A 57,671-nucleotide genomic window follows, 5' to 3' on the forward strand; every position below is an offset into this window, starting at 1 on the left:
ATGTTTTTTTGTTCATTATTAAACCCCTTTGATATTGTAAAGTCTATTTTTTACTTTTTCAGACGATTATACAATATTTTAAGGGTTAAAAAAACAACACAAAAATACTATTAAGCCCATTGCGAGGCGTAGCCGAAGCAATCTAACTTGTTAAGTATTATTTGGGCGGTACAGGATTTGAACCTGTGACCCCTTGCGTGTCGAGCAAGTACTCTAGCCAACTGAGCTAACCGCCCATAAAAATCAATTACAAATTAAGAATTAAGAATTCTACATTTACTCTAAATTCTCAATTCTTAACTTTAAATTCTTAATTGCTTTACAAAGGTGCGGGGCGGATTTGCCCGCCACTGAATCTATGGCGGGTTGCAGACTGCCCCTTTCCTTTTAGGTGCGGGGCGGATTTGAACCGCCGAATCGCAGTTTTGCAGACTGCTCCCTTAGCCACTTGGGTACCGCACCATCAACCTGATTTTTTCGTAATTAACCTATTAAGAAATTCTCTACCTTTTCCTGACTTAAAAAACCTTTCCCTACTCTGAGATACATTCTTATTTTCGTGTTTTTCAAAATGTACCAATTTAAATGGTCGTCTAAATTTTGTTGAATCTACTAATCCGCTATTATGCTGTTTAAATCTTAGCTCCAAATCAGAAGTATATCCTACATATAACTTATTATCTTTTTCACTACGCAAAACATAGACATAAAACTCATTTTCTTGCATTTATTTACTGTGGCGGATTTAATCTATGGCGGATTTGCCCGCCAACAAATCTGTGGCGGGTTGCAGACTGCTCCCTTAGCCACTTGGGTACCGCACCGTACTACAAAAGCGGGAGACGGGGCTCGAACCCGCGACATTCTCGTTGGCAACGAGACATTCTACCACTGAATTACTCCCGCATTCACTTATATTGAACTTATATTATTATATTCTTTTCTAACGAAATGTCAATATTGCACATCAAATCGGGGTGACTGGACTTGAACCAGCGGCCTCTTGCTCCCAAAGCAAGCGCTCTAGCCAACTGAGCTACACCCCGTAATTAAAATTATAAGAAAAAATCCTACTAATGTCAAATTTATCTCTATTTAACTAATTGTTTCAACAATATTTGTTTAGCTTTTTTAAATGCAATTGCTCTATGACTTATCTTGTTTTTTTCGGTAGTTATAATTTCAGCAAATGTTTTCTTAAGTTTTGGGGAATAAAACACAGGGTCATAACCGAAACCGTTTGTTCCTTTGGGTTTTTCGGTGATGTAACCCAAAACTGACCCCTCAGCTGTTTTTACTCTACCATCCGGAAACACAATAGCAACTACTGTTTTAAATTTTGCTTTTCTTTTTTTATATGGAACATCCTTAAGAAGTTTTAAAAGTTTTCTATTGTTATCTTCATAACTGCAATTTGAACCTGCAAATCTCGCTGAACGGACACCCGGTTTACCATTTAAAAAATCTACCTCTAACCCGCTATCGTCTGCAAGTGTTAATTCTTTGGTCAATTTATTTATTGTTTTTGCTTTTTTGATAGCATTTTCTTCCAAAGTTTTTCTGTCTTCAACTATTTCCGGAAATCGCTTTAAAGTTACTATTTTAAATCTACTTCCAAGAATTTCCTTTATTTCTCTAATTTTATCTTTATTTTGAGTGGCAAGTACAATTTTATTTTTTAATAACATTTTTTTGTATTTTTATAATTTCCAAAATACCTTTTTTAGCAACAAATAACATCCTTTCAAGATCTCTTTGTGAAAAAGTCGCTTCTTCTCCTGTTCCCTGAATTTCAACAAATCTTCCCGTATCCGTCATAACAACATTCATATCGACATCTGCGCCATTATCTTCTTTAGCACATAAATCCAAAAGAACTTTATCATCAGTAATTCCGACAGATACTGCAGCAATATAATTTTTTATGGGAATTCTTTCAATTAATCCTTCATTCCTCATTTTATTCAAGGCATCATACAGTGTAATAAATGCACCGTTGATTGCAGTAGTTCTGGTTCCACCATCTGCTTGTATAACATCACAATCAAGTAAAACAGATTGTTCTCCTAAAGATTGTAAATCTACAACCGCCCTTAGAGATCTTCCTATCAATCGTTGTATTTCTTGCGTTCTACCAGCCGAAATTGACCGCTGTCGCGAAGTTCTTGTGTTTCCTGCCCGCGGAAGAAGTGAATATTCAGCAGTAACCCAGCCGGTACCGGAATCTTTAAGATGCGGTGGAACTGACCGCTGTATTGTGGCTGCACATAAAACCCTGGTATTTCCGCATTGGATAAGACAAGATGCATCTGCGAATTTTTGAAAATTTCTTATTATTTTCATTTTCCGCAGTTCATCAAATTTTCTTCCGTCTAACCTCATTTTTTATCCTCCACAGATATTTTCTTAACTATTTTTTCTATTCCGGCATTTACGACATCCGAGAGTAATTCTATTGGATAAATCCAGTTGCTCTTTGTCGCCCGCAACTCAACTGATGATTTTATAACTCCGCTCTCAACTTCTACTACCTTTAACGTTACTTGTAATACTGCTCTCGGGTAAATTGTTCTCCCGTATTGTGTAATACTTCCAAAAATCATAGCATCAACATTTGCAAGTTTTCCAAGCTGAACAGCTGTTGCAACATCGGTTATCCCCGTTGCCTGAAATTTTTGCTCGGCAATTATCTTATCAATATTTTCCCGTTCAATGACCTGAAATTTACCGTCCCGCGATAATCCTGCTATTAATTTTTCCTGAATTATTTTTGACGGGTTCTGGTACTTTGCTTTTTCTTTCTCTATTCTTTCATCTTTGAACTCTAAAATAGCAATCTTTTTAATGTTTTGAGAAACCACAACCTTATCAGGTCTCAATACATAACTTGCACATCCAACCAACAAAACACCGGCAACCAGCCCTAACACAAAAACATTTTTACTCATTTCACACCTCCAATATCTCTTACTATTTCCTCGATTTTATTTTTTTTCTCTAATGTCTCCTGCATCTTCTGTTTCACCCTTTCAACTTCTTCAGGGTCTGCTTTTTTAATAAAATTATCATTCGATATTTTAGATTCATAAACTTTTAATTCCTGGTTGATTTTTTGCAGCTGCACCCCTAATCGCTTCTTTTCTACTTCAAAATCTATTTTACCTTCTAAAAGAACAAATATTTCCATATCACCGGTAATTGCCGAAGCGGACAACTCCGGCTTCCGGGTAGTATCTGTAATTTTTATCTCTTTTACTTTTGCCAAGGAAATTATGTGCTGCATATTTTCAGAAATAATATCTTTTGTTTCTCCGGAAGCTTTAATAACAATGTCTACAAAATCCGATAACTTTATATTCATAGCTGAACGAATATTTCTTATTGCAGTAATTATATCTATAACTTTTTGCATTTTTGCTTGGGCGGATAAATCGATGACTTTGTTTTCCGCTTGTGGATATTCCGAAATCATAACGCTTTTATCTTGTTTTTTTATACTTTGATAAATTTCTTCAGTTATAAAAGGCATTATTGGGTGAAGCAGTTTTAATGTTTTTTCTAGAATTTCTATTAAAATTTCCTGCACTATTAATTTCTTGGTTTCATTTTTACCATAAAGCCTGACCTTTGAAAATTCTAAATACCAGTCGCAATATTTTGACCAGATAAATTCATAAAGTAACCGGGATGCTTCTGCTGAATTATAATTTTCTATTGCTGTTGTAACACCTTTTATTGTTAGATTTAATTCTATCAGAATCCATTTGTCCGTCAATTCCAAATCTGCATAATCTGAATTCTTTAAATCGGTAATCTGCGTTTCCATATTCATCAGAATAAATCTTGAAGCATTCCATAACTTATTGGCAAAATTCCTTGCCATGAGAAAATTCTCATCTGATATTTGCATATCTCTTCCTGGAATTCCCTGGAAGGCAAGAGCAAACCGCAGAGCATCGGTTCCATATTTATCCATTATAGTTAAAGGGTCAATTACATTACCTAATGATTTTGACATCTTTTTGCCTTTGGAGTCACGAACTATACCGTGAATATAAACATCACTGTAAGGCACTTCATTTTTAAATTCCAAACCCATCATAATCATTCTTGCTACCCATAAATATAAAATTTCATGACCGGTTACGAGAACGTCAGTTGGATAGTAATATTGCAATTCTTTTGTTTCATCAGGCCAGCCAAAAACGGACATAGGCCAAAGTGCAGAAGAAAACCATGTGTCAAGAACATCCGGGTCCTGAACAAAATCTGATTTACCGCAAATCGAACATTTACCCGGTTGAGTTACCGACGCATAAACACCTTTTGTTTGTTTCGAAACATTAGCAACAAAATATTTATTTTTTTTAAGACCATTTTTAATATTTTCTATAGATTCCCCTTCATTCACTCTTATTTCTATACTAGGGTTAATTCCTTTTTTTTCAGGATTTATTTCAATTATATTACTGCCTGCACAATGTAAACAATACCACAATGGAATTCTATGTCCCCACCATATTTGACGGGAAATACACCAATCTCTTAAATTTTCGAGCCACAGGAGATATGGTTTTGACCATTTTTCCGGAAAGAATTTCGTTTCTTCTTTTCCTGAAGACTCAATTGCATGTCCAGCCATTTCAGACATTTTCATAAACCATTGTTCAGATGTGAACGATTCAACCATAGTATTGCAACGGTAACATCTTTTTTTTGGGCCCGTATAATTTTCTTCTTTTTCTAAAAATTGATTTTTGTTAAGTCGTTCTATTATAATTTTTCTTGCCTCATCCCTGTCTTTACCTACTAAATCGGCAACTTCATTGTTTTTTATTTCTTTTCTATTTAAATCAACTACTATATCGCTTGTAATTCTTGCCTTTTTATCAATGGCGTTAATGTAAATAAGATTATGTTTTTTTGCTATAGCATCATCATTTGAATCGTGCGCAGGTGTTATTTTTACTGCACCGGTACCAAACTTTGGGTCAACCATTTCATCCGCTATAATAGGTATAATACGATTTACCAAAGGAAGAATGGCACTTTTACCAATAAATTTCTTATATCTTTCATCATTTGGATTTATAGCTACAGCAGTGTCACCAAGCATAGTTTCCGGACGTGTCGTTGCTACAGTAATGTAATTGTCAGGTTCATTTTGTATCGGATATTTTATATACCAAAGTTTGCCTTTTTCATCTTCCTGCTCTACTTCACTTTCATTTAGAGCAGTTTCGCACCTCGGACACCAGTCGACAAATCTAGTATCTCGATAAATCAATCCTTTATTGTAAAGTTCTATAAAAGCATAGTTAACTGATTTTGAACGTTTTTCATCCATTGTAAATGAAGTTCTGTCCCAATCGCACGAACATCCCATTTTCTTTAACTGACTCAAAATTGTATTGCTCGTTTTTTGAGCCCAATCTACCATAATTTTAGTAAATTCTTCCCTGCTGAAATCATCCCGTTTTTTGCCGTCTTTTTTTAATTCTTTTTCAATAATATTTTGGGTGGCAATTCCACCGTGGTCAGTCCCCGGGACCCAGCAAGCGTTGAAACCATTCATTCTTTTAAATCGGATAAGTATATCCTGAAGAAGATTGTTCAGGGCATGCCCAATATGTAAAGAACCTGTCACATTAGGCGGAGGAATTACTATTGTAAATGGTTCTTTTTTATCGGGTTCTGAATTGAAAAGTCTTTCTTTCTCCCAATATTTAAGCCATTTTTCTTCAACTTCTTTTGGTTCGTAAATCTTTGAAATTTCCATAATTTCTTTAAACCCAACCGATTTTATGACTTTTTCAGTGGTCTCAATATATCAAATTTTATCCTAAAAATCAATAAAATTCTTGACAAAACAATGAAAATACTTTATACTTGCTTATAGATGATTTTTAGTCGGGTTTTTTTAGCTTTGGAGGATTTATGAAAAAATCAAAATACAAAATGCTAACAATAATGATTGTTCCACATTCAATGGCAAAAACAATCACAATGGACGTTTCTAAAGAGTTTATTGCATCATTGATTTTTATTTTGATAGGTATCGTTGGTTGGGCAGGGTTAATAATTAACAAACAAATTGACTACTGGGCAATGAAAACCGAGAATCAAACTCTTTCAAAAGAAACAGAATATTTTGCTAAAGAAATGCTTCAAGCAAGACAAATGGCTGATAATTTGAGGGAAATGGACAGGGAATTAAAAAAAATGCTTGGACTTAAAAACAAAAAGGCAATCATTTTATCTGGCGGACCTACAGTATCTGAACTTAAAAGAATAACAACATACCTTTCTGAAAAAAAACTAATCATCACCCCCCAGGAATTCAAGCAACACCTATCTGCACTTGAGAATGAGACACAAAGTCTCAATACTGATTTCAAAGAAACGACCAATTTTATAAAAACCGAAAAATCCAGATGGTCAGCAACACCATCATTAATGCCCTGTTATGGAAATATTACTTGTGGTTTTGGTCCAAGAATTCACCCGATAAAAAAGTATAAAGAAATTCATTTGGCAATTGATATCGCTGCCGATAGAGGAACTCCGATAAAATCTTCTGCTGACGGAGAAGTAATCCTTGCTGACTGGCAACCCGGTTATGGAAAATTAGTTGTTATTGAACATGGCTGGGGATATATGACAAGATACGGTCACTGCTCTAAAATTCTTGTCAAACGAGGACAGGAAGTAAAAAAAGGACAAACGATTGCTCTAATCGGCTCTACCGGTTCTGCAACAGCCCCGCATCTTCATTATGAAATCTGGAAAAATGGATTAGCGACAAATCCACAAAGATATTTAACAGAAGCAGCACTAAAATAATAAAGGCATTCATTTGTTCACTTGTTCACACATCAACATATCAACACATGAACACGTGAACGCAGTTTGGTGTTATTCGGGAGCAAAAAGCAATCTTAAAATAAAGACGTTCATCTAAAAAAAGACGTTCACATGTTCATTTGTTCACATTTCAACATGTCAACACATGAACATATGAACGCAATTTGTTGTTGTTCTGGGGGTAAAATGTTTGGGAAAAAGGAGCTTATTGGTAAAGTTGAAACTATTATATCTGAAGGCACGGAAATTAAAGGAGATGTTTCATCAGAAAAAAGTATGCGTATTGATGGACTTGTCGATGGGCATATATTAGAATCTAACGGTGTCATTATTGGTAAAACCGGAAAAATTACAGGAGATGTTAAAGCTGAATTTATTGTTATCGGAGGTGAAGTGTCAGGGAATGTTATAGCAACAGATAATTTAGAATTACTCCCAACTGCAAGGATTTATGGTGATATAAAAGCACAAACGCTTTCAGTACAGGAAGGTGCTATTTTTGAGGGAAAATGCACGATGAACGCAAAAAAAGAAGTTAATAAAGATGTTGATATTGAAAAGACCGAAAAACCAGAAAAGACTGAAAAGCATGTTAAGTAAACAAATAAAAACTCCGCACTCTTTTAGTAATCATACTGAGAGAATGCGGAGTTTTATTTATCTACTATCTACTAAATCATTTAACTACTGCTATCTTCTTACTTGAAGTAAAATCGCCTGCTTTTATCCTAACGATATATACTCCACTTGCTACAATGTCATTTTCGAAATTCCTGCCATCCCACATTGACTGATATTCGCCAACAGCCATATCTTCATCTATAAGCGTTTTCACAAATTCGCCCCTCGCATTATAGATTGTAACAGTAACATGGACCATTTCACCAGATTGATTTGTTTTCCCTCCAATACTGTAATTAACTTTCATTTTCTGCCCACCCATAGTCATGGGATTTATAACAGTATCTTTAGGTCCAATAACAGCTCTTATTCCACGACCTGCTGTAGATGTTGAAATATGCACTGCTGCGTTGTCAAATGTAACAGATATCTGATTAGTCGCTGTTTGACTACTCGTATTAACTGCAACTGCTTTTATTGTATGCGAACCATTGGAGTATGCCTTCGTATCTAATGACCATCCATATGGTACTGATGTATCTATTGATTTTAATACATTATCTACATAGAAACCGACTTGCGTTACAGCTATATCATCTGTCGCATTCGCTGTTACATTAACACTACCGGATACCTTTGCGCCATTAGCAGGACTTGTAATAGATACCGTTGGCGAATTGCCTACTACCGGCGCAACTACGGTTATAGATACAGTTGCTAGATTACTAAATAAATCACCATCCATTGCTTTGAAAGTGAAACTATCTGTCCCTGTATATCCACTCGCTGGTGTGTAGATTAGCTTTGGCGCATTACCTGTCAGTGTTCCATGAGCAGGTTGAGTTATAATGGCGTAGTATATTAACGAATCAGTCTCTGTATCAGTCGCAACCAAGGTTATTGTCTTAGCTGTGTCTTTAGGTGTACTAACACTTTGGTTATACGCCACAGGCGGGTTGTTCGGAGTATTTGACACATCTGGTGCATCTACTTGCCATGTTGCAGTTACTCCTGTTGCTATTGCGTTATTTATATCCTGCGCTTCAAATTTATAGGAGTAATCATTGCCTAATTCCGTTAGTTGTTTTGCATAACTATACACACGACCACTACTATATGCATTGGTGTCAACCGCTGTCATTACAAACGGACTGCCACTTATCTGTATTCCACCTTTCTCTATATGCACTCTTGGATACCCTGTTTTAGGTGCATCATTGTCCGCATCTGTATATTTTACTCTATACACAAATGTAGTAGTGCTTGTACCTGTCTCAGGATACAAACCACGAGCTCCTGGGTAATTAGGCTCACCTGTCCAACTTAATACGGGTGCTGTGTTAGGTGTAGGTGTAGAAATAACTACATTATTAACTGTAACAGATATCTGACTTGTCGCTGTTTGGCTACTTGTATCTACTGCTACTGCTTTTATTGTATGACTACCATTGGAATATGCTGTTGTATTTAATGACCATGCATATGGTGCTGATGTATCTATTGATTTTAACACACTATCTACATAGAAACCTACTTGCGTTACTGCTATATCATCTGTCGCATTAGCGGTCACACTAACACTACCGGATACCGTTGCACCATTTGCCGGATTTGTTATAGTTACTGTTGGTGGATTGTCCACTGGCGGAGGAGTCACTACATTATTAACCATAACGGATATCTGGGCAGTCGCTGTTTGACTGCTTGTATCAACCGCTACCGCTTTTATTGTATGACTGCCATTTGTATATGCTGTTGTATCTAATGACCATGCATATGGTGCTGATGTATCTATTGACTTTAATACATTGTCCACATAAAAATCAACTTGTGTTACTGCTTTATCATCTGTAGCATTAGCGGTTACATTAACGCTACCGGATATCGTTGCACCGTTAGCTGGACTTGTTATAGATACTGTTGGCGGATTGTCTACCGGTGGCGGAGTCACTACATTATTTATCGTAACAGATATCTGACTAGTCGCTGTTTGGCTGCTCGTATCAACTGCTACCGCTTTTATTGTATGACTGCCATTTGTATATGCTGTTGTATTTAATGAATATGCATATGGTGCTGAGGTGTCTATTGACTTTAATACATTATCTACATAGAAACCGACTTGCGTTACTGCTATATCATCTGTCGCATTAGCGGTCACACTAACACTACCGGATACCGTTGCACCGTTAGCTGGACTTGTAATAGATACTGTTGGTGGATTATCTACTGGCGATGATATAGTTGTAAAACTATAATCACCAGTCATTGTTGGATTACCTGCCATATCTACTGTTACTATCCTGTAATGATAAAGTGTCTTTTCAGTAAGACCACTTAGTGTAACACTATGTGAGTATATACCATTGACATCTGCCAGTGGCGTTGCCTTACCATAACTTGTCGTTAAACCATACTCTACCTTACTGTTGGCTAACTCATTTGTTGTCCATTTAATCAATGCTCCACTACTCGTTATATTTGTTGATGTTACTGCACTTACTAATGGTGGTGTGGTGTCTGCTGGTGTAGGTGTAGAAATTATCGGTGGAACCACTACATTATTTATCGTAATAGATATCTGACTAGTCGCTGTTTGGCTGCTCGTATCTACTGCAACTGCTTTTATCGTATGACTGCCATTTGTATATGCTGTCGTATTTAATGAATATGCATATGGTGCTGAGGTGTCTATTGATTTTAATACATTATCTACATAAAAACCCACTTGCGTTACTGCTACATCATCTGTCGCATTAGCAGCAACACTAACACTACCAGATACCGTTGCACCGTTAGCTGGACTTGTTATAGACACTGTTGGTGGATTGTCTGCTGCTGATAGAGTTCCAAATAAACAACTTAACTCTATCATTCCTACTACTAAAAACAACAAACTTCTTTTTGCCATAAAACCTCCGTTATTTAATATGTCCCTCAGTTATTTTATGACTGCTTATGTTAACATTATTCTACTTTTGCTTTTATCGACCGATTCTTAGATTTAATACCAATGATGCAAATTGCAATAATATTTTTACATCCTCCTAAGTCACTATACCTTTCTATTACGTTAGACGATTTATTAAAAAAAATGTTCCAGAGTTAAAATATTTTTCTGTTTTTATTTATGTCCAGTAGATATTATTTTTCGAAGATAATATTGGTTAGGAAAATTTAACAGCCTACAGAAGATGATTTATATCATAGAAATTTGAAAGATGAAGACAGAGCAAGCTCTGCCACTACAGTGTTGTTGTAGTTACCGACCTCGATCGGCATTAACTTATGTTGGTTAGTTATTTGCTGTTTTCGGAGAGGAACTTACAGGAGAATGTTATCTTACTTTATATAAAAATTCACTTATTTCGGGGTCTGATGGGTCTATTTTTTTTGCTTGTTTCCACATTTTTATTGCCATGTTTTTATTATTAAGAGCATAATAAGCAGAACCTGCACGTTTTAATGCAAGCACATTATCAGGTTCTAATTCTAAGACATCTTCACATTCCATAATTCCCCGTTCGTAATCATTATTATAGATACAATCAAGAGCTGTCTTGAGTTTTTGCTCAATAATTGTCTTTCCTTTAACTGTCGTTTCTCTTTTAGCTATACCTGGATATTCCTGTTCCATAAATTCTGACAGTTTACCGATAGTCTGGTTTTCAGGCTCTATCTGTTGTGCATATTTAATTGCAAACACAGCAATTCTTTCATTCCCTTCTATTCTTAAATACGAATTAATACTTTTTCTAATTAAATTATGGATTTTGCCTTTTTCCGCATCACGGAAAATAATTGCAATTATTTTTCTGAGTTGTACTTTCAATTTTTGAATGTTGTTATCTGTAGGTTCTGTTTTTAGTAAATCGTCAACATTTGACAGCGCTTCTAAATACATACCTTCTAAACACAGGGAATTAACTTCATCAGTTAAAAGTCTTTTTCTTTCTTTTTTGGAAATAGGTGGTTGATATACAACTTTGGGAGTTTCCTCAATTTCCTCACTGACTTTTTCTTTATCTACCTCTTTTACCTCTTCATCTTTGCTTCCAAATTGTATTAGACTAACTGAAAAAATATGAACGATTTCTAAATTTTTTCGTGACACCATACTATAATCAATTTTAATTTTAGACCACTCAAATCCTAAACCAAAACTATAGTTTTCCAGATCATACCCTATCTTGTATCCAGCTCTTAAAGCAAGCATATCTCCAATCCAACATTCTAAACCGACATTTTCTTTAATATCACTATCATTTGGCTTCACAATATCCATTTCAACTGTTAAATCAGTCTTCTGGGATAAGCTTAACTGATATCCAACTCCAACGCGAAAAGTGGTTGGCATAGGGTCTGATACTGCAATATATTTTATTGGTGTACCTATATTTTGCATAACCGTACCAACACTTAACCCTTCCACAGGAGTTATATATAACCCGCCAATATCCGCACCATATGCTGTAGCATTATATTTTTCTACTAAAGTAGAAGAAAATAATTTCGCATTAACCCCTACTGAAAAATTATATAGAATTTCCTTTGCATAACCAAGGGTATAAAGATAATCCCTCTGAACACTTAACTTGGATACATTACCGCTGTCATCTTCCCATTCAATTTTCCCGGCATCATATGTAAATACACTTCCAGCTAATACTCCCATTTTGCCAATATTTTGACCATATCCAACCAGGCCATAATTAAAACTTACTTCCGGCTCTTGAAAATACGTACATGTAAATTCTCGTTCCAAATTAGCCATTCCAGCAGGATTATAGTGAAGTCCATATAAATCATCGGATATTGCTACATACGCTTCGCCCATTGAAGAAGCACGACCGCCAACATATTGTTTAAGGAGAGTACCACCGCTAGTACTTGTACCAGAAGAATACAATATAGTACAGGATTGAAAAAAAAAGGTTACAACAATTAAGTCCCTCAGGAACATTAAGTTCTCCTATTGGAGTTTATTATAGGTTTTGTATTTTATAATAATATATTTTATTTTCATTATGAATTTTCTGTTTAAACTCACCCCGCACCTCTTTTATTTTGTGCCCTGAGGGACATTTTTATTAAGAAGTGCGAGGTGCTTTGTCCTTGATTATTTGATAACTACAATTTTTTTGCTTACGCTATCTTTTCCAGCTTTCATTCTGACAACATAAACCCCGCTTGCAACAATGTCTTCTTCAAAATTTCTCCCGTTCCACATAGATTGATAGGCACCGACAGCCATGTCTTCATCTATTAGGGTTTTTACCTTTTCTCCTCTTGCATTATATATTGCCACTGTTACATGTACAACCTCTCCAAATTGTGCTGTTTTACCTCCAACTGTAAAGTTGATTTTAGTAGATTGTCCGCTTACAGGGTTAATAACAGTATCTGTTGGTTTTATTTCAGCAGTAATTCCTATATTTGTTGGAGTTGAATTTACGATAGTATATACATTAGAAACTGTAACTGTAATTTCGGTATTAGTGGTTTGATTGGCTGTGTCAGTTGCTATTACTTTAATTATGTGAGAACCATTTGAATATCCGGTAGTATTCCATGACCAGGAATAAGGAGTAACACTATCAGTGCTTTTGAAAACATTGTCAATATAGAAACTGACCTGAGTTACACCGTTATCATCTGATGCACTTACAGTAACATTAACATTACCAGATACAGTTGCGCCACTAGCAGGACTGGTAATAGATACTGTTGGCAGATTGTCTGCTACCGGTGCAACTACAGTTATAGATACTGTTGCTATATTGCTGTCAACTTTACCATCATTCACCTTGAAAGTGAAACTATCTGTTCCTGTATATCCGCTAGCTGGTGTATAGGTGCATTTTGAATTTTCCTGTTCTGGTATAGTTATCATTTGTTCCAGTGTCCCATGAGCAGGTGAGGTAACAATACTGTATGACAACAAGTCACCATCTGCATCACTCGCAGTCAAGGTTATTGTCTTGGCTGTATCTTTGGTTGCACTAACACTTTGGTCACTTGCAACAGGCGGAGTGTTTACTGTGACAGTACTATTATTAACCGTAACACTGATTTGACTGCTGGTTGACTGGCTTATTGTATCATACGCCAGCACCTTAATTGTATGTGAGGCATTTGAATATACCGTTGTATCCCAACTCCATGTATATGGGGCACTTGTATCTGTTGATTTGCATACATTATCTATGTAAAACTCTACTCGGCTTACTCCATGGTCATCAGATGCTATTGCAGTTATATTAGCCAATCCTGCTACCGTATTGCCGTTTGTATACGTAGATATGCTTACAGTAGGCGGATTGTCCGCTACATTGTTATTAACCGTAACACTGATTTGACTGCTGGTTGACTGGCTTATTGTATCATACGCCAGCACCTTAATTGTATGCGAAACATTTGAATATACCGTTGTATCCCAACTCCATGTATATGGGGCACTTGTATCTGTTGATTTGCATACATTATCTATGTAAAACTCTACCCGGCTTACACCATGGTCATCAGATGCCACTCCGGTTATATTTACCAGTCCCGCTATTGTATTGCCGTTTGTATATGTAGATATGCTTACAGTAGGTGGATTATCTGATGGTGCCGTAGATGTTGTAAAACTGTAATCACCAGTCGTTGTTGGGTTAGTTGCCATATCCGCTGTCACTATTCGATAATGATATATTGTGTTCGCAGCAAGCCCATTTAGTGGAACATTATGGGTGAATACACCGCCGGTATCTGTCACTGACGTTTCACTGCCATAAATTGTCGTTAAGCCATATTCTACCTTACTGTTGGCTAACTCATTTGTTGTCCATGTTATTACTACTGAACTGCTGGTTACATTAATTGGTGTTACTCCACTTACTACTGGCGGTGTGATATCATTATTATTAACAGTAACACTGATTGTTGCAGTACTTGTGTTCGTAGCAGTATTTGTTGATGTTCCAAAAGTATCATAAGCTTTAACCGTAATTGTATGTGCGGCATTTGTATATAACGTAGTATCCCAAGTCCACATATACGGAGAACCCGTATCAGTTGACTTACATACACTATCTATATAAAACAATACTTTACTTATACCATCACCATCCGATGCATTAACATTTATATCTGTACTTCCTGATACATTTGCTCCATTAGTAGGTGTAGAAATAGATACTGTTGGTGGTGAAGAAAATAAATACCCTAACCCAACTGTACCTGTTATTAACAATATTAAGATTTTTTTTAACATAAGTCCTCCTTTCCCTAACTTATATTATTGAAAATGGGACTTTTATTTTTTTTTCTATTGAATCTTGTTTTATACTTGCATTTATTGACCAATTCCCAGGTTTAACTCCAATTACATAAATTGCTATTATATTTTCACCTTTATCCAAATCACCACACCATTCAATTTCTTCCTGTCCTGCATTTATCTGTCCATTCTTTACAAATCTGATTCCATTTGATAATTCTACTTTTACCGTAGCTTGGTTTACTTTTGTCAGACTATTTATACGAAGCTTAAATACACTGATTTGATTAAGGTTGAGTGTAGTTATAATACCGGGTTCAATTGTTTGTTTTTTGTTTTTGTATATTTTATATACAGGTATTAATAGAAAAAACAATAGACAGATAGCGGCATATTTTAATTGCGGATATAATATCCTTAATGTGAAATTTGAGGTAACTTTTTGCCGGGATTCGGTAGCAGCCTTTACGAGTTTATAGTGGAGTTCATGTGTATAACCTACAGGTAATTTTTTCACTTCAGATGTCTTTAATGTGTTTTGTATTTTTTGAAGTATTGCTAACTCTGAAGAACATTTACTGCAAACTGAGAGGTGACTTTCAGTTTTATTTCTTTCACCTGCTGAAATATGACCATTTGCAAGATAATCATTTAAAATCTTCTTAACCTTCCTACATTTAAACCAGTTTAGTATATTCATCTTTTTGCTCCTTCACTATATTAGACGATTTATTTAAAAAAATGTTCCGGATTTCATAATCATTTTACTAAGTAATTTTCTTCCACGATTTAACCTCGATTTTATCGTACCTATAGAAGATTTACTAATTTCGGCAATCTCGTCATATGAAAATCCTTGTATATCATACATTACTACTGTAATACGATACTTCACCGGTATCTTTAATAATGTCTGTTCTACATTTTCACTAAACTGGCTTTTCTCTACTTCCTTTTCAGGACAATCTCTTTCATCTTTAACATGTAAAATAGATTCTAATGATATTGATTGAGATAAATTCTTTTTATATGAACTTTTACATTCATCTAAAAAGGTATTATGGATTATTCGCCAAACCCATGTAGAAAATCTTGATTTCTCTTCAAAATTATTTATTGAACAAAATATTTTTATTAAAACATCCTGTGAAAGGTCTCTGGCATCAGGTTCATTTCCGGTTAGATAATATGCAAAATTATATATTCTTTCCTGATGTATAGAAATAAGTTTCTCAAAAGCATTAACATCGCCACTTTTCGCTTTTTTTACAAGATTGTTTTCTTCAACGTGGTTTTGATTATTATCCATCTACTATATAGTTAGACGATTTATTTAGAAAAATGTTCCAGATTTTTTTGATAAGTACATTTACATTTGCCGTCATTGCGAACGGAGTGAAGCAATCCCTTTTGTATTATAAAAAACGAGATTGCCACGACCTTCGGTCTCACAATGACAATCTGTCAGACGACAATTTTAATGAACATCTGTGAAGTATATTACTTCTTAATTTCTTTAACTATTTCTGGAATTACCTGATAGAGGTCGCCTTCAATGGCATACGTGGCAAGTTTCATCATCGGACATTCGGGGTCTTTATTAATTGCAACTATCGTTTCGGAGGATTGCATTCCAACAAGATGTTGGATTTGCCCTGAAATTCCGCAAGCAAAATAAATTTTAGGTGCAACTGTTCTCCCTGTCTGACCTACCTGATGAGAATAGGGAATCCAACCGGCATCAACAGTAGCACGGGAAGCACCGACTGCGCCTCCAATCGCTTTAGCAAATTCTTCTATTAATTGAAAACCTTCGGGTTTTCCAAGTCCTCTCCCACCTGAAACGATTATATCCGCTTCGGCAAGATTTACTTTTTGCGATAAATCAGCAACAAACTGCAGAAAATTTGTTCTATTTTTTACTTTGCTTTTATCAAATGTCTTTTTTATTATTTCACCTTTTGCATTTTCTCTTTTTTCTGCTTTTTTGAAAACCTTATGTCTTACTGTAGCCATTTGAGGTCTATGATTTTTTGTTAATATTGTTGCCATTATATTTCCGCCAAAAGCGGGGCGGGTTTGCATTAAATATCGTGTTTTAGGGTCAATGTCCAGACCGGTGCAATCAGCGGTAAGTCCTGTTCGTATTTTAGCAGCTACTCGTGATGCAAAACTTCTTCCGATATTAGTTGCACCCATTAAAATTATTTCCGGTTTTTCTTCTTTGATAAGTTGTGCTAAAAGTTCTGAATATGGATCATCCTGGAATTCATTTAATATCTCATCATCATATAAATAAACTTTGTCTGCTCCATGGTTAATTAAATCAATAGCTTTGCTTTCAATTTTATTTCCCATTAAGATAGCACATAACTGAACTTTAAGCTTATCTGCTAACTCTTTACCCTTTGATAAAAGTTCATATACAACCGGTGAAATTTCTCCATGTCTTTGCTCTGCATAAACCCAAACATTTTTATATTGTCCAATGTCTGAGGTTTTAGAAACAATATCATCTTTCTCAATAACAATTGCCTGGTATTTCTTACATGCATCAAGACATGCCCCGCAATAATTGCATTTTAATTCATCAATTACAGCAAGTTTTATTTTTTTATCCGGTCTGGCAGTTAAAGTAATCGCCGCAAAAGGACAAGATTTAATACAAAGCCCGCAACCGATACACTTATCAGATATTACATATATCTTAGACATTTTTTCACCTTTTTAATCATGAGCGAGGGAAAAACTTCCGAAGAACCTCAATTTGCGACTTATTTGTTCCAGGAGCAAATTGCAGAGCGACTTCTAACGAGCGTTTCAAGGAAATTTATTCCCGAGCGTATTTTAAATAATTTTCGTTTCCTTTAATTTAGCTACTAATTTTACTGCCTGTTCCGACGGCTCTCCTGCAATACGTTCCCCACCCTTTCTTTGTGATGGAGAAAACACTTTCATTACATTCGTTGGAGAACCGGAAAACCCTAACTTTGTTTTATCTGCCTCAATCATTTTTGCTGTATAATGCTTAATTTCTGCTTTTTTAGAAAACATCATCCCTCTAAGAGACGGAAGTCGTGGCGTGTTTATTTCTTTTACTACAGTCAAAAGACATGGAACCGGTGATTCAATCAAATCATAACCATCTTCCATCATTCGTTCAACTGTAATTTTATTATTTTCTATTTTTTCTATTTTTTTAACATATGCTATGTGCGGTATATCAAGCATTTCTGCAACTCCAGGTCCTACTTGTGCGGTATCACCATCAATAGCTTGTTTCCCGCATAAAATAACATCGTAAGAACCGAACTTCTTTATTGATTGTGACAAAGTATAAGATGTAGCCCAAGTATCAGAACCGGCAAATTCCCTGTCAGAAACAAGGATAGCCTCATCACAACCCATAGAAAGACATTCACGAAGCGCTTTTTCTGCCTGTGGCGGACCCATAGTTAAAACAGTTGCTTTTCCGGAATATTTCTCTTTCAACCGTATCGCTTCCTCAACAGCATACATATCAAAAGGATTTACCTGCGCCTCTACCCCTTCTCTTTTTAAAGTTCCGGTTTTTTCATCAATTTTCACATCAGTTGTTGCCGGAACCTGCTTAATTAGAACTATAATATTCATATTATTTTCCAACCTTTTCAATCGCCAAGTTAGGGAAAAAGTCCATTCTAGCGAGGGAGTTGTTGAGCAGAACTTCACGGAGTTCCGCTTAAAACATTCAGCGGAACGAGTGAGAGTGCCAGCACAAGCTGGACACGGTTCTGCGAGACAAGCTCCCGAGCGATATTCAAAGAAATTTGTTCCCGAACGCTATTTATTTCTTTTTTGCAGATTTTTTTATTAAATCAAGTGCTATGACATTTCTTTGTATTTGGTTTGTTCCTTCATAAATCTGTGTAATTTTAGCATCACGCATCATTTTTTCAACCGGATATTCTTTCATATAACCATACCCGCCGAAAATTTGAACTGCATCTGTTGTAACTCGCATAGCAACATCTGATGCAAAAAGTTTACACATTGCAGAAGGGCCTGAAACCTCTTTATCACCTTTATCAATCGCCCGTGCAACTGCATAAATTAAAGTCCTTGCCGCTTCAACTTCTGTTGCCATATTCGCTAACATATGCTGGATTGCCTGAAATGATGAAATAGGATGATCAAATTGCTTTCTTGTTTTAGCATATTCTAATGCTTCATCAAGTGCTCCTGCTGCTATTCCAAGTGCCTGAGCAGCTACACCAGGCCGTGATTGGTCAAGTGTTTTCATTGCAACAATAAAACCCGCACCTTCCTTTCCTAAAAGGTTTGCCTTTGGAATCTTACAATCTTGAAATACAAGTTCACAGGTTGCCGATGCGCGGATACCCATTTTATTCTCTTTTTTACCGAATGAAAAACCAGGTGTTCCTTTCTCGACTATAAATGCAGATGCACCACGGGAACCTCTTGCTTTATCAGTCATCGTTATTACAGCATAGACCTCTGCAACCCCGCCATTTGTAATAAAACATTTTGTACCGTTTAAAATATAAAAATCGCCTTCTTTCCTTGCAGTTGTTTTTGTCGCTCCCGCATCACTTCCTGACTCGGGTTCAGTCAAACCAAAACCTGCAAGTATTTCACCTTTTGCAATTTTAGGAAGATATTTCTTTTTTTGCTCATCACTACCGAATAAAAGTATCGGGAATGTTCCAAGTGCAGTGGCTGCAAGCGAAAGAGCTATACCACCATCAACTTTGCAAAGTTCCTCTACTGCAAGACACAACTCCATTACCCCGCCGCCAAACCCGCCGTATTCTTGAGGAATGTAAAGTCCCATCAAATCTGCCTGCGAGAGTTCCTTAACAATTTCCCATGGAAATTCACCGGTTTCATCATAATGCTGTCTTACAGGTTTAATTTTTTCTTGTGCAACCTTCCGTGCCAACTCAACAATCATCTTTTGTTCATCAGTTAAAAAATAATCCACAAAATCTCCTTTTTAAATCTTAGATAACACATTCTTTGCAGCGTTTTGTTCTGCTTCTTTTTTTGACTTGCCAAAACCGGTCCCAAGCTGCTTTTTGTCTATAAAAACAGCCATTTTAAATATTTTATCGTGATCCGGACCTTTTTCTTCTATTACACTATAGTTCGGAATTAATTTGTACTTTGACTGAATAATTTCCTGCAACTCTGATTTATAATCAGACGTTGTAATTCCGTGTTTATTTAACACAACGTGTACAAATTTCTCAGCAGTCTTATAACCTTTATCAAGAAATATTGCGCCAATAATAGATTCCATTGTATTGGCTAATATTGATTCCTTTTCCCGCCCGCCGGTTGCTTCTTCGCTTTTTGAAATCTTAACAAATTTAGATATATCATATTTTCTTGCAATTAAATTCAATGTCGTTCTGCTGACTGCTGAAGATTTCATTTTTGATAGTTTGCCTTCGTTAAAATTAGGATATTTCTGATAAAGATATACAACCGTTGCTGCCGATAAAATGGCGTCACCTAAAAACTCCATACGTTCATTAAATTCTTTAAGGTTATTTTCAACAGCATATGATTTATGTGTAAGCGCAATATTCAAGAAATTAATATTTTTGAATTTTACACCTATTTTTTTTTGTAAAATATCGTTATTATTTAAAATCATACTTTTTGACAACTATTGTACTATTATGTCCTCCAAAACCAAGTGAATTAGAAATTGCTGCATTTATTTGTTTTTGTCGTGCTTTGTTAGGTACATAATCTAAATCACAATCAGTATCCGGAAATTCATAATTTATGGTAGGATGAACATATCCCCGTTCCATGCAAAGAGCAGTTGCAATAATCTCAACCGCTCCTGCTGCTCCCAAAAGATGTCCCATCATAGATTTAGTAGAAGATATCGCTAATTTCTTTGAATGCTCACCAAATGCCTTTTTTATCGCCATAGTTTCTATCTTGTCATTGAGTATCGTTGAAGTACCATGTGCGTTAACATAATCAATATCTTCAGGTTTAAGTTCTGCATCATTTATTGCTAATTTTATTGCCCTTGAGGATGCAATAGCATTTGGTTCCGGCGCTGTTATGTGATATGCATCATCAGTAGCTCCATAACCGGCTAGTTCACAATAGATTTTTGCACCTCTTTTCTTTGCATGTTCCTCAGTTTCAAGGACTACTATTCCTGCACCCTCACCCATCACAAATCCATTTCTTTTTATATCAAAAGGACGCGATGCTTTCTGAGGTTCGTCATTCATTGTAGAAAGAGCCTTTATAGCACAAAATCCTCCAAAACCCAAAGGAGTTATGGCAGCTTCTGTTCCACCTACAACCGCCACATCCATATCGCCATACCTCATAAGCCGTAAAGCGTCACCTATACAATGCGTTGAAGTTGCACATGCTGAAGATATTGAATAATTAGGTCCCTGTAAGTTGAACATCATGGCAATTTCCCCGGGTGCCATATTTGTTATAAGCATCGGGATGAGAAATGGTGATATTCTTCCGGGACCTTTTTCTAAAAGTACTTTTGCCTGGTCTTCAATAGTCTGCATACCGCCAATACCGCTTCCGACAATTGAACCGCATCTCTCAGGATTCTCTTTGGAAAAATTAATCCCGGAATCTTCTACCGCAAGTTTTGAAGCGACAATAGCGAACTGAACAAACCTATCCATTCGTCTTATTTTTTTCTTATCTATGTAACTATCAGGATTAAAATCTTTTACCTCACATCCGATTTTTACTGAAAAATTAGTAGTATCAAAATGGGAAATAAATCCTGCGCCTGATTTACCTTCAATAAGGGATTTCCAGAAATTTTCTTTTCCTATACCGATCGGTGATACTACTCCCAAACCGGTAACAACAACCTTCTTTTGCATAATTTCTCCATTATAACAAACGAAAACTAACTATTAAAAGCGTTAACTCAAAATTACATTTGCTTTAATCTGAAATAAATATCCTTCAGCCGTACAATACAGACATTGATTATCCATAACTATACGCGAAACGCGAAAATTATTTATTTCGTTATTTTCCGTGTGCTTTTATGTAATCAATTGCTTGTCCAACTGTTGTAATTTTGGAAGCTTCATCATCAGGAATTTCAAGCCCGAAAGATTCTTCAAACGCCATAACCAATTCAACGGTATCTAATGAGTCAGCTCCTAAATCATTTATAAATGATGCGGTAGGAACAACCTTTGCCACATCTATACCCAACTGTTCCGCTACAATTTCCTTTACCTTCGTTTCTACATCTACCATAAACACCTCCAAAAATTCACGCATAAAACATCACGAATACTATCACGAATTATCACGAATTAAATCTATTTGCTATTCGTGTATTGTTCGTGATTCAATTCGTGGCTATGTTCGTGTGTCTCTTACATGTACATTCCACCATTAACAGAAATTATTTCTCCTGTTATATATGATGACTCTTCACTACATAAAAATGCAACCAAATTTGCTACGTCCTGCGGTTCCCCTAAACGACTTAAGGGAATAATATCAGTGAGTTTCTTTTTTGCATCTTCCGAAAGTTTATCTGTCATGGCTGTTTTAATAAATCCCGGTGCAACGGCATTTACCGTTATGTTTCTTGACGCTAATTCACGTGCCAACGTTTTTGTTAAAGCAATTACACCGCCTTTAGAAGCAGAATAATTTGACTGCCCTGCATTCCCCATTAAACCGACTACGGAAGCAATATTAACGATTTTTCCGCACCGTTGCTTCATCATTATCTTTGCCGCTGCTTTTGAACAGTTAAAAACACCTTTTAGATTAATTGCTATTACTTTATCCCATTCATCATCCGACATTCTTATTAAAAGATTGTCACGGGTTATCCCGGCATTGTTTACAATTATATCAATTTTTCCATATTTTTCAACTGTTTTTTTTACCATCTCTTCAGTTTGTTGTGACGATGAAACATCTACTTTTAATGAGTATGTTTCAACATTCTTTTCACTCGCTATTTCATCAGCTGTTTTCTTGGCATCACCTTCCATGACATCAGCAATTACTACTTTTACCCCTTCACCTGCAAGTTTTTCAGCAATTGCCCTGCCTATACCTTGCGCCCCGCCTGTAATTATCGCAACCTTATCTTTTAATTTCTGTTCACACATTTTAACGCCTCCAGCGTGTTAGCTAAAGTTATTTCGTTTTCTATATTTAAAGTTTTAGAAACCGGAGATATTTTTCTTATCATTCCTGAAATAACGTTTTTCGGACCAAATTCTACAAATGTTTCACACCCACCTGAAATCATCTTTTTTATAGAATCAACCCATAGAACCGGTAAAGTAATTTGTTTTACAAGTTTCTCGGCTATTTTTTCAGCTATAGTTGTTATTTCCGCATCACAATTTGTAATTATTGGGTTCTTTGGGTTTTTAAAACTATACTTCAGTACTTCTTCTGTCATTTTTACTTGCGCTTTCTTCATTAAAGATGAATGAAATGCACCTGAAACAGAAAGTGGTATAGCTTTTACTTTTTTTGTTTTTGCAATTTGTTTTGCTTTTTCAATCGCTGCAGTTTCTCCGGAAATAACTATCTGGTCCGGTGCGTTGAAATTCACAGCTTCACATACACCCAATTTACCAGCTTCTGTACATATTTCTTCTACTATACTTCTTTCGGCTCCTAAAATTGCCAGCATTGTACCTTTCGCTTCCTCACAAGCATTTTGTATAAATTCCGCACGTCTATTAACAAGTTTTAGCCCGTCTTCAAAAGATAAAACCCCTGCTGATACAATCGCTGCATATTCGCCAAGAGAATGTCCTGCTGAAAAATAACTTGAAATTGGTATCTGAAAATTAGAATTAAATACTCTAAGACAGACAACAGACGTTGTAAATACAGCTGGTTGGGTATATTTTGTCTGAGTTAGTAAATCTAAAGGTCCTTCAAAAATAATTTTTTTTAAATCATAACCAAGTATATCATTTGCACTATCAAATGTTTCCTTAGCTATAGAATATTTGTCGTAAAATTCCTTCCCCATTCCTATATATTGTGATGCTTGTCCGGGAAAAACAAAAGCAAGTTTATCCATATATTATTTTCAAGACCCGCTTAAAAATCAACAGGCAATTATAATCTAATTACTGTCGCCCCCCAGGTCAAACCACCGCCAAATGCAACAAGAACTACAATATCGCCTTTTTTAACTTTTCCTTCAGAAATTGCTTCTTCAAGTGCTATCGGTGTAGATGCAGCAGAAGTATTTCCATATTTATGAATATTTAAAAATACCTTTTCCATGGGAACTTTTAACTGATCTGCTACAGCTTCAATAATTCTAATATTTGCCTGATGTGGAATTATAAGTTTTACATCATCACAAGTAATATTTGCCATTTCTATTGCTTTTATTGCAGCTTCGGTCATAGCTCTAACTGCGATTTTAAAAATTTTATTGCCTTCCATCTTCATATAGTGAAGGCGATTATCAATTGTTTTATGGCTTGCAGGATTCCGGGAACCGCCTGCGGGTAAAAACAATAAATCACTTGCATTCCCGTCTGCTTTAAGATATGTAGAAAGTATGTCACTTGAAGAATCAGTTTTTCTTAAAAGTACGGCACCTGCACCATCTCCTAATAAAACACATATATTTCTATCTTCCCAGTCGGTTATTCTCGATAATGTTTCTGCGCCAATTATCAAAATGGTTTTATATGTATTACATCTTATAAAATCCCGCGCAATTGCAATTGAATATATAAAGCCCGAACATGCAGCACTAACATCAAAGGCAGCTGCATTTTTAGCTTTAATTTCTTTTTGTATAAAACAAGCGGTTGATGGAAAAAACATGTCCGGTGTAATTGTAGCAACAATTATTGCATCTATTTCATCAGGCGATATTTTGGCTTTCTCTATCGCTTTTCTGGCTGCTTTAATTCCCAAATCAGATGTTGCTTCAGTGTCTTTTGCAATTCGTCTTTCTTTAATCCCCGTACGAGTGGTTATCCATTCATCGGTAGTATCAACTATTTTTTCAAGGTCATTATTTGTCAATATTTTTTCAGGAAGATACGAACCAATACCTATAATTTCAATTCCCATTGTCATTGCCTCCACTAGTCAAATGACTCACTTTAGCAATTTCATCCTTTATGTTCTTAATAATGTTATTGTTCACAGACTCTATACAAACCCTCACGCCATTTTTTATCGCCTTGGCATTTGATGAACCATGCCCAATAATACACACTCCATTCACACCAAGTAACGGAGCTCCGCCATACTCATCATAATCAATTTTCTTTTTTATAAGCTTAAATACACTTTGCAGCATTAGAGTAGCCATCATAATACGTATAGGATTTTTCTTAATTTCATCTTTAATTAGTTGTACTAAAAATTCTGCGATACCTTCGCTCAATTTAATAACTACATTACCCACAAAACCATCACATACAATAACATTTATCTCACCTTTAATTATATCCCGCCCTTCAATATTTCCGCCAAAATTTAGCCCGGATGTTTCTAATAATTTGTATGCAGTTAGAGTAAGTTCATTGCCCTTTGAAGCCTCTTCTCCTATAGACAGAAGGCCTACTTTTGGATTTTCAATTTTTAACAGATTTTCACAATAAACTGATCCCATTACAGCAAATTGCAAAAGGTTTTTCGGTTTTGAATCAACGTTGGCTCCAACATCAATTATAACACAAGGTCTATTCTGTGTAACAAAAACTGTGGCTAGAGCAGGCCTGGATACTCCATCGATACGTTTTAATATCATCAGAGCCGCGGCACTTACTGCTCCTGAATTACCTGCTGAAAAAAAACCGTCTGCCTGTCCATTTGCAACAAGTTTAATTCCTTTTATTATTGATGAGTTCGGTTTTTTTCTATATGCATCAACAGGTGAATCGTCCATTGTAATAACTTCTTCAGAATGGATTATTTGAATTGGTAAGTTATCAATGTTTTTATATTTTTTTAATTCTTCTTTTATTTGTCGTTCATTTCCTACCAGCAATATTTCCTTACCGTATATTTTTGCGGCTTCTATTGCTCCTTCAACAACTACAGCCGGAGCATTATCTCCACCCATTGCATCTACTACGATCTTCATTTTAATTATTTGCCTTTCTCTTCAGTAGGTTTTTCAGATTTCTTTTCTTTAATTTTGATAATGGAAACATTATCATAAAATCCACATTTCGGACATACATGATGGGAAAGTTTCGGTGACTTACATTGCGGGCATATACTTAGATTCGCAGATGTAATTTTCCAGTTTGCTCTTCTCTTGTTTTGTCTTGATGTAGAATGCCTTCTTTTAGGATTTGCCATATATAACATTTCTCCTTTTTAAACTAGCTATAAAAAACATTATTGCTTATTTCTATCATTTTCAGCTAGTTAAAAACTGTTTTAGATTTTACCTAATTTTTTGGAAAGTGTCAAGAAGTTTTTTTGTATGTGCTGCGATTACCATTGCTTCATTAGTCGGTATTACAAAAACTTTTATTTTTGATTTTTTATCAGATATATCCGATTCGCAGTTATTACATTTCATGTTTTTTTCATCATCGATAATTATGCCGAGTGAATCCATGTCTGATAATATTTTTTTACGTATTAAAGAAGATCTTTCACCGATTGCCGCAGAAAAAACAATATAATCACAGCCGTTAAGAACCCCAAGATACGAAGATATGTATTTTTTTATACGGTAACAAAACATATCTATCGCAAGCGTTGCTCTTTTATCGCCTTGTTCTGATTTTTTTATTACAGTTCTCATATCAGGACTTATTCCTGATATTCCTAAAAGACCGCTTTGTTTATTCAATAAAGATTGAACATCGTGTGGTTTTAGCGATTCCAGCGACATTAAATGAATAGGTATTGAAGGGTCAATATCGCCGCTTCGGGTTCCCATTATAAGTCCTTCCAGAGGAGTAAATCCCATAGATGTATCAATAGATTTACCATATTTTATTGCAGTTATACTTGCTCCGCTACCGAGATGACAGTTTATAATTTTCAATTTTTCTATAGGACTATTAACAATTTGAGACAACCGCTCTGTTATATATTGATTTGATATACCATGGAACCCATATTTCCTGATTTTAAATTGCTGGTAAAACCTGTAAGGCAAAGCATATAAATAGGCATATTCCGGAATTGTTTGGTGAAATGCTGTGTCAAAAACAACGACTTGCACGACATCAGGCATTAATACTTCTATTGCAAATATCCCTTTTACATTATGTGGATTATGAAGAGGTGCAATATCATAACACATTTCTAATTTCTTTTTTACATCTTTATCTACAATCACAGGTTCTTTAAAATATTCACCGCCATGGACAATTCTATGACCGACTGCTGAAATTTCTCTGCTATTCTTGATGACTCCATCTTTTGATGAAGTTAATATTTTCAATACTTCTTCTATTGCTGCTGTGTGGTCCGCGGCAATAATTGGTATTTTTATTTCCTTGTTTTCCTGAATATGCTCAAGAATTGTACCTTCAGTGCCAATTGCTTCAATCTGACCTAACGCAATACACATCCCGCTATCAATATCAAACAACTCATATTTTATCGATGAAGAACCACTATTTAATACAAGTGTTTTCATTAATTTTTTCCATCCAGTCATTCTCAAAGTACGTAGTTATTTCCATGTCTTTGAAAAAATAATCTATTTCATGTTTAGCTGTTACCGGCGAATCAGACGCATGAATAATATTTCTCCTGTCATTTAAACCATAAAGATTCCTAATAGTTCCTTTATCTGCTTTTCTTGAGTCAGTATTACCAATAATTTTCCTTACTTCCTGTATAACATTACTGCCCTCTAATACACAAAGTACAATAGGAGCCGAACAAATAAATTCCATATACGGCTCAAAAAAAAACTTATCTTTATGATTAGAATAAAAATCCTCTGCGATTTTGTTTGTTAACTTTATCATCTTCATTCCAACAACCTTAAATCCGACTGTTTCGAACCTATCAACAATTTTTCCTATTAATTTTTTACATATACCATCCGGCTTAATAATAATAAGTGTCCGTTCCATAAAAATATCTAAGCCTCCATCTTACGAATAATTTCATCCGCCATTTCCGACGTCTTTGCTGTTCCGCCCAAATCATATGTTACTACCTTTCCTTCTGCAATTACTTCCGCAACTGCGTCTTCCAATTTCCTGGCTGCTTTTTCTTCTTCCAGATATTCTAACATTAAAACACCGGAAAGAATCATTGCCGTAGGATTTACTTTATTAAGTCCTTTGTATTTTGGTGCAGAACCGTGAACCGGTTCAAATAAAGCTATTTTGTCACCGATATTTGCACCGGGTGCAATCCCAAGCCCGCCAATAAGTCCCGCACATAAATCAGAAATTATATCACCGTAAAGATTTGGCAGAACAAGAACGTCATAAAGCTCCGGCTTCTGAACAAGCTGCATGCACATATTATCAATTAACCGTTCTTCATACTCAATATCGGAATAATTTTTCGCTACTTCTCTTGCCACCTCGTAAAAAAGCCCGTCCGTGAATTTCATTATATTTGCTTTAGTGACTGCTGTAACTTTTTTCCTGTTATTTTTTCTTGCATATTCAAAGGCATATTTTACAACTCTTTCGGTGGCAAATTTTGAAATGGGTTTTATACTTATAGCTGAATCGTTTCTTATTTTGCCTTTTGAAAGATCTATTATTTTTTTAGATTCATCTGAGCCTGCCGGAAACTCGACTCCGGCATATAAATCTTCAGTATTTTCTCTTACAATAACAAGATTTATATTTTTATATCTGGATTTTACACCCACATAAGATTTACACGGTCTCAGACAAGTATATAAATCCAATTCTTTTCTTAACGCAACATTTACAGAACGAAATCCACTGCCGATTGGTGTTGTAATAGGTCCCTTTATTGCAACCTTATTTTTTCTTATAGAAGTCAAAACAGTTTCAGGTAAAGGTGTACCGTATTTTTTTACTACGTCGATGCCTGCCTCTACAATCTCCCAATTAATTTTTACTCCCGTGGCATCTAAAACTTTTTTAGTTGCTTCTGCTATTTCAGGACCAGTTCCGTCACCAGGTATTAAAGTTATTTCATAGCTCATGATTTTTACTTTTTATCCGTCAAAAAAATCCGCAACGGCCTCCTCCATCTATTTTTTAATTAGTTTTTGTATCTTTTTCAACAAAAACTAATTAGCAGCTAATGATAAGTATAATTTTTCTTGCTGTGAAACCATCAAATCAATATCAAATTCTTTTACAGTCTTTTTTGCTTCTTCTGATAATTTTTTCCGCAATTCAACATCAGCCAGCACCCTTATAATCCTTTCTGCCATTTTTTCAATCTCATGTGGATATGTTACATATCCCGTAAGTCCTTCCTGAACGATTTCTTTTGTCCCATCAACATATGTAGCAACTACAGGCAAACCACTAGCCATTGCTTCTATTATTACCCTTGGAAGTCCTTCCCAAAGAGATGTTAAAAGAAAAATATCGAAAATTTTTATAATCTCATTTATATCTTGTCTCCAACCGGTAATAATTATATTTTTTTGTAAATTTAACTTTTTAACCAGCAATTCTATTTGCTTACGGAGCTTTCCATCACCTACTAAAATAAATTTTACACTGGGGTTCTTGCTACAAACTAGATTTGCGACTTTAACAAAATCAAGCGGTGCTTTTTGCTCCTTAAAACATGCTACCATACCGACAACTTTTTCATTTGTTATTCCAAATTCCTTTTTCTTTTTTTCAACACTTACTTCAATTTGATAATCCTGAAGTTTTATACCACTCCTTATCATCGTGTATCTTTCTTTTAACCCTATTTTATTTTTTAGCCCTTTTAAAATATTCTCATTAGAAACACAAATAAACTGGTCTGTAATTTTTGCAGTTAACCGTTCAGCTAAAACATAAATAGTTTTAACAATAAATAACTGATAATCGTGAAAACCAAAACCATGAAATGTATGAATGATTTTAGGAACATGCGCAAAATAAGCTGCCCAACGCCCCACAATTCCTGCTTTAGATGAATGCGTATGAACTATATCAGGTTTTTCCTTTTTAATAATTTTATAAATCTTAATTATAGCGATTATATCATTTATCGGGTGTATTTCACGAATTAACTCATTTACATAATATGTTTTTATATTTTTTGTTTTGCTATCTAATATTCCTCCTTTGCCACAGATTAGAATTGGTTCAAACTTATTTTTATCTAAATGCTCACATGTATAAAGCGTATTTTCCTGAGCACCACCAAGCTCAAGAAGTGTAATTATATGGACAACTTTTATTTTAGGCACCTAACAATTGCTCTCCCGTCTAAAATTGCATCTTCCATTGTTGAATATTTCCAACCCCCATATCTTCCAATGGAAAATATTGAATTCTTTGTTAAATAATTCTGTATTGCACCAAAAGCAAACTCCCTTTTTTGATTATAAATTACATATGCATATGGAATATTTAAATTACATGTTGAGATTATTCTATCTGTTGCCTTTAATATTCCTATTTTGTTTAAATCAGTTATTGTTTTTTGAAATAATCTTTGCTCATCAATTTTCCGGTTCCTATAAGATATCTCCACATACATAGAAGATGTATTTTGAGGACAAAGTGTTTTAGAAAAATTGCAATAAAATCCGACTCTGTAAAAAATATATTTATTTTCCGGAAAGTATACCCAATGTTTATCCGATACGTTTTTTCTGTTTATCCCGATATTAATATTCAGCAATGATACCCAGTCTAATTCACCGGATAACCTTCTGATTTTTGACGGAGAATTCTTTATGAGTTTTATAATCTCGGGAAGAGGTATTGTTGAAACAATATTTTTATATTGCATATCACCCAAATTTGTTTTTATTATTTTAGATTTTATATTTATTGACATTATGTTTATATTGGTTTTTATTTTTGTATCCGGTATTTCTTTTTTGATTGAATCAATTAGCGACTGTATTCCTGACTTTCTGGGATAATAAAAAGTAGAATTATAACCAAACATTTTTTTATTACTATTAAAAGCCCCGTCAATTACTTCTTTCAAATTCGGCTGAGGTATATAATCACCCATCCATTTTGTTGTTAATTTCCTTGTATCTATTTTCCATAGTTTCCTATTATATGGAATCATGAAATGTTTTGAAATTCCTTTTCCAAAAGTTTTTAAACACCAATCATAAAAACTCAACTGCCCGCCTGCCGGCAAATTAGTGAGTTTTGCTTCAATAACTCCTTCTATGCATTCGTTAATTACCTTTTTAGGAAGCCCATATAAATTTGCCTGAAAAGGATATTGCGTGAAAACGCTATTAGAAAAAATCCAGGAATTTCTAATTTTTAGATCTATATTGTTTCTTAATAATTTATGAATGAGCATTTTGACATAACTATTTTTTATATGAAGCAGGTGTCCTGTATAATCATACGTAAAACCAGTATCAGTTTTTACCGATTTGCAAATTCCGCCAACAGTGTTTTCTTTTTCCAGTAATATAAAATTTTTATTTCTTAAATGATACGCTGTAGATAAACCTGTAAGTCCTCCGCCAATGATTATAGTATCGATTTTCATAATCTATTCCATTTTTATTTTGGAAAGTTTCCATCCACCAAAAACTGATAATCCGATAATTACAATATAAATCAAGATTGCAATCGTTAATTTAACTCTGGATATTAAAAAAGCCGAGAGACTTAAAATAATCGAAATTGACCATAGTAAAATCACAACTTTTACTTTTGATAGTCCCAATTCTTTAAGTCGAAGTGCAAAGTGGTCCCTGCTTCCCAAAAATGGCGATTTCCCCTTACGAAATCTCAAATACATTACATAAAATGTATCGAAAATTGGAATGCCAATAATGAGTATCGGCGAAAAAAGAGCTATGTTGTTTATTTTTGTATAAGACGTCCCTAATGATAATGCAGCCAGCACAAAACCCAAAAACATACTTCCGGTATCCCCCATAAATATTTTTGCATTTGGGAAATTGTATCTTATAAAACCAAAAATCCCGCCTGCCAGAGATGCAGCGGCAAAATTTACATATATTTCTTCTGAAGGCAACGCAATAAAAAGAAATGTCAAAGCAGCTATAAAAGATATGCCGGAAGATAATCCATCCATTATATCTATTATGTTAATTGCGTTTATTATGCCTACAACCCATATTATTGTAAAGATATTTGCAATATATTCCGGTGTTATAAATTTTATTTTTATATCGAAATTAATTAAAATAATTGCAACAACTATCTGCCATAAAAATTTTGCCTTAAAACCGATTGTTTTTAGATCATCAATAAAACCAATAATTACAACAAAAGTTGTACCTATGAGAATACCTCTCAAAGATCTAAGAGTTCCGGTAGGAAAACTGGTAATATAACGTATTATCAGCAACGAAATGGTAAACCCGAACCATATTGCAAATCCACCGAGATACGGAGTTGCAATTTTATGCGTTTTTACATAAGTATTCGGTTTATCAACTATATGATATTTTTTTGCAATACTTATAAGAAGCGGAGTCAGTAAATAAGAAATAAAAAACGCAATTAAAAATGAATAAACATAATAAATCATTTTATTATTAACTTTTCCAAATTTTTAATTTTACTCATTGCAATATCAACCCATATGCTTTCGAGATAATTTGCAACCAACAATTTATATGTTCTTACAGCGAGTACCCAGTCCTTAATATCTTCGTAACATTGACCTATGTAGTATTGTGCATAATCAGTATATTGAAAATCATTGTAATTTTCCAGAAATTTTTTATATGCAATTATTGCTTCATTGTATTTTTGTAACTTTCTATAGGTTTCTCCAATTTTAAATTGTGCGCTTCCTACATATCTATGTTGGGGTAATTTCTCTACAAGTTGAGAATAATAATTTAACGCAATCGTATAATCTGATTTTTTAAAAAAGAAAATATCGCCAAGAAAATAATATGCCATACCGGTAAGCTTAGAGTTTGGATGAGTAGCCAGTATTGATTTTAAACATTCAATTGTTTTATCAAAGTTCTGCACTTCAAAATATTTCTCCGCTAAAGCATATTTTTTCAACGCAGATTCATCATCGGGATAAGCAGATTTTATGAGACTAAGCCTTTCAGCTGCCACCTTTATCCATTTACTGTTTGTATATTCATTTAAAAGTTTTTCGTAATATTTTATTGATTCGATAAAACTAAAATAATCAAAAAAATACACGTTTGCAATTTTAAACAAAACATCGTCTATTTTTTCAAAATTACTGTATTTTCCTATAATTTCCGTGTAAACATCACGCAAACGTTTTAATTCGTGTTCAGACTTATTTACTTTATAGAAGTAAAATTCACCAACTAAGAAAAGCCCTGCTGCTTTTTTTGTTTTATCTGTTAATTTATTTATGACAGCTTCGTAATCTCCTATTTCAGAAATTAGAGGATTTTTCCACATCTCAATCATTTTCTCTATTTTTTTTACTTTAGTAATCTTTTCGTCTTGTAAATTAAATTGATAAACTAAAAATACAGCAGCTATCATAACGACTATAATTACTATTATTATATTCATTGTTTTATCTCATAAACATAAAGTCCTTTATTCTCATAAAGGTTTTTAAGATATTTTTCTTTGAAAATATTTATTATCTCAATAGATTTAGAAGTAAAATCAAAAGGTCTGAAACTTCCTTTTAATCGTTCATATTCCGGATAATTCCAAAGGACATGTGTGAAATTTCTTTCTTTTAATTTATACCACAGTTCTTCGGGTTTTGATGAATTATTCGCTATTTCAACAAAAACGTCAGCATCAAAAGGACTGCTGTTATCTACATTATACTTTGTAAAATAACTTCTTGCTTCACCGACAAAAAGAGTTTTAGATTTACTATTAAACGTCTCATTCATAAATTTTACTGCAGGATAATAATTATTTGGATTAATGAATCTGCATAGATATTCGTCTTTAGACATGTTTCCTGATAAATATAGCGCAGAACCCACATAGTTCTGTATAAATAACAAAATGCATAAATTAGAGACTATTATAACAATAAATATTATTTTTACAATATGTTTAAATAATTTTTCTATATTTAATTCATAAATACATGCGGAAAATACAATAGCTGCTATCGGAAGTACCGGAATAAGAAACCTTAGGACTCTTGCAGAAAATGACCATAGAAAGAAATATATCACCATATAAAAAAAACATAATTTTATTATTTTGTTTGTTTTTCTTATTAAAAGCAATATTGGTAAAAATACTAAGTAAAAAGGTCCTATGATGTCAAACCCACCGCCGAAATTAACTCCGTTCATAGTTAAGTCCCACGGCAAAGTTATCAGAGACATACTACCGCTTATTCCGTGACTAGAAACATGTTCTAAGTATTTCTGCACATACAAAGGTATTTCACCGAAAACAAAAAAAGGGAAAATAGGATTTTTTGTAAAAATATAATTTTTAATAAGCCAGGGCATAAATACAAAAAACATCGGGATGATAAATAATGTTAATATTGAAAATACATTTTTTTTGGTTAAAATACAATTATATAAAATTAGTAAAATAAAGATGAATATAGATATGGATGCGGTGTATTTTATGCCTAATGAAAAACCACATAATAAACTTGATAAAACCAGCCATTTCCTTTCAGATGTTTTTATCCATTCTAAAAGAGCGATAAAACCTAAAAGCAAATAGAAGGTAAGCCCCATATCTATATAAGTACCGCAGGATACCAAAATAACTGCCGGTGTTGTAATGAATATTAATGATGCAAATATTGAGACTTCATTATCATATATATTTCTTAAAAAATCATAAATTAACAACAAGGTCAAAGGTAGAAATAAAAAGTGAATGAGATTGGCAAGAATATCGTCATATAAAAGTAAAGACATGGTATATAACATTTCAATATTTTGCGGGAAATTTGCAAAGATATTCGTATCTATATTATATATTTTATGGTGTTTTATATACTGTAAAGGAATTGCCAAATGATAAACAAGTGAATCATAAAACGTGGGTTGAGTGAGAGCGCCAATGAAAGCGATTCCAAGAAAAATAAAAAATATATATAAAATATTATTATTTGAACTTAATTTCGGTAATTCTAATTTTTTAAGATTATGTATTCTCAGTAAAGATAAAACCAACAAAACTAAAAACAAAATATAAAATAAAGATTTATATAAAATTCCGAATATTCCTATTGTAAAAATAATTATTGAAAATATACTTAATCCTACTCCGATGCTAAATGCAATATTTAATGATGTGTTTAAATAAGAACTAAACTTACTTAACAAATAATTTCCTACTTGAAAAGATATAAAAACAATAATGCTGAAAAACAATATCTCCCAAAATCGTTCCATGAAATTTGGTAAAGGATACTTTAAGAAATAGCAAAATAATATTAGTACTATCCAAATAAAAATAACATAAAAAAATATTTTTTTCATAATTATTTTGTAAACTATGTTAGGAATCTCCAATTCCAAACAATAGAATTTCCAACATCCTTATGTTTTTTCAAGGTTATTCTGGTGATTTCTCCGGCATTACTTTTAACGGGGTAAATATTTGTTGAGAAAATAGTCCTAATTTATGAATTAAAAACCTCAACAGAAAAAGCAGGGCACTTATCCCGTACTTACTGCTTCTTATAAAATTTATTGATGATGCTTCCGGAAAATATTTTGCCGGAACAGGAATATCACCAATTCTTAATTTACAAGCAACTGCCTCAATTAAAAATTGTTGATCAAAAACAAAATCATCAGAGTTCTCTTCCCACCTGATTGTCTTTAAAACATTTTTAGAATAAGCCCTGAACCCGGAATGAAACTCCCCAAGATTCTGACCAAGCATAAAATTTTCAAATATTGTCAATATTCTATTTGCAACATACTTATATAAAGGCATTCCTCCGGTTATAGCTTCCCGTCTGGTTCGTATTCTATTTCCCAAAACAACATCACAAATATCATCGGCAACAATACCTGCAATATAAGGTGTTAAACGTGCATCATATTGATAATCAGGATGAATCATAACAATTACATCCGCCCCATTTTTTAACGCTTCTTTATAACATGTCTTTTGATTTGCTCCATATCCCATATTTTTTTCGTGACTGATTGTCTTTATCCCCAGCGATTTTGCAATTTCAACAGTTTTATCTTTTGAAGCATCATCTACAAGAATTATATCATCAACAACTCCTTTTGGTATATCCATATATGTTTTACGAAGAGTTTTTTCTGCGTTATAAGCAGGCATAACTACAATTACTTTTTTATTTTTTATCATTTTAGTTTGTATACCTTTATTATTGGATTTTGAAATTCCCCTATTGCTTCTTCTGATATTTCACAGATAACTTCTCCGTTTTTTTTCAAGTAGCCGGTAAAAGATTCCGGGTCATCATGCAAAGAACTACTTACTACATAATCATATTTCTTTCGTATATCTTTCAAACTACCATTTTTAATATTATCATACCAGTCTATTTTTACAATATAGTTATCATTTGGAAACTCAGGACAAAAAGGACCTCGCAATATTCTCGCTCCAGCGGGGATATTTTTCAATATCCATTCTCTTGCTATAACACGGGTATCTTTCTGAGATAATAAAATGTCTGTTTTTACTATTTTTGGTATTACAGTTATTAAAAAAACCAAAATAACAATTATAAATATTGTTTTGTCTTTGATTTTTCCGATAATTTGTGCAGATATTATAGCAAAAAAAGGATAAAGTGCAAGGATATACCTTCCTCCTGCACCTTGTTTCCAAGTACCGAAAAAAAGCAACATAACCAGTAAAATTATTAATAAAAATATATCCTGTTTCTTTCTATTAATTAATAAAACAATAAATCCTATAATTATTGCTATTACTAAAAAATATCCTAATCCGCCTATAAGAATTTGCGGATAATTCAAAAATGCTGAAAACAGATACAATTTATCCCAACCGACAATAAGATTAAATCTATTAAAAAACCTTTCCATAAATCCCGCATAATCAATAAATGCGTATGGACATCCCGCAAAAAATCCGGCAATTGTCGTTAGGAATGAAATTGTTAAATATTTTTTATTTTTCCAACCATACAATATGATAACCAAAAGAACAATCCCGCCGTAATATTTAGCTGCTATTGAAAGACCACAAAACAATCCTGCAAAAATATAAGATTTTAAATCACCCTTGACATAAACATCCCATGTGAAAACAACGGTAACTAACATAAAAAATGCTGCGGTAATATCAGTGGTAGCGTAATGAGAACTTAAAATATGCTGCCAGCTAAAAGAAAGAAAAAGTGCAGCTAAAAGACCTGCTCTCTTGTCAAAAAGTTTTTTAGCAAACAGATACGTCAAATAGATAGTAGCTATTGAAAAAATAGTCGTGAGTATTCTTCCTATTAAGATGAACGGAACAGGATTAGAATCGTAAAATGCAATGAAACTAGCTATTGAATTAAACTTTCCAAAAATAAAACCTATTATAAAATATAAATAATAACAAAAAGAAAGCAGATATAAATAAAGGGTTGGATAATCAAAAAAAGGGTTTGGGTTAAAATCTCCTGTAAAAAATCTCATCGTATAAAATATTATAACGGATTCATCAATATGTCCATATCTTAAAGGAAAGGCAAAATTTATTCCCCAGACTCTTACGATTGAAGCAGCTAAAAGTAAAATCCAAATTATCATTTTATATAACTTTTATAAACATTATCCACAACATTTATCATTTTATCCAATGAATATTCCATTGATTTTATTTTTGCATTTTCCGAAAAACTTTTAAAAAGAGGTTTATCTTCATATATTGTCAATATTGCATCTGCAAATAATACTACTGTTCGTGTTTTTATAAGAACCCCTGTTTTATTGTCTTCAACAAGTTCAAAAACACCTCCAACATCAGAGGCAACTACCGGTATACCAAAAGCCATGGCATCAAGTGCCGCTTGTGGAAAAGATTCTTCTTCTGAAGGCAGTAATAATAAATCAAAAGATGTATAAATTTTTTCTAAATCATTTTGCCATCCGTAAAATTTGACCGAATCTTCTAATTTTAAATTCTTAATTCCTAATTCTAAATTCTGTTTTTCAGGACCATCACCGAAGATAAAAAACCTTATATTTTTGTTCTTTTCTATAATAATTTTTGCGATATCAGGAATTAAATATACACCTTTTTCCCTATGAAGTCGTGTAACACACCCGACAATAAATTCATTTGTGATTTTATGCTTTATGTTCTGCGGCTTAAAGACACCATTGTAAATAACTATTATTTTTTTTGCCGGTATTTTTTCTCTTTCAATTAAAACATTTTTTGCTGTTAAAGAATTTGTAATTATTAAATCGCAAAAATACGAAGCAATTTTATCAAGCCATACATGATAATACTTTTTCCAGCTATCAATACTTTGTTGACTTGAAATTACAACCGGTACTCCGGCCGCTTTCCCAATCATTCTTCCCAAAACATTTGCTCTGTAAAGATATGTATGAATAATTTGCACCTTATTCTCCTTAAGATATTTTAGAAGTGAAAAAATATTATATTTGTTTACCGGAATCCCAAGCTCCTCAATTTCATCTGCAACCAGTCCCCGCTCCTTCAAGTAACCGACTGAAAAATCATATTTGTCTTTGAGATTTTTTAAAACCGTTAATAAATATTTTTCTGTACCACCGATATTTAAACTTGTTATTAGGTGAAATATTTTAGTTTTGCTCATATTTGTGTTGTTTTTAGTCATTATTGATTTACCGGTATTGTAACTGATTGTTTCGGTTTTATGCTTAAGTCCTGCTATAAACCTTCAGAAGTTTTGAAACAACCGCATCCCAGGAAAAATTCTCAATTGCGTAAGAATGTCCTTTCAAAGCGAGAACAGTGGCTTCCAAGTAATGATCTCTGACATATATTATTTTTTCGGCAAGTGCCTTGACATCTTTCTGCGGTACATTATATCCGGTCTTCCCATCAATGATTATATCCACAACACCACCTACAAACGAAGCTATTACCGGCTTTGCATAGAAAAGAGCATCCATTGCTACCATCCCAAGTCCTGTTGTATCTCCCCTGGAGTCAATTATGGAAGGAAAAATAAAAATGTGGCAGTCTATATATTCCTGAATTAATTTTTCCTTGTATAAAAAACCCTTAAGCATAACCGATTCTGCAAGTCCATAATGTTTTATTTTTTCTACTATTTCATCATACATGTAACCTAATCCTGCAATAGACAGAGAGAAAGCAACACCCCGTTCTTTAAGAATTTTCACTGCCTCTATGAGGTACTGCGGTCCAAGTCTTTCTATGAGTTTTCCGGCATAAAAGAGTTTAACAGGCTCTTTACTAAAATCCGGTATCGCGGTGGTTGCCGGCTGCTCCTTGAAAGGTATGGTATTACCAAAATATACAACGTGAACCGGTATCTTTGGTCTAATCATTGTCTCAACCCATTCTTTGGTCGGATTTGAAATGGCAATTATATCGTCAGCAAAAAACATCATAAAATCAAATAATTTACTCAAAAATATGTTTTTTCGGATTAGTAAAATCTCAGAAGCATAAAAATGGTATATAAGCCTGGCTCCGCTTAAATATTTGCCGATTATACCGAATATTGCTTGAGGAAAAGGCCAGTGGACATCTATCACATCAAACTTACGGCGAGCGAAATAAAAAATGGCATTTATGGATCCCAATATAATATAGGATACAAGGACCAACTGCCATAACAGGCTGGAAAGATTAGCAGGTGAAGAATCTTCATGTGTAAGACGCTCGTAGGCAACCGGAGCATAGCGAAAACGCCATACTTCAGCACCTTCATATTCCTTTTGACAACAACCCATATACGCCGGGACAAAAACCGATAGGCTATTCCCTCTTTTTAAAAGTTCCAGTGTTGTTTCCCTGAACCACGGGGCGATGTGGTCTGGATATTTTCTTGGAAATGACGATGTTACGAAACAGATTTTCATTTTATTTATAACTAAAACATTGAGAATAAAATCATTACATTTTTGTGGTCTGCTTAAAAAGGTTAGTGAAATATTCCACTTTTCTCCTGCTCTTGAACAACGCATGCAGGTAATACTTATCAAACAAAAAAGACATGACATAAAACATTGATTTCCAGTAATCTAAGTTTAAAGTTAATTTCAGATATTTTGGATGAAAAGTATTCCTGTGAAGATAATCCAGTATTTCATGCAGGCTTTTGCTGTAATTACCAAATTTATATTTTTTTTCAAGAAGATCTATTGTCATTTTTGAAGGATACTGAAGGATAGTGTTGAAATCCATCAGTTCAAGACTCTTGCCTAATCCGGAACCCGGAAAAGGCAGGTATACATTCCATAAGACAAGGCTGTACTTCATCCTTTTCGCCAGTTGCACGGACATTTCTATGTCTTCCATTGTTTCACCAGGCAGGTTTATGAGCATGTTGGCAAGATGACGTATGCCTGCTTTGTTGCAAATTTGACCGGTTTCAACTATTCTTTGTATTGTGGTATTCTTGTTCATCACTTTAAGCATTTTCTCCGAACCGGATTCTATGCCGAAATCTATCTGCAAGCAACCGTTTTCCTTCATGAACTTTGCCAGTTCCGAATCTAAAAGATTGACTCTGGTTTGACAACCGAAAATAATGTGAATACTCTTGGCATTAAGAAGATTAAATATTTTATAGATGCGTTCCTTTGATAGGGTAAACAACTCATCCATAAAATATATTGCATCAATCCGGTATTTATTTATCACGTATTCAATATGTTCCGCCACCCGCTCAGGACTCATACCGCGCACCTTTCTGCCAAATACAGTGTACTCAACACAAAATTTACAACTGTAGCAACAACCCCGCACGGTAAATAGATTGAAACTTGAAATGTATATAGGTCTTATTGTCCAAACGTTTGGCCTGCAGTAATATTCCATATCCACTTTGTCATATGCAGGAAAAGGCAAAGAATCTATGTTTTCTATTAAAGGACGGGGGTCGTTTATTTTTAGTATTCCGTCTTTAATATATGCAATACCTTTGACTGAGTCTACCGGTTTATTAGCCCTAAGTACCTTAATAAGTTCATGAAAGGTCTGTTCCCCTTCACCAATAACCAGATAATCAAAGGAAACATTGAAATCGATGAAGTGTTGCGGATTACTGCTGGGATGCGGTCCGCCTATTATTATTTTGGAAAAGGTATTCTCCTTTCGTATAAGCAAGCATAGATTCTTTACCATTTCTATTTCAGAAACCATGCATGTGATACCTACAAATCTCGGTTTTTCCGTAGAAATTCGCAGTAGTATTTTATTAAATGCACCGGCCTCGCTAATGTCTTTGTAATCTAATATTACGTTATCATCGCCCTGGGCGCTCAGATATGAAGAAATATGCATGAGACCGAAAGGCAGCCACTGGGTATTGGTCCGTGAAGGCGGTACTATAAGAAAGATATCAGAAGTTTTAGTCATTTAGATGATATTTTAATAAAACCAAAGTGGGCTTTACATCTGCAGAAATCTTGAATATAAAACTAACAAAAAATCAACCGAGATTATAATCTTTGTCAATATCATCTTTCAGGTTTATATTTGCATACTTTTCGCAAATAATGAAAGATTTTACCATTTTCCCGTCATCTATAGCACATTGAATAAGATCGGGAAGCTCTTTTTCATGCCGTTCGTGATGTATGGGGGTAAATTCTATATATTTAAATATCTCATTTTTGAATACACAGTTTCCTGTACCCATATAATCGTTAAGAGGTTTTCTTGGTTTTTCAATAAGTCTGTAAATAATATCATTATCATCTTTTATAACAGCATACGTTTTTTTTATCAATTCCCTGTTTTCTACTTTCAATATGCCACAGACCACAAATGCTCCGCTTTTATTGAAATAATCAAGCATTTCTTTTTGCCTTGGTTTTTGCATTATCTCGTCACCCAGCAGCAGCATAAAATCGTCTTTCCCTATCGCTTCTTTAGCACATTCAATCGCATGTACCAGACCATTTTGTTCCGATTGAATTATATATTTGATTTTCTTGCCATTATAGCTATTCCCGTAATGATTTATTATCTCTTCGGCTTTATAACCTACCACCACAATAATCTCATTCACATTGCTGTTGATGGCATTATCCAGACTGTATTCCAGCATCTGCTTACCATTTATCTTAAGCATGCACTTGTTCATGTTAGTAGAAAGTTCATCCAATCTTTTACCTCTACCCCCGGCAAGTATAATCGCTTTCATAAAATTTTATCTCCCTGAGAAAATGTCCTTATTCTCTTTTATCCAGTTTATCAACAAATCTATACCCTGTTCAGGCATAACTTTAGGTTCCCATTTTAATGCTTTTTTTGCTTTTGAAATATCACATATAAAATAGCTTAAGTCACCGTGGCGTTCCGGGGATATTTTAACTTCAGGTCTCTTTTTATTAATTTTTTCTATAATGTCTATGCAGTTAAGCAGGGAGATTGCGGTTTTTGTTCCTCCTCCTATGTTATATACGCCTGCTTTCCTTGTTTTATAAAAAGCATCAAAAGCCTCGCATACGTCAGTTGCATAAATAATGTCTCTTACTTGTTTGCCTGTCCCAAAAATAGTTATGGGCTGGGATATGACGCTTCGTATAGAAAAATTAGCCACCCAGCCGTGGTCTTCTCCGCCGAATTGCCTCGTTCCGTAAATTCCGGTTAAACGGAAACTGGCAGCTTCAATTTTATAGGTATCTATGTACGCTCTAACATAAATGTCTCCAGCTGCTTTTGAAGCGTGCAATGGAGTGAGAATTCCCTGCAGGATTGTATAATTTTCATCTATAGCAGCCGGCTTCCGCACATATCTGTCTTTTTCTTGTTTCAATTCCTCATTTATTTTATTGCCATAAATATGAATGGTAGCACAAGTGGCAACGGGAATTTTGAGTCTTCTTGCCGTCTCAACCACGTTAAATGTTCCTATTACATTGGTGGTAATATCCAGCACCGGATCTTCCCAACTGATGGTCATAGCCGGCTGCGCCGCTGTATGGATGATATAGTTGCATCCGTTTGCGTTGTCTATCAATTCCTCTAAATTCCTCACATCGGCTTTTACCAGTTTAACTCCGATTTTTTTAAGGTAATTCCAGTTATATTCCCTGGCAGCTTCGGTAGCAAAACCGGTCCTGGCAAGTTCATGTTTTGTCATGTTGTCGTAGGCAATTACCTGCATACCTTTCTTAATATAGAACTCACATACATGCGAGCCTAAAAAACCGCAGCCACCGGTAACTAATACTTTCATTATCTTCCTCCTGAAATGATAAAAACAAAATACTAAAATTATTTTTTATTCACACTGTAATATTTTTAACTTCAATAATATTTCTACAATTGTGTAAGAAGCAAAAATCATTACGTAAGGGTCAACGGGAATCCTGTATCTTAAAACTACAGTAAAAAAAAGATGGACAAATGTGTAAATACTCAATAAAGCTATTAAAAGTGATGTTTTTCCAATATTTTTTATTGATAAAACTATCCCTGCAAAAGCAAAAGGTATATATATTCCTGATGTTACCATTGCCATATATTTCTGCCATTTATACGCCATCATAGGATACAGCCGCCAGAAGTGAATAAATCTTTTATAGAGAAGATAGGTATATTTGTGTGAATTGTTTTTTATCCAGTTAAAAGATTTTTCTTTACATATTTTATCCCGCTCCGGCAATGGGAGTGTTGAGATATACTCCCAATCTTTCGGTATAGCCGGTGTGACAATAGCATCGGGTGCCGGAGTGTCTAACTCACCATAAGTTTCCATCCACAACGCCTCATCACATGTTGCACCATAAAAAGAGTACCAGGGAGTGTTAATTGGCATTATATAATTTTTGCTGTAATAGAAATAATTCCGGAAAGTCCACGGTGCTAACGTAATGATAGTACATATTCCGACAAAAAATCCTACTTTTATTTTTTTTGTCCTCCACCATAACCATGCACATGCAAAAAAGAAAAATGGTAATATTGTAGATTTAGTAAGGGCAGTAATTCCGAATAAAATACCCGTAAAAATTATATTTTTTATACTTGGTTTCTCGCTGCAAATAAGAATATAATATATAGACAAGGCGGTCAGAAATGTATAAAATGTTTCCGAAAGCAGATCACCTGTATAAGCAATTACATAAGGATAAAAGCACAAAAGAACGGCGGAAATCTTACCGACAACAGGTGAAAATATCTTTTTCCCGACAAAATAAATAATAACACAAGTTAAAGCACTAATTATAGAATTGATTACCCTGACGAAAAGAATTGATTTTCCGAAAATGAAAAATATTATAGCTAAGAAAGCAGGATAACCCGGCGGTCGCCATGTATCACCATAGCCATTCCCGGAAGCTATGCCGGAAGCTATGCTCATCCAACCGTAAGAATCCGGCGATAATTTTTCCGGGCTCAAAGGTATAACATAAATTAATCGTATAAATAAAGCAGTTAAAAAAATGAACAATAGATATTTTTTTTCAGAATAAATAAATTTCAATATATTCATCTTTAGTTTTCTTTCCTTTCACCCATCATATCGAACAACATTCCAAAAAGAAAAAGCTGCCCACCAAAAATAATTAAAAGTGCGGAGAAAATTGCAGTTGCACCTGTGGGACTTCCACCGTGTAATTTTGCTACTAATATAAATATACCGGTAAGAAACCCTAAAAGAAGCAGTAACATACCTAAAATATACATAAATATTAACGGGTGAAAATCTCCGATTAAGTATCTTTTGTAAAGACGGTAAAAAAAGTTTCTCAGAAGCATCGGTGACACTCGTAATGCATAAGAAAGCCCTTTTATCTGCGATTGTCTTGCTCCTTGTATATATATGGTTTCACGGGGAACATCAATAACTTTAAATCCATAAATATTTAAACGAACAAGAAAGTCCATTGGATACCCGTACCTTTTCCACGCTTTATCCCAATCAATGACAGAAAGTGCTTTTTTGCTTATTGCAGTAAAACCATCTACTACGTCAAATATTTTATAATATCCTGATGCAATTTTTGTAAGAAGTGATATTATGGTATTACCAAGAACACGGGTAAATGGCATATCGGAAAGTCTTTCGCCACCTTCAATAAATCTGTTACCTTTGCTATAATCAGCTTTACCGTCAATTATCGGATCCAGCATATTTTTAAGCTGGTTTAACGGCATTTGATTGTCCCCTCCGCAAACAGCAACAACATCATAATTTTCTTTTAATGCCATTTTATATCCGGTTATTATTGCAGCACCCGGACCCATACATTTCTGATGACTTAACAATTCAACTCTTTTGTCAGAATGATTTTTTACAAGTTCTGCAGTACTATCCTTTGACGCATCGTTAATTACATATATTTTATCTACATAATCCGGAACATTTTTTAAAGTCGGGATAATAAGCTTTTCTTCATTCCTTGCGGGAATCACAAGTGCTATTTTATTCGCTCTGTACATTTGTATTTCTCCTCCCTACAATTACTTATAAATTAATCGTACAACCTTTTTTAATTGAATTCTGAACTTCTTCAAGAATTTTTACAACCGGTAAAGATTTTTTACCGGAAGTAAAAGGTTCTTTGCCTTCTCTTATACATTCGAGGAAATGTAATGCTTCTATTTCCAACGGTTCCTTAAAGTCGATTTTTGGTATAAAAATATCACCTGCACGGTGTATCAGCTGGAACTGTCCAAAAGAATGAAAATCATCAAACCTGTCAATTCCTTTATCATAAATCTGAATTTTCATATCAGATGACACATCATCATAAACTACCATTTTTTTTGAACCGACAATTGTCATCTTCCTTATCTTGTGAGGGTCAAGCCAGGACACATGTATAAATGCTGCCGGGCCCGATTCATATTTTATATTAGCTGATACAATATCTTCAATTCCTTTTTGAATAAACGAAACCCCGAAACCACTGACAAGTTTTACTTTTTTGGAAAGCCAATACAAAATTATTGAAACATCATGCGGAGCAAGATTCCACCATACATTTATATCTTTTCTTGCAATACCGAGATTTAACCTTTGGGAGTAAATATAGTAAATATCACCCAGCTCGCCTGAATCAATAATCTCTTTCACTTTTCTTACTGCTGCATTATATAGAAACGTAAATCCAATCATTAAAATTAATTTCCTGGTCTCGGCAATTTCTACAAGCTCTTTTGCTTCCTTTAGGGAAGTAGTGAATGGTTTTTCAACAAAAACATTTTTCCTGTGTTCCAGTGATTTTTTTACTAATTCATAATGTGAAGAAGCGGGAGTTGAAATTATAACACCTTTTATAGAATCATCATCTAAAATTACATTAAAATCATTTATGCAATTTATATCGGGGTAATCTTTTTTCAATTTACCCAGAGATTGCTTGTCTGTATCACAAACAGCACTTAATACTCCTAATTTATAAAAATTTCTTACCAAATTTTTACCCCAGTAACCACAACCGACTACAGCAATATTTTTCATAATATCCATTCGCTCCATATCCCAACCTGAAGATCGGGCTACAATTATTTTGTGTTGTTTCTGGTTCAGGCGGATGGATTAAAATCTACCCGAACCTTCACATTATTTATTGGTAAAATCTTTGCCACAAAAAAAAGGAAATCAAACAACTGATTTTTCTGGTGTTATCTCTTTTACCTTCCACATGTTCTTTTTGTAAATTCCTGATATAGTTAAAATTAAACATTTCTTTGTTTTTTGACTCCGCTTCTAAAAAAACTTCACTGACAAAGCCGCTTAATTCATTTTGAAACCAAAAAGATGTAGGCATGGCAAGTCCTTTTTTAGGCATTTTTGTGATTTCATCCGGTAGATATTCTTTCAGCGCTTTCCTCAAAATATATTTTGTCGTAAATCCCCGCAGCTTTAAATTAACAGGAATTTTTTCTGATAATCTTATCATTTCTAAATCCAAAAAAGGTACTCTGCACTCCTGGGAATTCATCATTGTTGTCATATCGGTTACGTGCAATGCACAGTCAGGCAAAAATACATTTAAGTCAAGATATAAAAGCCTGTTCAGTAATTTTTCATCAACAACATCTCCAAGATGCTGCTGAAAAACATCAAAAGGCTTGTAATCGGGTATATTGCATAAAAGTTTTTGTCTTTCTTCATCAGAAAAAATCTCTTTATATCTCAAATATGCCATTTCCGGAACCATACCTGCACCTGCTACAAAAGATTTGGCTTTAAAATCAAAACTCAACCTGTTATAAGAAGCCGGAAGCTGATTAACAACTAATTCTAATAATTGCCTTAATGGTACCGGAATCTTCTTATAAAACCTTGCAATTTTAGCAGCTATTAATGTCGGATAACCGCCAAAAAGCTCATCTCCGCCTGCTCCCGAAAGAACAACTGTAATATCTTTCTTAGATTGCTTAGATAAATAATAAAGCGCTACTTGTGTCCAATCGCCATGCGGTTCTGCCAAATGCTTTATAATTTCAGGGAGATATTCTTCAATATGTTCTGATTTTAACATGCAATCATAATGGTCAGTATTATATTTCTTTGCCACTAACCTTGCTTCATCAATTTCGTTGTAAGTTCTGCCATTTTCATAACCTATAGTATAGGTCTTTGTTTTTTGACCGAGTTTACTCATCATGGCAACAATGGAAGTTGAATCAAGTCCGCTTGACAGAAACACTCCCAACTCTACTTCACTCTGAAGATGCCTTTTTACAGAATCTAAAAGAGTTTTTTTTATTTCACATATATAATCCGTTTCACTATTTATGTTTTCGTAGGTAAAAGAATATCTCCAATATCTTGATATTTCTATTTTTCTGTTTTTTATTTTCATATAATGACCCGGTTGAAGACGTTTTATGTGTTTATAAATTGTCCGGGGGGATGATACATAGTAAAACGAAAAATAATTTATCATTGCTTGTTCATCCATATCTTTTAAATTATTTTTATCCAGTATAATAGATTTTATTTCAGAAGAAAAAACAAGAGTTCCATTATATAGATAATAAAAAAGCGGTTTTATACCTAACCGGTCTCTTGCAATAAAAAGTTCCTCTTTTTCTTTATCCCATATAGCAAATGTAAACATCCCGTTTAACCGTTCTACGCAATTAACACCTGATTCCTCATACAAATGTAAAATAACTTCTGTATCACTGTTTGTCTTAAAATGATGTCCTTTGCTTCTTAATTCTGCCCTTAATTCTAAATAATTATATATTTCTCCATTATATACGATTATAATAGTATCTGTTTCATTGGATATTGGCTGATGTCCGCCTTTAATATCTATTATATTCAATCGTTTAACACCAAGCCCGACATATCTATCTAAAAATATCCCTTCATCGTCAGGACCACGATGTGACATTGCATCTAATGGAAGTTTTATTTCACTATTTCCTACTTGTTCTTTTTTTTCAAAATTAGTTTTTCCAAATATTCCACACATATTTTTACATTTATCTATTTTAAAATATTTTTTACATTTTCAATTATATAATCCTGCTCTTTATTTGTCATAGTCGGATAAAGCGGTAACAACATAGTATTCTTATAACAGAGCTCAGTCACAGGAAGACTTATATTTCCTAATATTTTTTTATAATACGGCTCCTTATGTACTGCCATAATTTTACGCGTTGCAATTCCAACAGTATGCAATTTTTGCATTATTTCATCACATGTTTTTGGAGAATCTTCGTTTATTCTGATTATATATGACTGAAAAATATGTTTTGAATGTTCAGGGACAAAAGGAATAATGATATGACTAACTTCCTTAAAAGCATTATTATATCTTTCTGCAAGATTTATTCTCCTTGCTATTATATGTTTTATTCTATTCATCTGTTGAATACCTATTGCTGCCTGAATATCTGTCATTCTATAATTAAAACCTATCAAGTTATATTTCTCTGATGTTATATTTTCTTTTACTTTATGCTTCATTATAGAAGATACAAATGAACCATGTGACCTAAGTGCCTTTGCTTTATCAGATAAATTTTTACTATTAGTGGTAATCATCCCCCCTTCACCAGTTGTAATTATTTTTCTCGGGTGGAAACTAAAACAAGACAAATTACCCGACGAACCTATCTTTTTTCCTTTATATTCTGTGCCAAGGGCACAGGCAGCATCCTCAATTATCTTTAAATTATATTTTTTTGCTATTTTAGATATATGTTCCATTTCTGCCGGCAGTCCAATCTGATGTACAGGCACAATTACTTTTGTTTTTTTTGTTATGGCTTCTTCTATTTTAGTATAATCAATGTTGTAAGTATTTATATCAATATCTACAAAAACAGGTATTGCGCCAAGATGTATTATGTTATTTACTGTTGCAATAAAGGTAAAAGACGGAACTATGACCTCATCTTTGGGTTTAATATCTGATAGAAGTAATGATATGTGAAGAGCTGATGTGCAAGAATTTGTTGCTATGGCATATTTTGCATTTACATATTTTGAAACTTTTTGTTCAAATTGTTCTACTAATTTTCCCTGACTCAGCCATTTTGACCTTATAACTTGTATTACTGCTTTTTCTTCTTCTTGATTAAGATAAGGTAAGGTTATTGGTATCTGCTTCATTTTCTTTTCCTTAAAAGTTTTGCCGGGTTCCCTACGACAATTGAGTAAGGTTTAACATCTTTTGTTAAAATACTGCCCGCACCGACAACACTTCCTTTACCAATTTTGATACCTGGTAAAATAATAGCACCTGTTCCAATGTCGCAGTCATCTTCTATTACTGTTTTTTCATAAGTTTGTTCTCTTGTAATAATAGGACGGGATATATCCTTATCAATTACATGCTGGAGAGTAATTATTTTTACATAAGGACCGATACCGACATAGTTCCCGATTTCGAGCCCTCCGCCGCTATGAAGAAACACTTGTTGTCCAATCCATGTATTACTTCCTATTTTCATTGCATTTTTATAGTAACCTTTTAAAAATGCATAATGGCCGATATAAACATTACTTCCTATTTCTATGTTTTCCGGGTGGAATACCAATACACCTTTTTCAAAAATTACATTCTCTCCAATTTTTTTAAACATTTTTCTGTTAAATTTTCCGGTACCGTGACTTTTATATATTTTCATTTAGTTGCCCTTCTTTTTAATCCCGCTATTGAAAAGATAAACGGTAAACACTGGATAGCTTTAGTCAGCCATCTAGCATTATTTATTATAATAAAGAAAAAAAGCTCAAAGATTTTTTTAGGTCTTACATAAAATTTCTTTGATGCTAAAGAACACAATTCGTCAATTCTTTTTTTAGAAAGTTCGCATACTTTTTTATCCTTGTATTTCTGTTCTATTTCTGAACCCTCCAGTATAGTCAATGCAAAAAAACCTGTAATGTGCGGATTATTCAAAATAGTATAATCAATACTCTTTTTTATCGTTTCTTCAGTATCACCTGGCAACCCGAAAATCATTTCTAACTGAACAAGCATACCAAGCTTTTTAGCAATTCTTATTGTTTTAGCAGCTTCTTCCGGTTGTTCGGGACTTCTATTGCAATTTTTCAATATTTCAGGATGTGCTGATTGTAATCCAAGTATAACATGGTCACAACCTGCTTTTTTCATTATTGAAAACGCCTCTTCTTTCTTTCCCCTGTAACTAAATGGATTTATCGCGCAACACCAGTGAAAATTATATTTTTTATCAATTAATAACTGGCAGAATTCAAATAACCATTTCATGTTTAATCCAAAGTTTTCATCAAGAAAGTAAAAATATTTTATATTATTTTTTTCAAGTATAGTGTCTATTTCTTTTATAATATTCTCGGGGCTTCTTAATCTAACTTTTCTTTTCCAAAATACGTGAGATGTACAATAAGAACAATTATATGAACATCCGCGGGATGTTATCAAAGTTGTAAATGGTGTCCGCATGGTGAATTTATGAAAATCATAATACTTATCTGCCTGAGTTTTATCTCTATCTGGAAATGGTAAAATATCTAGATTTTCTATTAACTCTCTATCTTCATTTCTGGTAGTCTTACCATTTTTCGAAAACGAGATCCCTTTAATATTTTCTATGTGTTTTTCTCCCTTAAGATAATCAACAATTTCACATATTGTTACTTCGCCTTCGCCGTTACAAACGATATCGCACCCTGCGTCAAAAAATTCTTTATTGTTCAGTACTCCAGGACCGCCAACGATAACCGTAACATTTAAACTGCTTTTTATATCTTTTATGTATTGGCAAACAATATTTTTTAACGTAGAATCAGAATAGAATCCCACGAAATCATACTTATTGGCTGATATTTTGTTTTTTAAATCTAAGGAAGATAGATTGTCTATTGATTGGTCAAGAAACTCTGTTTTAACACCATGTTTTTCCAAAGATGAACTTACATATAATAAACCAAGAGGCTGGTAACGCTGAAGCCGGTATTCGGATTCCGAAACGTTCCAGTAAAACTTATGTTGCTGCTTTAATAAAACCAGTAATGCTTTCATATTTTTATTATATCAATTACATTTACTAAAAGTATGTTTAAAAAAACCCCTTGTTGCAAGGTATAATGCAGGAATTTGTTTTATATTTGATATTTTTTTTAAATAAGATAAAATTATTCTTGGACGCAAATAGAATTTTCTCAGTATTTTTCTCTGAATTTTTACTAAATATTCTTTTGTAAGATTCTCCGGTATAAATACCGGGTCAAGATTACAATCCAAACTTTTCCAGTCATCATTAAAAAATCCATATTGTTTGGCTGTGCTGAATATTTTCGAACCCGGATATGGGGTAAAAAACGTGATTTTAACATCATCAAAATCTAATTTCTCAATTAATTTTATACTTTGTTCTATACTATTTTCCGTTTCTTTCGGGTTTCCCAGCATAAAATAACCCAATGTTTTTATTTTGGCTTCTTTCGTCAACATTATAGCCCGCCTGATTTGTTCCAATGTTATATTTTTATTAAGTAATTCCAATATTTCCTGAGAACCGCTTTCAATTCCATATGCAATCTGCCAGCAACCGGCTTCTTTTATAATTTTTAAAATATCAGAGTCTACCATATCAACTCTTGCAAGACAAGACCATGTTATATTGATTTTTTGTTTTTTAATCAGTTCTGATACTTTTTTTAGCCGTGACCTGATAAGTATAAAATTGTCGTCCATTATTCTAATATCCTTAATATGGTACTTTTTTTGCAGGAAAGTTATCATTTCAATTATATATTCAGCACTATACGCTCTTACGGTTTCACCAAACCCACTCCTGTCGCAGAATGTACATTTGCCAGTACATCCTCTTGTAGTTATTATTGAAGTTGATGGTAATCTTTTACAACTGGCAACTGCAGGCGGATAATTTTTCATATCAGGCAGAAGGTGCCATGCCGGAAATGGTAATTCATCTAAATTTTTTATTAGTTCCCTTTTGCCTGTAGTATGTAATTGTCCTGATTTCCTAAATATTATTCCATTTACTTTCTCAAGAGGTTCTTTTTTTTCAAGTGTTTTGATAAGTTCAATTATTGTAATTTCACCTTCCCCTATAACTCCAATATCAAATTCAGGGAATTTACTCATAGTCTCTTCAGGAACTGCAGTTAAATGAGGACCACCGATAATAATAACAATATTATTATCTACTTCTTTGATCATTTTGGCTAATTTTGCAGCATTATAAATTGATATAGTTACCGCCGTTATACCGACATATTTTGGTGATTTTTTTATTATATGATTTAATGCTTGTTCATATGTTAATCCGAGCGCAGGAATATCTAATATTTCTACATCTATATTTTCCTTAATACATACAGCTGCTAAATTACATAAACCATGCGGCGGTTCCAAACTTCCGGCAGCTGCTAGCTTACCGTATCTTTCTTCAAGTGTCAGATTAGGATTAACAAATATTATATCAGGCATAAAGTTTTTCCTCGAAAGGAATTTTGCTTATTTCGTTTTTAGACTTTTTATTTAGAATATGGTCTGCTACTGTTTCGCCCATCTCCACTGCAACGTCCATATCAACGTATTTAAATAAACCTTGCCTGCCCGTTATGAACAAATTGCTTATATTTTCTATATATTTTGTTATTTTTTCCATTCTTACTTCATAGTCCAAGTCATAAACCGGATATCCATTTTTTACTTTGAGAATATCATATTTTAACACATCATTTTTATTTATAAATCCCTCTTCTTCCAGTTCCCTGATTACTTTATGACAAAGAATATTTTTATCGGTATTCCATATATCGTCACCGAAATTACAAGTAATTTCTGCCATCAAACCGGTTTTGCCTTCTTGAATTGCATTTATAGCACCGCAATTCCTTATATCTGAAAGACGATTAAAAGTCCTGTTTGTAAAATATATCCATTCTGCATCAAATACTTTCGGCTTATTAATTAATAAACAGACTACCACGATCGCACGATAAAACATATTTTCAGATAAAGATGTTATGTTATTTGGCGGCAAAGGTTTTAAATATGATATCAAATCAGTTATTGGAATCGTGGAAATATAATAATCACCTTTTATTTCCTTAATTCCATCCGCAGTTTTACATATTACTGATTTTACTTTTTTATCTTCTATATTTAACCCTATCATTTTTGAATTTAAAGATATCTTTCCTTTATTCTCAGATATTATTTTAGCCATTTGGTTTGGTATAAATCCTGCCCCGTTTTTCGGATAAAAAAACTCTATTACCAAAGGTGAATATTTGTGTTCTTTGTGGGTTAATTTTTTTACGCCTTTTAAAAAAGATTTCGCAGCTACTGTTATAAGACTTGTATGGGGGATTCTATGCATTGCAAAGAGAGGAGATAATTGAGACGGTTTTATTCCCCATACTTTCTGGGTATAAGGCCCAAAATAAATATTATATAATGTCTTCCCGAATCCTTTTACAAGCCAATCTTCAGTTGATTTTATTTTACCTTTAATGAAATTATTTTTTATATTAACATATATGTAGTTAACTATACATGCTATAGCAAGAAACGGATTTAGCTTAAAGACAATATCTATCGCCTCTAAAGGATATTTATAATATTTACCTCTAAATTTAATTTTAACATTTTTCTTAAGCTCGACGAAATTGTCGCCTGCCAGTTTTTTGAGTTTTAATAATATTTCAGTTGTATTGGAATGATAAGCATGGGGACCATAATCAAATATATTTCCGTCAATCTTAACGCTTGCCGCCAGACCTCCGACATAATTATTTTCTTCAAGAACTTCGATATCAGTAATGCCCTTTTCGGCTAACTTCAAAGCAGCACTTAAACCGGTAATTCCCCCGCCTAAAATTATTACTTTCATATATTTATTTCCGGTAATTTTACTTTTTTATACCACTCAATGGCTCGACTTAACCCTTCATCAAGTTCAATCTTCGGACAAAAACCCAATATATCTTCAGCTTTTTTTATATTAGGAACACGCAATTCCACATCCACACTCGGATGGGGTATAAATTTAATTTTTGATTTAGAATTCACAAGTCTAATAATTTTTTCTACAAGTCCCAGTATAGTAATAGTTCCTTTTGGATTACCGATATTAAAAACTTCTCCGTTAGCTTTTTCGTTCTCTATACATAACATTATTCCGTCAACCATATCATCGATGTAGCACCACGATCTGATTTGATTACCGTCATTAGTAACCTGAATCTCCTTATTTTTTAATGCAAGCGGTACAAATATTTGCACTGCTCCCTCTCCGACCTGCCCCGGTCCATAAATATTAAACGGTCTTAGTGATACTATAGGGATATTATATTGTTTCTGGTACGAGAAACAAAGATGTTCTGCCGCAAGTTTGCTTACAGAATATGTCCAGCGTGAAGCTTTTACTTCTCCTTGAGATGTAATCTGATCTTCTTTTGCTCTAAATATAAAAGGACCATAGACTTCACTTGTTGAAAAGTTTATAAACTTTTTTATATTTAAATCTTTCACTACTTCTAAAACATTATAAGTTCCTACCATATTCACTTCCATTGTCCTTATTGGATGACTGTAATAATCTGACACACCGGCCATTGCAGCTAAATGGATTATTATATCAGGTTTATGTTTATGCATACTTTCACTAAGAAATGATTTATCCAATATATCACCATTTATGGTTATAATGTTTGGATGTGACTGTAAATCAGTATATTTCAAGGCATTTCTTCTTTCATTATCATAAATTATCAATTCATTATTTTGAACGATTCTCTGACACAAAGAACTACCTATGAACCCATACCCGCCTGTAATAAATATTTTTTTACCTGTTATCATAGACATGTTTTCCTTTTTACTTCTTTTTTAATATTAATATTGTAGGACAAGGGAATTCCCAATCCGAAGGATAAGAATCTTTTTTCTTAAAAGAAAAAATTAAAAAATGTGGAAATGTTTCAAATCGTTTTATTTCTTCATATTTTCCGGAAGAAAACATTTGGTAAATTAAGTTATCCGTTTTTGGTGTTATAGGCCGGTTGAGTATAAATTCGGCATCTGATGTAACTATATATGCCGGCTTTTCCTTTTCTAATTTTGCAGGATCATATTCTAAATCAACAATTTTATAATCGGGTTTATTATATTCCGGATTTTCACTATATCTGCTTAAAGCAAAATATTTCATATTTATGACAGGAGGAGAATACCAATATGGTTTATTTATTACTCCAATTTTTGAACCTCCTTTAATGTTATTACTAATCCAGGTGGAAGCTCTATCTTGCGGAGTCGGTCCGACCATCATATTAACATATGACAATGAAAATACAAAAGTAATAAAAAAACATAAAGGTATGACTGTTACTTGGATATATTTCTTCATATCACAAACAAATCTTGCTGCCAGAAGAATTAAAAAAGGCGTATATTCATTCTGATATCTAACAATATTGAAACCTGCCTGCGCCTGGATATAATAGTAAAAAAATATCCATGATAGTAATAATAAATCAGATTTCTCTCTTTTAATTAAGGCAAAAACAATGCCACAGATAGAAAGTATAAGTATCGGAAACCCTAATCCATAATAAAGCAATCTCGTGATAGGATTAAACCAGTTAACTCCTCTGGAACCTACACCTATAGTTGCTCTTTTAAAGAAAGGCACTATATTGAGCTTAAAGGTTTTAAAATCCAAAACAGAATATGGGGTTCCGAATGCAAAAAATATAATTACTGTAATATAAAACAAGATAATATTTTGATTAATAATTTTGTCTTTTCTCAAAATATGGGCTAGTGTAACTATTGCCACAAAAGGTATAGCTGTATATTTTGAACTCATAGCCAAACCACAACTTGCTCCTGCTAAAATATACCATTTGGTTTTACCGGAATAAATAATATTTAATGCGAAAAACATAGTTAGAGTAATCCAAAATGTTACTGTAACTGCCGGCTCCATGTAATGACAAGATACCACGCTTAACGGAACAACACTAAAAAACAAAGCTGCTAAAATACCTGTTTTTTCCGAATAATATATTTTTCCTATAAAATAAACAAAACACATTGTTAGAATACCCATAAGTACACTTATAAAGTGACCAATTAAATATATTTTTGCATATTCTCCTACATTAAAAAGATAAAACTGCTTTGATGTTGTCAGGGTAATTAATCCTAACATAGAAGAGAATTTAACTGCCGCCCCTACTAAAAAGTAATAGAATGTCGGATTATACATAGGTATTGGCGGAGTAAAATTAAATTTTGATATATTTATTGTTTGTAAAGTATTAATAACGTTATACTCATCTGCATAATATGAATAGAAATGTTCCTTATTAGGTAATCCCCACCGTATACCATATAACCGCAAAAACAAAGCAATAAACAAAATAAATATTAACAGTACTGGTTTCCAGTTAATTTTCATTTTTATAAGACCTTATGATTAAAGATACTATCCGACAATAAGTTTTCATTTTTCTATTTTTTTACTATTACTATTAAAGACATTCCAATAGGAGGTCTGATATATTCTTCTATTTTTGTTAAAAATGGAACCATCTTATCAAATAAAATAGGCTGCACAATCGGAAAACTTTTTCTTTTTAGTATCTTACCATTGACAAACCATCCAAATATTCCTATAAAATTACTATAAAACATTTTTTCTAACTTAAATCCATTCTGCTCTAATAGGTTTTTTAATAATTTTTTATCATACCTGCGACAATGATTTGCATTTTTATCTAAGGAGCCAAATAGCCAATTTAAAGCCGGAACGAATAATAGTAAATGTCCGTTAGTTTGAAGTAAATTATACATATTCTGCAATGCTTTTTTTTCATCGGCTATATGTTCAAGTACATTAACGCAAACAATTGTATCAATCTTTCTATTGGATAACGATAGGACATCATTTTTACTAATATCATAATTATAAAGTTCCAATTCAGGATAGTCTATTTTTAAATGCGAAAGAAAAGAACCGGAAATATCTATTCCAATTAATTTTTTACAGGATTTAAAAAAATATTTTGTTAAATTTCCAATACCTGAACCTACTTCTAAAACGCAACTTCCCAAATATGGCTGAAATATCTTGTATATCCACTCATTATAATTATGGGTCAAGGCAAACGCCCTTAAAACTTCATATGCAAAAATATCAATATTGTCATTCATATAAATATTAATGCTGCGTAAGACCCCGACTTTAGT

General features: G+C 33.7%; 50 protein-coding genes and 4 tRNA genes. 2 read left to right on the forward strand and 52 right to left on the reverse strand.

The genetic code is table 11. The features are described 5' to 3' along the window. Positions 1-162 precede the first annotated feature (162 nt). The 9 genes from PHE88_08985 to PHE88_09025 form a co-directional block, all read right to left on the reverse strand. Positions 163-236 (reverse strand) — tRNA-Val (locus tag PHE88_08985). Positions 237-389: 153 nt separating this feature from the next. Next, a tRNA-Cys gene (locus PHE88_08990) sits at positions 390-462 on the reverse strand. Between the two features lies 1 nt (position 463). Then, positions 464-727, reverse strand: coding sequence for a GIY-YIG nuclease family protein (locus tag PHE88_08995; GenBank protein MDD5687952.1), 264 nt, complete (start codon positions 725-727; stop codon positions 464-466). A 107-nt stretch (positions 728-834) separates the two neighbouring features. After that, positions 835-906, reverse strand: a tRNA-Gly gene (locus PHE88_09000). A 66-nt stretch (positions 907-972) separates the two neighbouring features. Continuing rightward, positions 973-1,046, reverse strand: a tRNA-Pro gene (locus tag PHE88_09005). A gap of 45 nt (positions 1,047-1,091) precedes the next feature. Beyond that, positions 1,092-1,688: an RdgB/HAM1 family non-canonical purine NTP pyrophosphatase gene (gene rdgB / locus PHE88_09010; protein ID MDD5687953.1), complete on the reverse strand. Its 597-nt coding sequence runs from the start codon at positions 1,686-1,688 to the stop codon at positions 1,092-1,094. After that, complete coding sequence (gene rph, locus PHE88_09015; protein MDD5687954.1) at positions 1,672-2,382, reverse strand: ribonuclease PH; 711 nt, start codon at positions 2,380-2,382, stop codon at positions 1,672-1,674. The genes rdgB and rph overlap by 17 nt, the downstream gene beginning before the upstream one ends. Then, positions 2,379-2,948, reverse strand: a complete 570-nt coding sequence (locus PHE88_09020; GenBank protein MDD5687955.1) for a CsgG/HfaB family protein — start codon at positions 2,946-2,948, stop codon at positions 2,379-2,381. Before PHE88_09020 ends, rph begins: the two co-directional genes overlap by 4 nt. Next, on the reverse strand, positions 2,945-5,779 hold the full coding sequence (locus PHE88_09025) for a valine--tRNA ligase (GenBank protein ID MDD5687956.1): 2,835 nt from the start codon (positions 5,777-5,779) through the stop codon (positions 2,945-2,947). Before PHE88_09025 ends, PHE88_09020 begins: the two co-directional genes overlap by 4 nt. A gap of 158 nt (positions 5,780-5,937) precedes the next feature. Between PHE88_09025 and PHE88_09030 the strand changes: the two genes are divergently transcribed. Together PHE88_09030 and PHE88_09035 are read left to right on the forward strand one after the other, a co-directional pair. Next, positions 5,938-6,843 carry a M23 family metallopeptidase gene (locus PHE88_09030; GenBank protein MDD5687957.1) on the forward strand — a complete coding sequence of 302 codons (906 nt, stop codon included), beginning with the start codon at positions 5,938-5,940 and terminating at the stop codon, positions 6,841-6,843. A 207-nt stretch (positions 6,844-7,050) separates the two neighbouring features. After that, positions 7,051-7,464 (forward strand): polymer-forming cytoskeletal protein, encoded by a 414-nt coding sequence (locus tag PHE88_09035; protein MDD5687958.1) that lies wholly within the window; start codon positions 7,051-7,053, stop codon positions 7,462-7,464. Positions 7,465-7,540: 76 nt separating this feature from the next. On the opposite strand, the gene PHE88_09040 is transcribed toward PHE88_09035, so the two are convergent. The 43 genes from PHE88_09040 to PHE88_09250 form a co-directional block, all read right to left on the reverse strand. Beyond that, positions 7,541-10,396 carry an Ig-like domain-containing protein gene (locus tag PHE88_09040; GenBank protein MDD5687959.1) on the reverse strand — a complete coding sequence of 952 codons (2,856 nt, stop codon included), beginning with the start codon at positions 10,394-10,396 and terminating at the stop codon, positions 7,541-7,543. Positions 10,397-10,822: 426 nt separating this feature from the next. Next, entirely contained in the window at positions 10,823-12,448 is a 1,626-nt protein-coding gene (locus PHE88_09045) for a PorV/PorQ family protein (GenBank protein MDD5687960.1), read from the reverse strand. Positions 12,449-12,604: 156 nt separating this feature from the next. Continuing rightward, a complete protein-coding gene (locus PHE88_09050; GenBank protein ID MDD5687961.1) occupies positions 12,605-14,743 on the reverse strand; it encodes an Ig-like domain-containing protein in 2,139 nt (712 codons plus the stop codon). A gap of 19 nt (positions 14,744-14,762) precedes the next feature. Then, on the reverse strand, positions 14,763-15,449 hold the full coding sequence (locus PHE88_09055; GenBank protein MDD5687962.1) for a hypothetical protein: 687 nt from the start codon (positions 15,447-15,449) through the stop codon (positions 14,763-14,765). 33 nt (positions 15,450-15,482) lie between these two features. Then, entirely contained in the window at positions 15,483-16,058 is a 576-nt protein-coding gene (locus PHE88_09060) for an RNA polymerase sigma factor (GenBank protein ID MDD5687963.1), read from the reverse strand. A 191-nt stretch (positions 16,059-16,249) separates the two neighbouring features. Further along, positions 16,250-17,464, reverse strand: a complete 1,215-nt coding sequence (locus tag PHE88_09065; protein MDD5687964.1) for an electron transfer flavoprotein subunit alpha — start codon at positions 17,462-17,464, stop codon at positions 16,250-16,252. 132 nt (positions 17,465-17,596) lie between these two features. Beyond that, positions 17,597-18,382: an electron transfer flavoprotein subunit beta/FixA family protein gene (locus PHE88_09070; GenBank protein ID MDD5687965.1), complete on the reverse strand. Its 786-nt coding sequence runs from the start codon at positions 18,380-18,382 to the stop codon at positions 17,597-17,599. 193 nt (positions 18,383-18,575) lie between these two features. Further along, entirely contained in the window at positions 18,576-19,733 is a 1,158-nt protein-coding gene (locus PHE88_09075; protein ID MDD5687966.1) for an acyl-CoA dehydrogenase family protein, read from the reverse strand. A gap of 12 nt (positions 19,734-19,745) precedes the next feature. Beyond that, positions 19,746-20,411, reverse strand: coding sequence for a ribonuclease III (gene rnc, locus PHE88_09080; protein ID MDD5687967.1), 666 nt, complete (start codon positions 20,409-20,411; stop codon positions 19,746-19,748). Next, positions 20,398-21,642 carry a beta-ketoacyl-ACP synthase II gene (fabF, locus tag PHE88_09085; GenBank protein MDD5687968.1) on the reverse strand — a complete coding sequence of 415 codons (1,245 nt, stop codon included), beginning with the start codon at positions 21,640-21,642 and terminating at the stop codon, positions 20,398-20,400. Before fabF ends, rnc begins: the two co-directional genes overlap by 14 nt. A gap of 151 nt (positions 21,643-21,793) precedes the next feature. After that, positions 21,794-22,030: an acyl carrier protein gene (gene acpP, locus PHE88_09090; protein ID MDD5687969.1), complete on the reverse strand. Its 237-nt coding sequence runs from the start codon at positions 22,028-22,030 to the stop codon at positions 21,794-21,796. A 122-nt stretch (positions 22,031-22,152) separates the two neighbouring features. Continuing rightward, entirely contained in the window at positions 22,153-22,905 is a 753-nt protein-coding gene (gene fabG / locus PHE88_09095) for a 3-oxoacyl-[acyl-carrier-protein] reductase (protein MDD5687970.1), read from the reverse strand. Further along, positions 22,887-23,840, reverse strand: a complete 954-nt coding sequence (gene fabD, locus PHE88_09100) for an ACP S-malonyltransferase (GenBank protein MDD5687971.1) — start codon at positions 23,838-23,840, stop codon at positions 22,887-22,889. Before fabD ends, fabG begins: the two co-directional genes overlap by 19 nt. Before the next feature lie 38 nt (positions 23,841-23,878). After that, positions 23,879-24,856, reverse strand: coding sequence for a ketoacyl-ACP synthase III (locus tag PHE88_09105; protein MDD5687972.1), 978 nt, complete (start codon positions 24,854-24,856; stop codon positions 23,879-23,881). Next, positions 24,846-25,877, reverse strand: a complete 1,032-nt coding sequence (gene plsX, locus PHE88_09110; GenBank protein MDD5687973.1) for a phosphate acyltransferase PlsX — start codon at positions 25,875-25,877, stop codon at positions 24,846-24,848. The genes PHE88_09105 and plsX overlap by 11 nt, the downstream gene beginning before the upstream one ends. 5 nt (positions 25,878-25,882) lie before the next feature. Further along, positions 25,883-26,098 carry a 50S ribosomal protein L32 gene (gene rpmF / locus PHE88_09115; GenBank protein ID MDD5687974.1) on the reverse strand — a complete coding sequence of 72 codons (216 nt, stop codon included), beginning with the start codon at positions 26,096-26,098 and terminating at the stop codon, positions 25,883-25,885. A gap of 88 nt (positions 26,099-26,186) precedes the next feature. Next, a complete protein-coding gene (locus tag PHE88_09120) occupies positions 26,187-27,398 on the reverse strand; it encodes an acetate kinase (protein MDD5687975.1) in 1,212 nt (403 codons plus the stop codon). Beyond that, positions 27,376-27,843 (reverse strand): nucleoside-diphosphate kinase, encoded by a 468-nt coding sequence (ndk, locus tag PHE88_09125; GenBank protein MDD5687976.1) that lies wholly within the window; start codon positions 27,841-27,843, stop codon positions 27,376-27,378. Before ndk ends, PHE88_09120 begins: the two co-directional genes overlap by 23 nt. 8 nt (positions 27,844-27,851) lie before the next feature. Beyond that, positions 27,852-28,904 carry an isocitrate/isopropylmalate dehydrogenase family protein gene (locus tag PHE88_09130; GenBank protein MDD5687977.1) on the reverse strand — a complete coding sequence of 351 codons (1,053 nt, stop codon included), beginning with the start codon at positions 28,902-28,904 and terminating at the stop codon, positions 27,852-27,854. A gap of 87 nt (positions 28,905-28,991) precedes the next feature. After that, on the reverse strand, positions 28,992-30,122 hold the full coding sequence (locus tag PHE88_09135; protein ID MDD5687978.1) for a glycosyltransferase family 4 protein: 1,131 nt from the start codon (positions 30,120-30,122) through the stop codon (positions 28,992-28,994). Then, entirely contained in the window at positions 30,110-31,402 is a 1,293-nt protein-coding gene (locus PHE88_09140) for an FAD-dependent oxidoreductase (protein ID MDD5687979.1), read from the reverse strand. The genes PHE88_09135 and PHE88_09140 overlap by 13 nt, the downstream gene beginning before the upstream one ends. 3 nt (positions 31,403-31,405) lie before the next feature. Beyond that, positions 31,406-32,416, reverse strand: coding sequence for an MraY family glycosyltransferase (locus tag PHE88_09145; GenBank protein MDD5687980.1), 1,011 nt, complete (start codon positions 32,414-32,416; stop codon positions 31,406-31,408). Then, positions 32,413-33,402: a tetratricopeptide repeat protein gene (locus PHE88_09150; GenBank protein ID MDD5687981.1), complete on the reverse strand. Its 990-nt coding sequence runs from the start codon at positions 33,400-33,402 to the stop codon at positions 32,413-32,415. Before PHE88_09150 ends, PHE88_09145 begins: the two co-directional genes overlap by 4 nt. Continuing rightward, positions 33,399-35,312 carry a glycosyltransferase family 39 protein gene (locus PHE88_09155; GenBank protein MDD5687982.1) on the reverse strand — a complete coding sequence of 638 codons (1,914 nt, stop codon included), beginning with the start codon at positions 35,310-35,312 and terminating at the stop codon, positions 33,399-33,401. The genes PHE88_09150 and PHE88_09155 overlap by 4 nt, the downstream gene beginning before the upstream one ends. 76 nt (positions 35,313-35,388) lie before the next feature. Further along, positions 35,389-36,162, reverse strand: a complete 774-nt coding sequence (locus PHE88_09160; GenBank protein ID MDD5687983.1) for a glycosyltransferase family 2 protein — start codon at positions 36,160-36,162, stop codon at positions 35,389-35,391. Next, entirely contained in the window at positions 36,159-37,580 is a 1,422-nt protein-coding gene (locus PHE88_09165; protein ID MDD5687984.1) for a glycosyltransferase family 39 protein, read from the reverse strand. Before PHE88_09165 ends, PHE88_09160 begins: the two co-directional genes overlap by 4 nt. Continuing rightward, positions 37,577-38,641 (reverse strand): glycosyltransferase, encoded by a 1,065-nt coding sequence (locus PHE88_09170; protein ID MDD5687985.1) that lies wholly within the window; start codon positions 38,639-38,641, stop codon positions 37,577-37,579. Before PHE88_09170 ends, PHE88_09165 begins: the two co-directional genes overlap by 4 nt. Before the next feature lie 43 nt (positions 38,642-38,684). After that, positions 38,685-40,019, reverse strand: coding sequence for a glycosyltransferase family 4 protein (locus PHE88_09175; protein MDD5687986.1), 1,335 nt, complete (start codon positions 40,017-40,019; stop codon positions 38,685-38,687). Then, complete coding sequence (locus tag PHE88_09180; GenBank protein ID MDD5687987.1) at positions 39,913-41,379, reverse strand: radical SAM protein; 1,467 nt, start codon at positions 41,377-41,379, stop codon at positions 39,913-39,915. The genes PHE88_09175 and PHE88_09180 overlap by 107 nt, the downstream gene beginning before the upstream one ends. 73 nt (positions 41,380-41,452) lie before the next feature. Next, a complete protein-coding gene (locus PHE88_09185; GenBank protein MDD5687988.1) occupies positions 41,453-42,169 on the reverse strand; it encodes a nucleotidyltransferase family protein in 717 nt (238 codons plus the stop codon). 6 nt (positions 42,170-42,175) lie between these two features. Further along, the gene (locus PHE88_09190) at positions 42,176-43,207 is read right to left on the reverse strand and encodes an NAD-dependent epimerase/dehydratase family protein (protein MDD5687989.1); all 1,032 of its coding nucleotides are present in this window, start codon (positions 43,205-43,207) and stop codon (positions 42,176-42,178) included. 45 nt (positions 43,208-43,252) lie between these two features. Beyond that, positions 43,253-44,467, reverse strand: coding sequence for a glycosyltransferase family 39 protein (locus tag PHE88_09195; GenBank protein MDD5687990.1), 1,215 nt, complete (start codon positions 44,465-44,467; stop codon positions 43,253-43,255). Positions 44,468-44,469: 2 nt separating this feature from the next. Beyond that, on the reverse strand, positions 44,470-45,417 hold the full coding sequence (locus PHE88_09200) for a glycosyltransferase family 2 protein (protein MDD5687991.1): 948 nt from the start codon (positions 45,415-45,417) through the stop codon (positions 44,470-44,472). Positions 45,418-45,442: 25 nt separating this feature from the next. Next, the gene (locus tag PHE88_09205; GenBank protein ID MDD5687992.1) at positions 45,443-46,441 is read right to left on the reverse strand and encodes a Gfo/Idh/MocA family oxidoreductase; all 999 of its coding nucleotides are present in this window, start codon (positions 46,439-46,441) and stop codon (positions 45,443-45,445) included. A gap of 106 nt (positions 46,442-46,547) precedes the next feature. After that, entirely contained in the window at positions 46,548-48,413 is a 1,866-nt protein-coding gene (asnB, locus tag PHE88_09210; GenBank protein MDD5687993.1) for an asparagine synthase (glutamine-hydrolyzing), read from the reverse strand. 14 nt (positions 48,414-48,427) lie between these two features. Beyond that, positions 48,428-49,561, reverse strand: a complete 1,134-nt coding sequence (locus PHE88_09215; protein MDD5687994.1) for a DegT/DnrJ/EryC1/StrS family aminotransferase — start codon at positions 49,559-49,561, stop codon at positions 48,428-48,430. Beyond that, positions 49,558-50,079 carry an acyltransferase gene (locus tag PHE88_09220; GenBank protein ID MDD5687995.1) on the reverse strand — a complete coding sequence of 174 codons (522 nt, stop codon included), beginning with the start codon at positions 50,077-50,079 and terminating at the stop codon, positions 49,558-49,560. The genes PHE88_09215 and PHE88_09220 overlap by 4 nt, the downstream gene beginning before the upstream one ends. Next, complete coding sequence (locus PHE88_09225) at positions 50,076-51,461, reverse strand: radical SAM protein (protein MDD5687996.1); 1,386 nt, start codon at positions 51,459-51,461, stop codon at positions 50,076-50,078. The genes PHE88_09220 and PHE88_09225 overlap by 4 nt, the downstream gene beginning before the upstream one ends. Positions 51,462-51,473: 12 nt before the next feature. Continuing rightward, the gene (locus tag PHE88_09230; protein MDD5687997.1) at positions 51,474-52,895 is read right to left on the reverse strand and encodes a radical SAM protein; all 1,422 of its coding nucleotides are present in this window, start codon (positions 52,893-52,895) and stop codon (positions 51,474-51,476) included. Next, positions 52,888-54,306: an FAD-dependent oxidoreductase gene (locus PHE88_09235; protein ID MDD5687998.1), complete on the reverse strand. Its 1,419-nt coding sequence runs from the start codon at positions 54,304-54,306 to the stop codon at positions 52,888-52,890. The genes PHE88_09230 and PHE88_09235 overlap by 8 nt, the downstream gene beginning before the upstream one ends. After that, positions 54,303-55,277: an NAD-dependent epimerase/dehydratase family protein gene (locus PHE88_09240; GenBank protein MDD5687999.1), complete on the reverse strand. Its 975-nt coding sequence runs from the start codon at positions 55,275-55,277 to the stop codon at positions 54,303-54,305. Before PHE88_09240 ends, PHE88_09235 begins: the two co-directional genes overlap by 4 nt. A 16-nt stretch (positions 55,278-55,293) precedes the next feature. After that, positions 55,294-56,880 (reverse strand): glycosyltransferase family 39 protein, encoded by a 1,587-nt coding sequence (locus PHE88_09245; protein ID MDD5688000.1) that lies wholly within the window; start codon positions 56,878-56,880, stop codon positions 55,294-55,296. Positions 56,881-56,933: 53 nt separating this feature from the next. After that, a complete protein-coding gene (locus PHE88_09250; GenBank protein MDD5688001.1) occupies positions 56,934-57,635 on the reverse strand; it encodes a class I SAM-dependent methyltransferase in 702 nt (233 codons plus the stop codon). Between the last annotated feature and the right edge of the window lie 36 nt (positions 57,636-57,671).

Source organism: Elusimicrobiota bacterium (assembly GCA_028718185.1).
Taxonomy (GTDB): domain Bacteria; phylum Elusimicrobiota; class UBA8919; order UBA8919; family UBA8919; genus JAQUMH01.

What these genes read in the sequence shown, in the direction of transcription:
- acpP (MDD5687969.1), bottom strand. Translation starts at nt 22,030, where the DNA reads ATGGTAGATGTAGAAACGAAGGTAAAGGAAATTGTAGCGGAACAGTTG.
- plsX (MDD5687973.1), bottom strand. Translation starts at nt 25,877, where the DNA reads ATGAAGATCGTAGTAGATGCAATGGGTGGAGATAATGCTCCGGCTGTA.
- PHE88_09235 (MDD5687998.1), bottom strand. Translation starts at nt 54,306, where the DNA reads ATGAAAGTAATAATTTTAGGCGGGGGAATTACCGGTTTAAGTGCTGCT.
- rph (MDD5687954.1), bottom strand. Translation starts at nt 2,382, where the DNA reads ATGAGGTTAGACGGAAGAAAATTTGATGAACTGCGGAAAATGAAAATA.
- PHE88_09240 (MDD5687999.1), bottom strand. Translation starts at nt 55,277, where the DNA reads ATGATAACAGGTAAAAAAATATTTATTACAGGCGGGTATGGGTTCATA.
- PHE88_09150 (MDD5687981.1), bottom strand. Translation starts at nt 33,402, where the DNA reads ATGAATATAATAATAGTAATTATAGTCGTTATGATAGCTGCTGTATTT.
- PHE88_09175 (MDD5687986.1), bottom strand. Translation starts at nt 40,019, where the DNA reads ATGTCATGTCTTTTTTGTTTGATAAGTATTACCTGCATGCGTTGTTCA.
- PHE88_09205 (MDD5687992.1), bottom strand. Translation starts at nt 46,441, where the DNA reads ATGAAAAATATTGCTGTAGTCGGTTGTGGTTACTGGGGTAAAAATTTG.
- PHE88_09155 (MDD5687982.1), bottom strand. Translation starts at nt 35,312, where the DNA reads ATGAAAAAAATATTTTTTTATGTTATTTTTATTTGGATAGTACTAATA.
- PHE88_09185 (MDD5687988.1), bottom strand. Translation starts at nt 42,169, where the DNA reads ATGAAAGCGATTATACTTGCCGGGGGTAGAGGTAAAAGATTGGATGAA.
- PHE88_09170 (MDD5687985.1), bottom strand. Translation starts at nt 38,641, where the DNA reads ATGACTAAAAACAACACAAATATGAGCAAAACTAAAATATTTCACCTA.
- PHE88_09215 (MDD5687994.1), bottom strand. Translation starts at nt 49,561, where the DNA reads ATGAAGCAGATACCAATAACCTTACCTTATCTTAATCAAGAAGAAGAA.
- PHE88_09220 (MDD5687995.1), bottom strand. Translation starts at nt 50,079, where the DNA reads ATGAAAATATATAAAAGTCACGGTACCGGAAAATTTAACAGAAAAATG.
- PHE88_09200 (MDD5687991.1), bottom strand. Translation starts at nt 45,417, where the DNA reads ATGTACAGAGCGAATAAAATAGCACTTGTGATTCCCGCAAGGAATGAA.
- PHE88_09040 (MDD5687959.1), bottom strand. Translation starts at nt 10,396, where the DNA reads ATGGCAAAAAGAAGTTTGTTGTTTTTAGTAGTAGGAATGATAGAGTTA.
- PHE88_09065 (MDD5687964.1), bottom strand. Translation starts at nt 17,464, where the DNA reads ATGTCTAAGATATATGTAATATCTGATAAGTGTATCGGTTGCGGGCTT.
- PHE88_09245 (MDD5688000.1), bottom strand. Translation starts at nt 56,880, where the DNA reads ATGAAAATTAACTGGAAACCAGTACTGTTAATATTTATTTTGTTTATT.
- PHE88_09165 (MDD5687984.1), bottom strand. Translation starts at nt 37,580, where the DNA reads ATGATAATTTGGATTTTACTTTTAGCTGCTTCAATCGTAAGAGTCTGG.
- PHE88_09025 (MDD5687956.1), bottom strand. Translation starts at nt 5,779, where the DNA reads ATGGAAATTTCAAAGATTTACGAACCAAAAGAAGTTGAAGAAAAATGG.
- PHE88_09230 (MDD5687997.1), bottom strand. Translation starts at nt 52,895, where the DNA reads ATGCCTGATATAATATTTGTTAATCCTAATCTGACACTTGAAGAAAGA.
- PHE88_09130 (MDD5687977.1), bottom strand. Translation starts at nt 28,904, where the DNA reads ATGAGCTATGAAATAACTTTAATACCTGGTGACGGAACTGGTCCTGAA.
- PHE88_09035 (MDD5687958.1), top strand. Translation starts at nt 7,051, where the DNA reads ATGTTTGGGAAAAAGGAGCTTATTGGTAAAGTTGAAACTATTATATCT.
- PHE88_09050 (MDD5687961.1), bottom strand. Translation starts at nt 14,743, where the DNA reads ATGTTAAAAAAAATCTTAATATTGTTAATAACAGGTACAGTTGGGTTA.
- PHE88_08995 (MDD5687952.1), bottom strand. Translation starts at nt 727, where the DNA reads ATGCAAGAAAATGAGTTTTATGTCTATGTTTTGCGTAGTGAAAAAGAT.
- rpmF (MDD5687974.1), bottom strand. Translation starts at nt 26,098, where the DNA reads ATGGCAAATCCTAAAAGAAGGCATTCTACATCAAGACAAAACAAGAGA.
- PHE88_09190 (MDD5687989.1), bottom strand. Translation starts at nt 43,207, where the DNA reads ATGAAAGTATTAGTTACCGGTGGCTGCGGTTTTTTAGGCTCGCATGTA.
- PHE88_09030 (MDD5687957.1), top strand. Translation starts at nt 5,938, where the DNA reads ATGAAAAAATCAAAATACAAAATGCTAACAATAATGATTGTTCCACAT.
- fabG (MDD5687970.1), bottom strand. Translation starts at nt 22,905, where the DNA reads ATGTGTGAACAGAAATTAAAAGATAAGGTTGCGATAATTACAGGCGGG.
- PHE88_09045 (MDD5687960.1), bottom strand. Translation starts at nt 12,448, where the DNA reads ATGTTCCTGAGGGACTTAATTGTTGTAACCTTTTTTTTTCAATCCTGT.
- PHE88_09140 (MDD5687979.1), bottom strand. Translation starts at nt 31,402, where the DNA reads ATGAAAATCGATACTATAATCATTGGCGGAGGACTTACAGGTTTATCT.
- rnc (MDD5687967.1), bottom strand. Translation starts at nt 20,411, where the DNA reads ATGATTTTAAATAATAACGATATTTTACAAAAAAAAATAGGTGTAAAA.
- PHE88_09070 (MDD5687965.1), bottom strand. Translation starts at nt 18,382, where the DNA reads ATGAATATTATAGTTCTAATTAAGCAGGTTCCGGCAACAACTGATGTG.
- PHE88_09160 (MDD5687983.1), bottom strand. Translation starts at nt 36,162, where the DNA reads ATGATAAAAAATAAAAAAGTAATTGTAGTTATGCCTGCTTATAACGCA.
- fabD (MDD5687971.1), bottom strand. Translation starts at nt 23,840, where the DNA reads ATGGATAAACTTGCTTTTGTTTTTCCCGGACAAGCATCACAATATATA.
- PHE88_09020 (MDD5687955.1), bottom strand. Translation starts at nt 2,948, where the DNA reads ATGAGTAAAAATGTTTTTGTGTTAGGGCTGGTTGCCGGTGTTTTGTTG.
- PHE88_09145 (MDD5687980.1), bottom strand. Translation starts at nt 32,416, where the DNA reads ATGATTTATTATGTTTATTCATTTTTAATTGCGTTTTTTATTTCTTAT.
- PHE88_09225 (MDD5687996.1), bottom strand. Translation starts at nt 51,461, where the DNA reads ATGAAAGCATTACTGGTTTTATTAAAGCAGCAACATAAGTTTTACTGG.
- PHE88_09120 (MDD5687975.1), bottom strand. Translation starts at nt 27,398, where the DNA reads ATGAAAACACTTGTATTAAATAGTGGTTCTTCATCGATAAAATATGAG.
- ndk (MDD5687976.1), bottom strand. Translation starts at nt 27,843, where the DNA reads ATGGAACGGACACTTATTATTATTAAGCCGGATGGTATATGTAAAAAA.
- PHE88_09250 (MDD5688001.1), bottom strand. Translation starts at nt 57,635, where the DNA reads ATGAATGACAATATTGATATTTTTGCATATGAAGTTTTAAGGGCGTTT.
- PHE88_09180 (MDD5687987.1), bottom strand. Translation starts at nt 41,379, where the DNA reads ATGACTAAAACTTCTGATATCTTTCTTATAGTACCGCCTTCACGGACC.
- fabF (MDD5687968.1), bottom strand. Translation starts at nt 21,642, where the DNA reads ATGCAAAAGAAGGTTGTTGTTACCGGTTTGGGAGTAGTATCACCGATC.
- asnB (MDD5687993.1), bottom strand. Translation starts at nt 48,413, where the DNA reads ATGTGTGGAATATTTGGAAAAACTAATTTTGAAAAAAAAGAACAAGTA.
- PHE88_09055 (MDD5687962.1), bottom strand. Translation starts at nt 15,449, where the DNA reads ATGAATATACTAAACTGGTTTAAATGTAGGAAGGTTAAGAAGATTTTA.
- PHE88_09060 (MDD5687963.1), bottom strand. Translation starts at nt 16,058, where the DNA reads ATGGATAATAATCAAAACCACGTTGAAGAAAACAATCTTGTAAAAAAA.
- PHE88_09195 (MDD5687990.1), bottom strand. Translation starts at nt 44,467, where the DNA reads ATGAATATATTGAAATTTATTTATTCTGAAAAAAAATATCTATTGTTC.
- PHE88_09105 (MDD5687972.1), bottom strand. Translation starts at nt 24,856, where the DNA reads ATGGGAATTGAAATTATAGGTATTGGTTCGTATCTTCCTGAAAAAATA.
- rdgB (MDD5687953.1), bottom strand. Translation starts at nt 1,688, where the DNA reads ATGTTATTAAAAAATAAAATTGTACTTGCCACTCAAAATAAAGATAAA.